Origin of the sequence: Leucobacter salsicius M1-8, assembly GCF_000350525.1 — a bacterium.
In the GTDB taxonomy this organism is placed as follows: domain Bacteria; phylum Actinomycetota; class Actinomycetes; order Actinomycetales; family Microbacteriaceae; genus Leucobacter; species Leucobacter salsicius.
Window position 1 is genome coordinate 1 of record NZ_AOCN01000001.1, and the last position, 57671, is coordinate 57671.

Genomic DNA, 57671 nt, shown 5'->3' on the forward strand with positions numbered 1-57671 from the left:
CTTCGTTGCGGCGACAAGAGACAACATTACGCAGTTGTCGGGGCGAAGGCAAACCCAGCCCCAAACACGGGCGTGTCGCGGGGCACTTCCGCATGAACATGCAGAATCCCGCAGAACGCCCGCCCGCGACCTTTAAGCGTTGCCTGCTTAGATGGACTCGTGACTACGAGCCTTCCTCAAGATCCTTCCCCCGCCGACTTCTCTTTCACCCTCGAGCATCGCCTCGAAGCAGGAGGGTCTACCGGCAGCAAGGACCAGCCGCTCGGCCGGGTGGGCACGATCCACACGCCCCACGGCGACATTCAGACGCCCGCCTTTATTCCGGTGGGGACAAAGGCCACCGTCAAGGCTCTGCTCCCCGCGTCCGTGAGCGAGCTCGGGGGCCAGGCGGTACTTGCCAACGCCTACCACCTGTTCTTGCAGCCTGGCAGCGACCTGGTCGATGAGGCCGGCGGTCTCGGTAAGTTCATGAACTGGAGCGGCCCGACCTTCACCGACTCCGGCGGGTTTCAGGTAATGTCGCTCGGGGTCGGGTTCAAGAAGGTCATCTCTATGGCCGAGCACGATCACGACACCACCGACGTGATCGCCAAGACGAAGGAGCGCCTGGCTCACGTTGACGAGGACGGCGTGACGTTCAAGTCGTTCATCAACGGCGACCGTCACCGGTTTACTCCCGAGGTGTCGATGCAGATCCAGCATCAGCTCGGCGCCGACATCATCTTTGCGTTCGACGAGTGCACCACGCTCCTGAACACTCGTGAGTACCAGGAGGACTCGGTCGCCCGCACCGCTCGCTGGGCAGTTCGGTGCCTGGACGAGCACGCGGCCCAGTCCAGCGAGCGCTCACATCGCCCGTACCAAGCCCTCTTTGGCGTGGTTCAGGGCGCACAGTATGAGGATCTGCGCCGCGAGGCGGCACGGGGCCTTGCCACGATGACGGGCGCGCAGGCCGAGCAGCAGATGTTCGACGGCTTCGGCATCGGCGGCGCACTCGAGAAGACGAAGCTCGGCACGATCACTGGCTGGGTGAGCGACGAGCTCCCCGAACACAAGCCCCGTCACCTGCTCGGCATCTCCGAGCCCGATGACCTGTTCGCGGGCATCGCCGCGGGCGCCGATACGTTTGACTGCGTTGCCCCATCGCGTCAGGCGCGCGGCGGCAGCATGTACTCCCCCACCGGACGCATCAACGCGAAGTCGGCCGGCCAGCGGCGCCGGTTCGCCCCGCTCGATGAAGAGTGTGATTGCTACACCTGCGAGAACTACACCGCGGCGTACCTGCACCACCTCTTCAAGGCGAAGGAGATGCTCGCGTCGACCCTCGCCACGATCCATAACGAGCGTTACATCGTACGTCTCGTGGACCGGATCCGGGCCAGCATGATCGATGGCACCTTCGCCGAGCTGCGTGAGGAAGTGCTGGGGCGCCAGTACGGAATGGAGTTTGCGCGCGAGGCCGCCCAGAGCGCCCGGGCGTTGCAGACGGCCAGCGTGTAACCAGCGCCGGATCGCAAAAGGCCGCAGCGCCCTCGGGAGCTGCGGCCTTTTGCGTACCAGCTGGCTTACGCCTGGAGCTCGCGCTCTTCGGCGGTGCGCACGTACTTGATGACGCGGGTCGTGACGGGCAGCAGCACCACCTCGGCGAGCACTTTGACGACGTAGCCGAGCACGACGTACATCACGAAGTCGATGCCGGTGATGATGCCAGCGAACGCGATCGTGCAGAAGAGGAGCGTGTCGATCAGCTGGCCGGCGATCGTCGAGCCGATCAGGCGGGTGCGCAGAAAGCGGCCCGAGGGGCGGCGGCGCAGCCGGTCCAGCACCCAGGCGTTGACGAGCTGCCCCGCCAGGAACGCGACGAGGCTGGCGAGCACGATGCGTGGCACGAACCCGAGCACCGCCGCGTAGGCTTCTTGGTTCTCCCAGCCCGCGGCCGGAGGTGACACCTGTACCGCGAGAATCGTGAGCGAGGCCACCAGCGCCAGGCCGAATGCCGCGAAGATTGCGCGGCGGGAGGCCTTCAGCCCGTACACCTCGGCGAGCACGTCACCCAGCACGTACGCGAGCGGAAACAGGAACACCCCGCCATCGAACACGAGCGGCAGCGACAACCCGCCGAACGCGATCTCACCGAACGCAATGGGCTTGACGGCCACGACGTTTGAGATCAGCAGAATGCCCACGAACGCCGCCGAAATGGTCGCGTATCGTGCACCCCGGCTGGCGGATCGCGCGCCGGGCGTCAGGTAGTCGCCGCTCACTGCTCGCTCCTCGGTTCGCTCCGTCGTGTTATTCATCGATCATTCCTACCCCGAGTGCGCCCCGGATCATATCCATGTTGAGCTTGGCCGCGACGCGTGCGCCGTTGCCTGCCGCAATGATGAGTTGCTGCGGGCCGGGGGGCACGATGTCGCCCACGGCATAGACTCCGCGGGCTGAGGTCTCGCCGCGGTCATCGACCACCACGAGCCCCCAACCGTCGCGGTCCAACTCGAGCGCGCCCATGAACTCGACGGGCGCGTTCCAGCGCGGGCGCACGAAGCCGCCCACGCGGGGAATGACCTCGCCGTCGGCGAGGCGCACCCCCGTCATGTCGGCCTTCTCGCCCACGATGTCGTCGATCGCGCGGCGCTCGACACGGATGCCGATCGCGTTCAGCTGTGCTTCCTGCTCGGGCCGGATCGTATCGGCGCCGTTCGTAAAGACGATCAGGTCTGAGCTGAACCGACTGATGAGCAGCGCGCGCGCAAACAGATCCGCAGTTTCGCCGATCAGCACGAGCGGCTTGTCGGTCTTCTCAAACCCGTCGCATTCGACGCAGCTGTGCAACGCCGTGCCGTAGTAGGCGCGAATCATGGGCAGCTGCGGCAGTTGCTCGGTGAGCCCGGCCGCGATGAGCACGCGGCGCGCAATGAACTCGGCGTCGGCTGCGCCCCGGATCCCGGTGCCGCGCACCCGAAACCCGATGCCGTCGGGGAATCCGACCGCCCGGGCCTCGTCCTCGCTGAGCCGCTCCACCGAGCGCGTGATCGCCTGCGCATACTGTGCGGTCGGATACGCTTCGAATTCTTCACGCCCGAGCCTCCGCAGTTCGAGGGGCGAGGCCCCGTCACGGGTCAGAAACCCGTGCGACTGCAGGGTCGCCGAGTGGCGGGGGCGATTGCTATCAAGAATCGCGATGCGTCGGTTCGCACGCACCAGCTGCAGCCCCGCCGACAGCCCCGCCGGGCCGCCACCGATAATGGCGACGCCGATGGGAAGGTCATTCGCACCCGCCGTCATGGCTACTCCTCGTCTGCGGCTTTCGCGGCCAGAAAGTTGGTGAGCTTGACGAGGCGCGCGAGCGTCTCTGCCTTGCCGAGCAACTCGAAGGACTCGAACAGCGGCGGTGACACACGGCGGCCCGAAGCCGCAACGCGCAGCGCACCAAAGGCCACGCGCGGCTTGAGCTCCAGCCCGTCGATCAGCGCGGTCTGCAGCGCAGTCTGAATCGCCTCGGTGTTCCAGTCGCCCTCGGCGACTGCCTCGAGTGCGGTGGTGCCAGCGTTCAGCACCGTCTGCGAGTCACCCTTGAGCGACTTCAGTGCATCGTCCTGGTAGCTGAGCGCGTCGGCGCTCGTGAACAGGAAGCCGAGCATGTCGTTGACCTCGGAGAGCACCGTGACGCGGCTCTGCACGAGCGGAACAGCCTGGCGCACGATGTCGAGCTGCTCAGCCGTCGGCTCCACGGGAAGTGAGCCGCCAGCGATCAGGTACGGCAGGATGCGCTGGCCGAAGTCCTCTTCGCTGAGCAGGCGAATGTGGTCGGCGTTGATCGAGTCGGCCTTCTTCTGGTCGAAGCGAGCCGGGTTCGGGTTGACGTCGGTGACGTCGAACGCCGCAATCATCTCGTCGCTCGTGAAGATATCGCGATCCGGCCCGATGGACCAGCCCAGGAGCGACAGGTAGTTCAGCAGGCCCTCGGGAATGAAGCCGCGCGCACGGTGGTGCAACAGGTTCGACTCGGGGTCGCGCTTGGAGAGCTTCTTGTTGCCCTCACCCAGCACGTAGGGCAGGTGGCCGAACTGCGGGATCGCGGTTTCAATGCCGAGCTCGACGAGCGCGGTGTGCAGCGCGATCTGGCGCGGGGTCGACGACAGCAGGTCCTCGCCGCGCAGCACGTGGGTGATGCCCATCAGCGCGTCGTCGACGGGGTTCACCAGCGTGTACAGGGGCGCACCGTTCGGGCGCACGACGACGAAGTCGATCGTGGAACCCGCGGGGAACGTGATGTCACCGCGCACGAGGTCGGTGAAGGACAGGTCGATCTCGGGGACGCGGAACCGAAGTGCAGGTTCGCGGCCCTCGGCACGGAATGCGGCGCGCTGCTCTTCGGTGAGGTCGCGATCGAAGTTGTCGTAGCCGAGCTGCTTGGGGCGACCCGCCGCCTCGTTGCGCGCGTCGATCTCTTCAGCGGTCGAGTAGCTCTCGTAGAGGTAGCCGCCCTCGCGCAGGCGCTCGATGATGCCCGCGTAGATCTCACCACGCTGCGACTGGCGATACGGGCCATGCTCGCCGCCAGCGTCGATGCCCTCATCCCAGGTCAGGCCGAGCCAGCGCAGTGAGTCGAGGATCTGAGCGTAGCTCTCCTCGCTGTCGCGTGCAGCGTCGGTGTCCTCGATCCGGAACACGAACGTGCCGCCGGTGTGGCGCGCGTAAGCCCAGTTGAACAGGGCGGTTCGCACCATGCCCACGTGCGGGGTGCCCGTGGGTGAGGGGCAGAAGCGGACGCGAACATCAGAACCGGTCGCGGTGGAAAACAGTGAAGTAGCAGTCTCAGACATCGGATCCAGTCTAGTCGTTGGTCAGTGGGATCGGCTGCGCATCAGCCGGAGGAATTTGGGGGCCGGTTAGGAGCGCCTGATCATGATCCAGAGGCGCGCCGCCACCAGCGCACCTGCGGCAAGGATGCCGCCTGCAATGAGGGACAGCATGGGGAAGTCTCCGATCGCGAAGGCGACGCCCGCGAGCGCACCGGCCACGGCTCCTGCGGCGCTCATGCACGTGTCAGAAAGCCCCTGCCACCTGGGGCGCTCGTGCTCGGGAGTGATGTCGGTGAGCAGCACGGCGCCAGCGACGGTCACCGCGCTCCAGCCGAGCCCCAGCAGAGTGAGCGAAATCTGCACCGTAATGTGTGAGGGGCCCGCAACGTAGGCCAGCCAGACCGAAGCGGCCAGCAGCACAAACCCGATGGCGATGGTCGGCATACGCCCGAACTTGGTCGCCGTGTAGCCAAACACGGGCGACAGCGCGTACATGCCCGCAATGTGGAGGCTCAGGGTGAGCCCTACGATCTCGGCGGTGCCCCCGGTGTGCATCAGGTGCAGCGGGGTCATGGCCATGAGCCCGACCATCAGGATCTGGGCGACCGAGATCACAATGATCGTCATGATCTGGGCACCCCGGGTGAGGGTGTGCGGGATCTTGATGCTCGCGGTCCGAGGTGTCGCGGGCGAGGATTCCGCGGCCGCGAGCTGCCCGGCTGCCGGGGCAGCATGATCCGGATCGACACTCCCCCGCACGGTCTCGACCACAGCGGCCTCGAGCACAGCGGCCGCGGCAGCAGCGGCCTCGTGGGCCGAGACCTCGCGTGCGGTGAGCAGCGGGTCGGGCCGCAGGCCGAGCCAGTTCACAAGCGCTGCGAGGAGCTGCGCCACACATGCGAACACGAAGACGCCAGCGAGTGGAGGCACGCCGAGGGCGTTGCCGACGACCTCACCGGGGCCAATGAGGTTCGGGCCGACGACCGCGCCGATCGTGATCATCCAGACCACGAGGGATAGGTCGCGGGCGCGACGGCGCGGCAGCGCGAGGTCGGTGGCGGTGAAGCGTGACAGCAGCTGCACGGCCGCGGCGACGCCCAACATGCCCAGCCCGAGCGCGATGACCGGCCAGATGCCGATCGCCGCGCCAAAGATTGCGACGACGGCGCCGACGAATGCGACCATACTGCCGATGACGAGCGCGCGTCTGCGGCCGTGACGCATCGCGATGCGGGCGAGCGGCACGCCCGCCGCTGCCGTGCCCGCGCTAAACATGGCGGAGGCGAGCCCCGAGATGGCGTCGTTGCCGCTCACCTCGGCGAGCAGCAGAGATCCGACGGAGAGCGCTGCGCCGACCCCTAGGCCACCGAGAATTGTCGCCGCACTCAGCACGATGATCGTGCGCCGTTGCAGCTTGGCAACACGGTCCGAGGTCAGCGCTGTGGCGTGGATTGTTGAGCTCATGCGATCGCCTCCAGGCCCCACTTGGCGCCGTCGACGCCCGAAAATAGCCGCTTTGCGAGGCGCACCTGCGGGCTTTCATTCGCGGTCGCCATCGCAACGAGCCCGATCGTGCGGTGGCGCGGGGGGTCGAGCTCGAGCGCCTGCGCGTCTTCGGGGAGCGAGCGCGCCGCCGCGAGCGCGAGCCCGGGCACCAGCGCGACCGCCCCACCGGCAGCGGCCATTGCGAGCATCGCGGGAACGTTATCGGTCTCTTGAATAATGTCGGGTTCGAACCCGGCCTCGTTTGCCGCAGTCAACAGGTGACCCCGGCACTTTTCACAGCCGGCGATCCAGTGATCGGCGGCGAAGTCCTCAAGCTTGGCTCGGCTCTCGGCAGGGTCGCAGCCCCGCTCGCTCGACACCACGAGGCGCACCTCCTCGCGCCACAGCGGCAGGAAGGCGCTGCCGGCGGGCAGCTCGGCGGCCCCTTCGTAGTCGAAAATCAGCGCGCAATCGACCTCACCGTCGCGCAGCATCGAGGTTGCCTCGGGCGGCTCCGCCTCCCGATACTGCAGGGCAACATCGGGCGCCTCCGCAGCGAGCCTGCGCATCAGGTCGGGCACGAGGGTGGCCGAGGCCGAGGGGAAGCCCACGAGCCTCAGGGTGCCGGATCGTTCGCCGCGCAGGTCGTCGATGGCAGCCAATGCAGCGTCGATCTCGGCGACCACGGTGCGCCCGTGATCGGCGAGGATGGTGCCGGCGGTCGTGAGCCGGATCCCGCGGCCGCTGCGTTCGATGAGCGGCACACCAAGGCGCCCCTCGACGCGCTTAATGCGCTGACTCACGGCGGGCTGGCTCAGACTGAGGCTGGCCGCCGCCGCTGTCAAGGACCCGGTGGTCGCGAGGGCGTGCAGAATGCGCAGTTCTGTGGAATCGATCGACCCGAGGGGATCAGCGCTGCGAGGCGAAGTCATGCGTTTCATTCTACGCGATACATAACCATTTGTGCTTCAGGGATAAGAATGATTCTGTTTCATTATGCGTCGCGTGCTCCTACGCTCGAAGCATGAGCACCGTCGCTGCACACTTCATGCCCCTCGCCGAGGCCCGTACACACTTCGCGCAGGCCCCGGGATACCTCTCGGCCTGCACCTCGGGGTTGCCACCGCGCGAAGCGCTCGAGGCAATGTCCAGCTTTACTGCTCGGTGGGCGACGGGCGCCCACGATGCCGTCGCTATCGGTGCAGAGGTTGAGCAGTGCCGAGCCCTGTTTGCCCGTATTGCGGGAGTGGCCGCTGACCGCGTCGCGGTCGGGTCGCAGACTTCGCAGCTGGTCTCGGTGATCGCGGCCAGCTTGCCCGACGGCGCCGAGGTCTTGTGCGCCGCGGGCGACTTCGCCTCACTCACCCATCCGTTTGAGCAGCAGCGACACCGGGGCGTGCGTGTTCGATACGTCCCGGTCTCGGAGCTCGCCGCCGCCGTTTCGCCGGGCACCGCCCTGGTCGCGTTCTCGCTCGTGCAGTCGGCCACCGGCGAGGTCGCCGATCACGAGGCCATCGTGGCGGCGGCGGCGCGAGTGGGGGCACGCACGCTGGCCGACCTGACGCAGAGCCTCGGTTGGCTCCCCGTGCCGGCCTCTCTGTTTGACTACTCCGTGTGCCACGCCTATAAGTGGCTGTGCGCCCCGCGCGGTACCGCGTTTCTCACGGTTGCCAAGGGACTCGAAGACTCACTCGTGCCGATCGCAGCGGGCTGGTGCTCGGCAGAGAACGTGTGGGAGTCATGCTACGCGGGCCACACACCGCTCGCTCCGAACGCCACACAGTTCGACCTCTCCCCCGCATGGCCGGTGATTGGCGGCACGGTCGCTGCACTCGAGTTCATCGCGACGATCGACCCGCACGAGGCGCAGGATCACGGGGTCGGCCTCGCCAATGCCGCTCGCGCCGAGCTCGGGCTCCCGGCGGGCAATTCGGCAATCGTCGCCTGGCCAGACGCCGATGGTGCTGACTTGGCAGCGATGCGGGCCGCGGGCATCACTGCGTCGGGCCGCCTGGGGAACGCCCGCGTCTCGTTTCACCTGTGGAACACCTCAGATGACGTCGAACTCCTGGCCCGCGCGGTGCGCCGCGAGCCGTAGGACACGCCTGGCCGGGCTACCTCTCAAAATACGACAGATGCTCCAGGTTGTGCGGTTGAGAACTCGCTCAACCGCACAAGCTGGGGCATCTGTACACCGTGCGGCGGTGTGCGGGCAGCTACGCGCGCGCTGCTGCTGCGTCCTAGCGTGCTGCTGCGTCAGTCGCTGCGTCTGCGCGGGCTTGAATCTTGTCTTCCTCGGAGGCAACAAGCTGACCGCAGGCGCCGTCGATTTCCTTACCGCGCGTATCGCGCAGCGTCGTCGGCACACCGGCAGCATTGAGTCGGTCTACGAACTCGCGTGTGACCTCGCGCGTCGACGAGGTCCAGATCGACCCGGGGGTGGGGTTCAGCGGAATCGGGTTCACGTGCACCCAGCCGCGACCGCGCGCGTTGAGCTTGTCGGCGAGCAGGTCGGCGCGCCAGCCGTGGTCGTTCATGTCCTTGATCAGGGCGTACTCGATCGAGACGCGACGACCGGTCTTCTCGTAGTAGTGGTACGCCGCATCGAGCACCTCCTCAACCTTCCACCGGCTGTTCACCGGAATCAGGTCGTCGCGCAGCTTGTCGTCGGGGGCGTGCAGCGACAGCGCGAACGTGATCGGCAGGTCCTCGTCCGCAAGCTTGCGGATCGCGGGAGCAAGTCCGACCGTCGACACCGTGATACCGCGGGCCGACATGCCGAGCCCCTCGGGCGACGGCGCGACCATGCGCTTCACGGCGTTCATGACGCGCTTGTAGTTGGCGAGCGGCTCGCCCATGCCCATGAACACGATGTTGTTGACGCGTTCAGCCTCTGCACCGTTGCCCTCGCGGCGCTTGCGGCCAAGACCACCCTCGGAGATGATGCGGTTCGCCTGCACCACCTGGTCGAGAATTTCGGCGGTCGACATGTTGCGGGTGAGGCCCGCCTGGCCGGTTGCGCAGAACGGGCAGTTCATGCCGCAGCCGCACTGGCTCGACACGCACAGCGTGATGCGGCCGGGGTAGCGCATGAGCACTGACTCGACGAGCGCGCCGTCGAACAGACGCCACAGCATCTTGACCGTGTCGCCGTCGTCGGTGACGAGGCGCTTCACCTCGGTGAGCAGCGGCGGGAAGAACGCGGTCGCGAGCGCCTCACGGTGCTCAAGCGGCAGATCCGTCATCTCTTCGGGCGCGGTCGTACGGTGCTCGAAGTAGTGCTTGGACAGCTGCTTCGCACGAAACTTCGGCAGCCCCATCTCGACGACCTTCGCCTCACGCTCGGCGAGCGTCATGTCGGCAAGGTGCGTGTCGGGCTGCTTCACCCGCGGCGAGGCGAACTGCAGCGTCGGGCGCCCGTCGGGGTTGGTGAGCTGGTTCCAGCCCTCGGTCTTCGGGCGCACCTGAGGGCGCGCTCCCGCTTCGGGAGGCGCTGAAGAGCCACGCGGGCGCGTCTTAATCAGCTTGGGCGGCTGATCCTGCTTCGGAGGAAGCGCGGCGGGGCCATGGTTGAGCTTGTTCGGATCCATCGTGCTCTATTGTCGCATGCGGCGCGGCAAGCGAGCTGAGCCCGCCGATCCGGCTACAGCAGGCGGGACCGGATCAAAAACCGCTGCCCCTCGGGCGCCTCGAGCGAGAAGCCGCCCCCGCGCCCCGGCACCGCGTCGACGGTCAGGTGGGTATGCGCCCAAACCGCGAACTGCTCCCCCGACATCCAGAAGCCAATCTCGCGCGGCCGGGAGCCTGCATGATCCGGATCCAGGGGCGGCAGCACGAGCGTGCCCAGCAGCACATCTTGCCCCCCGGTGCGGAACTCCCCCGCCTGATAACACATGGGGGCACTGCCGTCGCAGCAGCCGCCCGACTGATGAAACATCAGCGCGCCGTGCATAGCCCAGAGCTTGTCAATGAGCGCGATGGCGGCGGGCGTAAACGCGAGCCGGCTCGCGACCTCACCCTCGACCTCGGGGCGCGCGTCAACGCAGCCGGGGATGTCGGCCGAATTCACCAGCTCGGCGGTGGGCAGATCGCACGCCTGTGCATTACCAACGATTGAATCAGTCATGATCTTCGTCTCCTCTGCGGCTGCGCTGCCGCCTGGCTTCCATGCTACGCCGAATGGCACAGCCTTCAATGGTGGGGCCACAACAGCGGCGGGCCGGTGCGATGTCCCCCAACACCGCACCGGCCCACCGAGTTCACGTCGCCGACCTAGGCGTCGGCAAATCTGAGCACGACCCGGCCGTCAATCTTGCCCGCGCGCATTTCGTCGAGTACTTCGTTGACGTCCTCGAGCGGACGCTCCGCGATCGTGGGATGGATGAGCCCGCGGTTGTAGAAATCGAGCGCCTCGATCATGTCCTGCCTGGTGCCCACAATCGAACCGCGAATGGTGAGGCCCTTCAATACGATGTCGAAGATCGGGGCGGGGAAGTCCCCGGGCGGCAGTCCGTTGAAGACGATCGTCCCGCCGCGACGCGTCATGCCGATGGCCTGACCGAAGGCGGCCGGGTGGACGGCCGTGACCAGCACGCCGTGGCTGCCGCCCGTCGCGCGCTGCACCGCCTCGACCGGGTCCTCCTCGCGTGCGTTGACCGTGACCTCGGCGCCGTGCTTGCGGGCCAGGGCGAGCTTGTCCTCGGCGATATCAACCGCGGCAACGCGCATGCCCATGGCGACCGCATACTGCACCGCGATGTGCCCGAGGCCCCCAATGCCCGAGATCACGACCCACTGTCCGGGCCGCACCCCCGTCACCTTGAGGCCCTTGTACACCGTCACACCGGCGCACAGTACCGGGGCGACCTCTGCGGCATTGACGCCGGCGGGCAGCACTGCCGCGTAGGTCGCGTCAACGATCATGTATTCGCCGAAGGAACCGTCCACCGAGTAGCCGCCGTTTTGCTGCTGCTCGCAGAGCGTCTCCCAGCCGGTGCGACAGTGCTCGCAGTGGCCGCATGCCGACCACAGCCAGGCATTGCCGACCGTGTCGCCGACGGCAACGTTGGTGACGCCCTCGCCGACAGCCTCGACAATGCCGACGCCCTCGTGCCCGGGGATGAACGGCGGGGCAGGCTTGACCGGCCAGTCCCCCTCGACGGCGTGCAGATCGGTGTGGCAGACGCCCGTGGTCAGCACTCGCACAAGTGCTTGGCCCGGGCCGGGGGTGGGAACTGCATAGTCGGTCACGTCAACCGGTGTTCCGAATGCGTTGACAACGGCGGCGCGCATCGTTGCGTGTGCTGCTGGTGTAGTCATAAGAAAGAACTCTCCTGTGATGTGTGGTGGTTATGGTGTGTCAAGCGTGGTGGTGTGGTGTGGTGAGTGAAGATTCACGTTTGCGTGCCGGCTTAGAAGAAGCCGTCAGCGCTCTCCTTGTAGCTCACGAGGAGGTTCTTCGTCTGCTGGTAGTGGTCAAGCATCATGAGGTGGTTCTCACGGCCAATACCGCTCGACTTGTAGCCGCCGAAGGCGGCGTGGGCGGGGTACGCGTGGTAGTTGTTGACCCAGACGCGGCCCGCCTGGATCGCGCGGCCCGCACGGTATGCCGTGTTGCCGTTGCGGCTCCACACGCCTGCGCCGAGACCGTACAGGGTGTCATTGGCGATGCGAACCGCATCGTCAAAGTCGGTAAACGTTGTGGCCGATACGACGGGACCGAAGATCTCCTCCTGAAAGATGCGCATGTCGTTCGTGCCGCGGAAGATGGTGGGCTGAATGTAGAAGCCACCCGCCAGGTCGCCGTCGAGGTCGGCCACCGCGCCGCCCGTGAGAATCTGGGCACCCTCCTGCTTGCCGATATCGAGGTACGACCTGATCTTCTCGAACTGGTCGTTGGAGGCCTGCGCCCCCATCATGGTGTCGGTGTCGAGCGGGTTACCACGCTTGATCTTTTCGGTGCGTTCGACCACGGCGTCCAAGAAGTCGCCAGCCACGGACTCCTGGATCAGGGCGCGCGAGGGGCACGTGCACACCTCACCCTGGTTCAGGGCGAACATCGTGAAGCCCTCCTGGGCCTTGTCCCAGTACGCGTCGTCCTTGGCCATCACATCGTCAAAGAAGATGTTGGGGCTCTTACCACCGAGCTCGAGGGTGACCGGAATGATGTTTTCGGAAGCGTACTGCATGATGAGCCGGCCCGTCGTCGTCTCGCCGGTGAACGCGATCTTGCGGATTCGCTTGTTTGAGGCGAGCGGCTTGCCGGCCTCCGCGCCGAAGCCGTTGACGATGTTCACCACGCCCGGGGGCAGTAGATCGCCGATGAGGTCGAACAGCACGAGGATCGAGGCGGGCGTCTGCTCGGCCGGCTTCAGCACGATCGCGTTGCCTGCGGCGAGCGCCGGGGCAAGTTTCCAGACGGCCATGAGAATCGGGAAATTCCACGGGATGATCTGGCCGACCACGCCCAGCGGCTCGTGGAAGTGATAGGCGACGAGGTCTTCGTTGATCTGAGACACCCCACCCTCCTGCGCCCGGATCGCGCCGGCGAAGTAGCGAAAGTGGTCGATGGCGAGGGGAATGTCGGCGTTGAGGGTCTCACGCACGGCCTTGCCGTTGTCCCAGGTCTCGGCCACCGCGATGAGTTCGAGGTTTTGTTCCATGCGGTCGGCGATCTTGTTGAGAATCACCGCGCGCTCTGCGGGCGAGGTCTTTCCCCAGCCGGGGGCGGCTTCGTGGGCGGCGTCGAGCGCGGCTTCGATGTCCTCGGAGGTGCCGCGGGCAACCTCGCAGAATGCCTTGCCGGTGACGGGGGTGATGTTCTCGAAGTACTGGCCCTTCACGGGCGGTACCCACTGGCCGCCGATGTAGTGCTCATATCGGCTCTTGAAGTTGACCAGGGAATCGGGATGCCCGGGTGCAGCGTAGACGGTCATGGTGTTCTCCTCAGACGACGTTGTCGGTGGCGGGCGATGTTCCTGCCCGTGTGCCACACGATACGCAGCGCAACGTTGCATCTACGTTGCACGAGGTCACTCGGCCGTAAGCGCCTCAAGTTTCGCGACGACTCGGGCACGCTTGGGTGACAGCGGCGGCAGCACTTGCAGCAGCGTCTGCCACACTTCAACGTCACCTGGGGCCCAATTCTGGGCGTACTCGAAGAGCGGGTCGGCCGCCGCCGACTGCAAGAGCGCCTCGCGCAGTGAAGCATCGACCTCGGTGCGCAGCCGAACGGCTACGGGTGCTTCGGAGTCGGGCAGCAGTGGCCCCTCATAGGCCGCCAGGGCCAGCCTGTGGGCACCCCGCCCAATGGCTTCCAGGGCCTCGAGGGCGTCGATCCGCAGCTCCCCGCTGAGTTGGTAGGGGCGTGAGCTCAGCTCCAGGGGCACCTCGACCGCGGCCAGCCATTTGCGGAGGCGCACGATCTCCGCGCGCAGGGTCTGGTCAGTTCCGTCCTGCCCGTAGACCTCGTCGACGAGCTGGGCCGTGTTGAGACCCCGGGGTGTGGCGGCGAGCGCGAGCAGGATCTCGCTGTGTCTGCCGCCGACCTGATGGGAGAGCCCTGCATGCTCAAGCTGTGCTTGGTCGCGCCCGAGGGTGACGAGTCGCGGCGGGAGCTTGCGCGGCAGCGCGTCGGCGCGGATGCGTGCGGGAGCCCGTCGTTTCGGGGTGGCCCGCTCTCGTTCGATGAGGGCGCGCAGCGACTCGAGTTTGAGTTCGGCGTGCACGGCAGCGACGGTCGCCTCGACGAGCGGCATCAGGTGCGGTGAGGCGGCCCCGTCGCCGCCGGTCACGTCGATCACGCCGAGAATCGATCCGTTGCCCGGATTGTGCACGGGCACTGCCGTGCAACTCCACTCGTGCACCGCGCGTGAATAATGTTCGGCCCCCATCACCTGGATGGCATGGTTGAGGGCGATCGCGCTTCCCGGCGCGCTCGTACCCACGGCCTGTTCAGACCAGTCGACCCCCGCGGCGAAACCCATGTCCTCGGCCCGCGTCCGCAGCTTGTGATCGCCATCGACCCACAGCAGCCGGCCCGCCGCATCACCCACCGCGACGATGAACCCCGAATCGCTCGCCTCCTGCATGAGGAGCCGCTGCACCACCGGCAGCACTCTGCCGATGGGGTGCACCTCGCGAAACTGCGCGACCTCATCCGTCGTGAGCGTGGCCCGCTGCGGTGCATGATCCGGATCGATCGTGTGCTCGTGCGACCGCAGCCAGGAGGCGAGCACCACCGGGCGCAGCTGGGCAAATCGTCGCAGGATCGCAGGATCATCGCCCCCGTCAGAGATGAAGGCCTCGTGCGCACGCTCGAGCAGTGCTCGTCGTTCGCTCACCGATTCGCCCGCGCGCAGTGCCCGCCAGTCGCTCATCTCACGCCCCATCGTCGCAGCCAATGCTTTGAGGGTAGCTCAGGCCCCTCAAGAGCGCGAGCGCGCGGGTCGGATGCGCGGCTCAGTCCGTCGCGTCGTGCGAGGTGCGGTACAGCCGCAGCAGCTCGGCGATGCCGCCCGCGTTCCAGGCCGCACGCTGCTGCTCTGCCGGCCCCTGCTGGGTGTATCGACGCTCCAGAAAGCGTTCAATGGTCGCGAGATCCCCCGCATCGTCGAGCTCCCCGGAGACGTAATCCATGAGCGCTGACACGACTTCGGCGGCCGGTCGCGGCTCCCCGAGGAATGGGTGCACCAGATCACCGGCCAGGCCGTTGCGGGCCGCGATCCAGTGCGCGCCCCGCAGTACGTCGGGTTGCGCACGCTCAAAGGGCTCGCCCGCCGTGCGCTCGCGCAGCGCACGCGCCACGAGGGCGCGCACGATGAGCGCGAATGCGACCGCATCGCCCGCGGTGAGTTGTGAATCTGCGGTGCGCAGCTCGATCGTGGGGTACTTTTCTGAGAGCCGGATCGACCAGTTGACGAGCGCCGGGTCGAGCAGCGCGCCCGCCCGTACGAGGTCCGTGACGACGCGGTCGTAGTCGTTGGCGTTGGCAAAGTAGGGCGGGTAGCCCGAGCTGGGCCACTGCTGGATCGACAGGTAGCGCCAGCTCGCGTACCCCGAGTCCCCGCCGAGCCAGATCGGCGAATTGGCCGTGAGCGCGATGAGTGCGGGAGACCAGACGGCGATGCGGGCGAAGACCTCGACGCCCGCATCGCGTGACGGCACCTCGACGTGCACGTGAGTGCCCGTCGAGTAATACCGGGAGACCATGCCGCGCATCGTGCGGTCAATGTCGAGGTAGCGTGGCTTCTCCACAACCCGGCCTGGCTGGCTGCCGCCGACCGGGGGCAGCCCCGTGCCCGCGAGCACGAGGCCCTCTGCGGCCGCGGCCGCGGCGGCGACCCGGCGAAACGTGGTCAGCTCGTGGAGGGCGGCCTCGCCGGATTCACAGACGGAGGTGGCCGTCTCAACTTGGGAGTGAAAGAACTCGTGCTCACACCTGAGGTCGGGAAGCGCCCGAATCAACGCCTCAGCGCCGTCACGCGGTTGCCCGGTGACGCGGTCGAGGAGGAGGAACTCCTCCTCGACCCCAAATCGGGGAGCTGCAGGGGTGCGAGCGGTCATGACGCTCACCTTCCGTCTGGTCGCGGCAGCCGATCTGCTACCGCTTCGAACTCTAACCCAGCACCGTGTCTAACGCACGGTATTACGCAGGGTGCCGATGCCGTCAATCTCGACCTCGACCGTGTCACCGGCTTCGAGCCGGCCGACGCCGGCGGGGGGGCCCGTCAAGATGACGTCACCGGGCAGCAGCGTGAACGCCTGGGAGGCATACGAGACGATCTTCGCGAGCGAGTGGATCAGCTGCGACGTGCGGCCTTCCTGCCGCACCTCACCGTTCACGCGCGTGACGAGGCGGGCGTCGGTGAGATCCGGATCCGTTTCAATCACGGGCCCGAGCGGGCAGAACGTGTCAAACCCCTTGCCCCGGGTCCACTGCCCGTCAGCGATCTGAATATCGCGGGCGGTAACGTCGTTCGCGCAGGTGAACCCGAAGACGTACTTGAGCGCGTCCTCCTCGGATACGTCCTTCGCGACGGCCCCGATGACGAGCGCAAGCTCGCCCTCGTGCTCGACCCGATCGGACACTGCGGGGCGCACGATCTCGTCCTCGGGCCCAATCACCGAGGTGTTGGGCTTCAGAAACAGCAGCGGTTCGGGGGTCGCTTCGCCGCCGGTGACATCGCGCATTTCAGCCACGTGGTCGGCATAGTTCTTGCCGACACACACCACCTTTGAGCGAGGAATCACGGGGGCAAGCAGCTTGACCGCGCCGAGCGGTACCCGGCGGCCCGTGGTGTCGTAACCGGCGACGATGGGGTCACCGTGCAGTTCGACCAGCTCAACGCTGTCGCCCGACTCCGACCGGTCGATGATGCCGAACGAAATTTCGCCCTCGTACAGGTACCGCGCAATCTTCATGCTTATGCCTCAGCCTTCACGATGACCTCGAGCCAGTTGTGCGGGTCCTCGCGGGTGCCGAACTGGATGCCCGTAAGCTCCTCGCGCAGGCTCATGGTGACCTCGCCCGGGGCCGCGTCACCGAAATCGATCGAGAAATCCTTGGCCTTGAGCTGGCCGATCGGGGTGATTACCGCGGCGGTGCCGCACGCGAAGGCCTCCGTGATAGTGCCGTTTGCGACGCCCTCGCGCCACTCCGAGACAGTCACCTCGCGCTCTTCGACCGTGAAGCCACGATCCTTCGCGAGCTGGATCAGGCTGCGACGAGTAATGCCGTCAAGGATGTTGCCATTGAGCTGAGGGGTCACGAGCGTGTCGTTGCCCTTCACGAGGAAGAGGTTCATGCCGCCAAGCTCGTCGATCGTGTCGGTCGTCGCCGAGTCAGTGAAGAGCACTTGCTGGCAGCCGTTCTCCGCTGCCTCCTGCTGGGGCGACAGCGAGGCGGCGTAGTTGCCGCCGCACTTCGCAGCTCCCGTGCCGCCGCGACCGGCGCGAGCAAAGTCTTCTGACAGCCAGATCGAAACGGGGCGCACGCCGCCCGTGAAGTAGGCGCCCGCCGGGCTCGCAATGACCATGAAGCGCGCGCGCTCGGCGGCGCGCACACCGAGGAAGCTCTCGTCGGCGATCATGAAGGGTCGCAGGTAGAGGCTCTGGTCGTCACCACTGGGGACCCAGTCGCGATCGACCGAGACAAGCTCGTTGATGGCGCTCACGAACAGCTCTTCGGGGATCTCGGGCAGCGCGAGGCGCACGGCCGAGGTGTTGAGGCGTGCGGCGTTGGCGCGCGGGCGGAAGGTCACGATCGTGCCATCGGCACGGCGGTAGGCCTTGAGGCCCTCGAAAATCTCCTGCGCGTAGTGCAGCACCGATGAGGCCGGATCCATGGGGATCGGACCGTAGGGCAGCACCTCGGCGTTGTGCCAGCCGTCTTGCTTCGTCCAAGAGATCGAGACCATGTGGTCGGTGAACACGTTGCCGAAGCCGGGGTTCTCGAGCAGCTGCTCGCGCTCGGCTGCGGAGCGTGGGGTGCCCGGAGTGTGGGTGAAAGTGAGTGAGGTCATGGGTAAGGTTCCTACCAAGTCTGTGAGTGAGTTAGGCCGCACGCGCGGGGAGCGCCGCGATCACGGCGTCGCCGATTTCGCTGGTGCCGCGCTGGGCGTCGCCTCGAACCGCAAGGTCGGCGCGCACGGCGGCGCGCACGCGCTCGGCCTCCGCGGGCAGCTCGAGGTGGTCGAGCATGATGGCCGCCGACAGGATCGCTGCGGTCGGGTCGGCCTTCTGCTGCCCGGCAATGTCGGGCGCTGAGCCGTGTACCGGCTCAAACATGCTCGGGAACGCGCCGTCGGGGTTGATGTTGCCCGAGGCCGCGATGCCGATGCCGCCGCCGATGGCGCCAGCGAGGTCGGTGAGGATGTCACCAAAGAGGTTGTCCGTCACGATGACGTCAAAGCGAGAGGGGTTCTGCACCATGTGAATGGTGGCGGCGTCGACGTGCATGTAGTCGACGGAGATTTCGGGGTACTCGGCCGAGACCTGCCCGACCACGCGCTGCCAGGTCGCACCAGCGTGCACGAGCACGTTGGTCTTGTGTACCCAGGTGAGCTGTTTGCGGGGGCGCTTCTGCGCCATCTCGAACGCGTAGCGCACGATGCGCTCGACGCCGAAGGCTGTGTTCACCGAGACTTCGGTGGCGACCTCGTGCGGGGTGCCTCCGCGCAGCGTGCCACCGTTGCCCACGTATGGGCCCTCGGTGCCCTCGCGCACGACGACAAAGTCGACGTCGCCCGGCTCAGCGAGCGTCGAGGTGACGCCGGGGAACAGAGTGCAGGGGCGCACGTTCGCGTACTGATCGAAATCGAAGCGCAGCTTCAGCAGCAGGCCCCGCTCAATGTTTGCGTGCTTGAGACGCGGATCACCGGGAACGCCGCCGACCGCGCCAAACAGAATCGCGTCGTGCTCGGCGATCGCCGCCTGTTCCTCTGCGGGCAGGGTGTCGCCCGTGGCGAGGAAGCGCTCGGCACCGAGCTTGAACTCGGTACGGTCGAGCACCACGTCGCCGCCCGCGAGCACCGCGTCAAGCACACGATTGGCTTGCTCGGTAACTTCGACACCGATCCCGTCGCCGGGAATGACTGCGAGTTTAATGGTGCGGGCCACTGAGCGCTCCTCTTCGTGCTGAAACTAAACGTCTCCAGCTTACTGCGCACAGGGCCTCCCCCAGACTCGGGCTCGCCGTTCGAAGCGTCGGGGCAGAAATGACGAAAGCCTCACCCGAAGGTGAGGCTTTCGTGTTCGGTGACCCCAGCGGGATTCGAACCCGCGTTACCGCCGTGAGAGGGCGGCGTACTAGGCCGCTATACGATGGGGCCGAACGCATTGCTTCTCGCGGGTAGTCCCGCGATTGCAACGAGATATATCCTCGCACAGGCCCGAGCACCGCTGTGACCACTCTTGCGGCCAATCGAGCCGCAACACCAAGAAATCGTTGATTTCATGCGGAACTATAGCGCGAACGCAATTTGCTCAAGATCCGGATCGCGCGCGTGGCGCGCTTGCCGCGCGCAGCATGCCGCCGAACCATGCCGGCGCGATGGCCGCCGAGGGTGAGCCGGTTGGAGCACCAGCACAGAAACAACGAAAGCCCCACCCGAAGGTGAGGCTTTCGATCCGGTGACCCCAGCGGGATTCGAACCCGCGTTACCGCCGTGAGAGGGCGGCGTACTAGGCCGCTATACGATGGGGCCGGACGCGCTGCTGTGGCGCTTTTCAGCATCACCTGCAACAGGTTATATTTTGGCACACCCCCGGCGGGCTCAGCAAATCGCGACGAGAGCCCCGGGAGTGTCGACCACTACTCGGCTGCTACTGGGCCGATTTCATCATTTTGCGCGCGATTCGCCGATCGAGCCATTTCTTCACCACGAACGACATGATGATCCATCCACCGAGTGCCGTAATCACCCACACAATGAGTGGTGCTAACAGCCATGCATTGAGGCCATGAATTTCGATGCCGCCCTGGAACAGCGACGCGATCCACAGGGCGAGCAGCGTGGCAACGAGCCCAACGCCCCCAGCGAGTGGGGCCGCGTAGCGCTGGGCCAGGCTCAGGACGAACGGGCCGAGGATCGCGTGCGTTACAGTAAACACTCCGACCGCCACCAGAAACCCGCCGACGTGCAGCGTGAATCCGGGCAGCGCGAACTGCGCCACGATCAACCCGACTGCCGACAGCACGAGCTGTGAAAGAACTTGAATCAGCAGTCTCATGACGGCCCTCCGTTGGGTGTGATGTGGCGCAATCGGCCGATACTGCCAGGCTAGCGCAGCCTGCGGGCGGTCGCCTAGAGTTCGTCCGCGCGAGGACGGAACGGGCGGGCCGCGAGGTCGGGCCCGTCCCACACCTTGATGATGCCCCACGCGACGGCTGCGATCGGTACCGCGAGCACGGCCCCCAGGATGCCGCTCAGCACAGTGCCGATAGTCAAGGCCAGCAGGATGACGAGGGAGTGCAGCTTCAGCGCGCGACCCATGAGTAGCGGCTGCAGCAGGTTGCCCTCGAGCTGGTTCACCAGCACCACGACGCCTACAACCACGATCGCACTGACCGGCCCGTTGGCGACGAGCGCCACGAGGGCGGCGAGCGTGCCGGCGAGGGTCGCACCGACAATCGGAATAAACGCGAGCATGAACACCAGCACCGACAGGGGCAGCGCGAGCGGCACCTGCAGGATCACCAGCCCGATACCAATACCGATGGCGTCGACCGCCGCAACCGCAGCGGTGCCGCGAATGTACGATCCGAGCGTCTGCACCGTCTTGGCGCCGGCACGCTCGGCGCGCGCAAGACCTTCACCACGGAAGGGGCGCAGCATGAAGCGCCAAATCTGCGGGCCGTCCTTCAAAAAGAAGAACAGCACGACGACGAGCAACACGATCCCGGTCACAAAGTTTGTGACGACGCCCACCCCGGCGAGTGCACCCGAGCCGAACTGTGAGCTGGTGAGAAAGTCCACGACGGCGGTCTGCCATTCCTGAAGCTGCTCGGGGGAGGGCCAGAACGGCAGCTCGTGCCCCCAGGCCAGCACCTGCTGGAACCCCTCTTCCGCCTGTTTCGCGAGGTCGCTCCACTGATCCTGCACTGCCCACACGATGAGCCACCCGACACCGGTCAGCAGCAGCATGATCGCCAGCAACATGATCACGGTCGCCACCAAGGACGGCACCCCGCGGTCGCGCAGCCACCGCATCACGGGGGCAAAGGTGCTCGCGAGGATCAGGGCGATCAGGATCGGAATCACGACCGTACTGAGCGAGCGCATGCCGATGATTGCGGCGGCGGTCAGAGCGAGCACGATGATGATCTGCAGCGAGCGTGTGGCCAGTAGCCCAAAGGTGTCGCTCCAGGCCCCGCTCACGCCGCCCCGTGCGGCGGCGTGAGATCCGGATCCCCCGCTCCCCTCCTCTGCAAATTCGAGCCGCGCGACGCGCCGCTCAATGTCTTCTTGATTCCTTCGGAAGAACATGGTGTGCCTTTCGTAGGTGCGCGGGAGGGGTAAAGCGTACTAGCGCCGGGTGGCGCGCGCCGCGACGAACGCACGCAGGGCGGCCTCGTCGTTGCCCATCTCAGTGACGTGTTGCGGCAGCTCGAGCAGGCCTGCGAGATGCTCGGGGATGCCGAGGCGTTCGCCCGTCGCCTCAAATACGATCTCGGGGAACTTCTCGGGCTTCGCGGTCTCGAGTACGAGCATGGGCACGCCGGGCTCGACGTGCTCGCGCGCCACCTTCACGCCGTCGGCCGTGTGCGGGTCGATGAGCGTGCCGGTCGACTCGAACACCGAGCGGATCGTGGCGACGCGGTCGGCGTGAGTCGAGGTGCCGCTCTGAAACCCAAACTCCGCAACGAAGCGGGGCACCTCGGTACGCAGGTCGATGCTGCCCGTCTCGTCGAGTTCGCGCCAGGCGGCGGCGAGCCGCTCGGGGTCGCGGCCCAGCAGGTCAAAGATGAAGCGCTCCAGGTTCGACGCCTTCGAAATGTCCATCGAGGGGCTCGAAGTGAGGTAGGTTTCTGCCGCCGCGCGGGGCGTATAAACGCCGGTGCGGAAGAAGCTGTCGAGCACGTTGTTCTCGTTTGCGGCGAGCACGAGACGGCGTACCGGCAGGCCCATGCTCTTGGCGAGGTGGCCCGAGAGGATATTGCCGAAGTTACCCGAGGGCACCGTGAACGAGACCTCGTATGTGGCACGGTCGGCCGCATCGACGTCGTCGGTAGCGCGCAGCCACGCCCAGAAGTAGTACACCATCTGCGCCGAGATGCGGCCCAGGTTGATGGAGTTGACGGTACCCAGGTCGTGCTCCCGCTTGAACTCCAGGTCGCCCGAAAGCGCCTTGACGAGGTTCTGGCAGTCGTCGAAAACACCCTCCACGGCAATGTTGTGGATGTTGTCGTCGGTGAGCGAGTACATCTGGGCGCGCTGAAAGTCGCTCATGCGACCCTGCGGCGACAGCATGAACACGGAGATGCCGTGCTTGCCGCGCAGTGCGTACTCGGCGGCCGATCCGGTGTCCCCCGAGGTCGCCCCCACGATGTTGAGCGCACGGTCGGCGGTCGCGAGCACGTGCTCGAGCGCCTGCCCGAGAAACTGCATCGCCATGTCCTTGAACGCGAGCGTCGGGCCCTCGGAGAGACCCACGAGCGAGATGTCGCCCTCGAGGTGCGTCACCGGAACGATGGCTTCGTGCACGAAGTTCTCGGTGCTATAAGCCGCGTGGCACATGCGCGACAGGTCCTCGCGCGCGATGTCGGTGGCGTAGAGCCCAAGAATCTCGGTGGCGAGCTCGGGGTAGCTCAGGTCCCGCCAGGCCTCGATCTGCGCGGCGGAGACCGCGGGGACAGTTTCAGGAACCACGAGCCCGCCATCGGTGGCAAGCCCCTCGAGGAGAATCTCGCCGTACGATGCGGACGTCATGCCGCCGCGGGTGGAAAAGTACTTCACCTGTGCTCCTTTGGATCGCTCCCCGAAATCGGGATAACTCTCTCATTCTGCCATCTGTCGCCGCTCGGCCCGGCCATGTGTCGCGAAGTGCGGCGTTCTTTGCGATTCGAGGCGCGCCCTGGCACGGTTCGCGCTATCGTTTGCTGCACACGGTTTCGGCCACTCTTTCACTCTTCACACACGAATTGGGGACACCAGATGTTCAAGGGATTCAAAGAATTCTTGCTGCGCGGTAATGTCGTTGATCTCGCGGTCGCGGTTGTTATCGGCGCTGCGTTTAACGCCGTCGTTCAAAAGGTGGTCGATTCGCTGATCACGCCGATCATCGGCATGTTCTTCCAGGCGGACTCGCTCGATACCGCACTGATGATCCAGCTGCCCGGTGGCGGTGCGATCGGGCTCGGCGCGGTGATCGGCGCAGTCCTGAACTTCGTGATCGTCGCGGCCATCGTCTATTTCGTATTCGTGCTGCCCATGAACAAGATGCGCAAGCCCGCTCCCGAGGTCGAGGCTGGCCCCACCCAGGAAGAGCTCCTGGCCGAGATTCGCGATCTGCTGCGCACGCAGCAGAAGAGCTAACTCGCTGTATTTGGCGCCCGAGGGCCCCAAATGACGGCGGGGCCGGATCACCTATCGTGATCCGGCCCCGCCGTTTCTGTCTCTCTGGGCAGTTGGGTGCCCGCGTGACTAGCCCTCGCGGGTGTCGAGACGCGCGAGGAACAGCGCCTCGGTGAGCACCGACTTGCGGAACGATTCGATGTGCAGCGATTCGTTGGGGCTGTGCGCTCGACCGTCGGGGTCTTCGACGCCCGTGACAAGAATCTGCGCTTCGGGGAACTCGCTGACCAGCTCGGCGATGAACGGGATCGACCCGCCCACGCCCATGTCGACCGGGGCCTTATCCCAGGCGTCAGCCATGGCCTGGCGCACCTCGGCAACGGCCCAGCCGCTCGTGTCGACGAGGAAGGCCTGTCCCAGGCCAGCATCCTCGAACGTGAGCTTGGCGCCGTACGGGGCACGAGCTTCAAGGTGTCGCTTGATGGCGTCATAGGCCGCATCGGGGTCCTGGCCCGGCGCGATACGGGCGCTGATGCGCACGAGCGTCGAGGGAATGAGCGTGTTCGACGCATTCGCGATGTTGGGCGCGTCGATACCGGTGATCGAGACGGACGGCTTCGCCCAGATGCGCGACAGGATCTCGCCGCGCCCGATGGGGGTCACGCCGGGCAGCAGGCCCGACTCCTCACGCAGACGCGCCTCATCGTAGGGCGGCGAGGCGATCTCGGCCTCGGTGAGGCCCTCCACCGCAACGGCACCGTCGGCATCCCAGAGCGTGTCGAGCAGGCGCACCGTTGCCATCATGGCGTCGGGCACCGATCCGCCGAACATGCCCGAGTGCGAGGCGTGTGCCAGGGTCTCGACCCGCAGGTTGAAGGCAACGGCACCGCGCAGGGCGACCGTGAGCGCGGGGGTCTCGGAGTCCCAGTTACCCGAGTCGGCGACAATGATCGCGTCGGCCGCGAGTAGCTCGCGGTTCTCGCGTAGGAAGCTGCCGAAGGACTGCGACGCCCACTCCTCCTCCCCCTCGATGAAGAGGGCGATGCCGAGGTCGAGCTCGCGGCCCTCGGACTTGGCGGTGTCCACGAGCGCGCGAATCGCGCCGATGTGGGCCATCACGCCGGCCTTGTCATCGGCAGCGCCGCGACCGTACAGCCGGCCGTTGCGTTCGGTCGGCTCGAAGGCCGGGCTGTCCCAGTCCTCGTCCTTGCCGGGAGGCTGCACGTCGTGGTGCGCGTACAGCAGCACGGTGGGGCGTCCGTTGCGGGGTTCGCGGCGCGCCACGACGGCGGGCTGGCCGTACTGGGTTTCCGTTGCACCCTCGGGCTGCACATCGAGCGGGGCACGGCGCACGTCGACCTCATCGAAGATGCCGATCTCGCGCAGCATCTCGGCGATGTCGGCCGAGCTGCGCTGCAGGTGCTCGTGGTTGAACGACGGCCACGAGACTGACGGGATGCGCACGAGGCGCTCGAGATCCGAGATAGTGCTCGCGAAGTTGTCGCTGACGTGGGCGCGGATCGCGGCTTCGGTCTGCGTGGTGGCGTTGGAAGTGGCTTCGGTGGCCATGCGTCGTCTCCTTATGAGGTGCGCGGGTGAGGATTCGGCGGGGCGAGAGACGCCCCCGTGCCCGTGTCGGGCTGCGGGTTCAGCCTAGCGGCGCTACTCGTGGGCGGCCCGGGCCGCCATGCGGTCGACCGCAAGACGCAGCGCGCGATCCGGATCAACGCCCGCCGCATTTGCCCGCGTTACGAGCGCGAGCATCGCGTCCCCGATCCCGGCCTCCGCAAGCCGCTGCCCATCGGGGCCGATGACCGCGGTGAACGGATCCTCGTGCGTGCCCTCGAGCGCACTCGGATCGATGAGCCGGGCCCGTTTGAGCCGCTCCACGACCTTCGCAGCGCGCGCCAGCGACGGCATGCCCGCCGGCACTCCCTCGAGCGGGCTGCGCGAGCCCCGGGTCTCCCCTGCCGCGTCCTCCTTGAGGCGCTCCCACTCGGCCTCAAGCTCTTCGAGCGACATGTAGCCGCGCTCGCCAAACACGTGCGGGTGGCGGGCGATGAGCTTCTGGTTCAGGGAGCGGGCGACCGTGTCGAGGTCGTAGCCCTCGCCGTCGCGCTCGGCGATCGCCGCGTGAAACAGCACTTGGTAGAGCACGTCGCCCAGCTCTGAACGCACCTCTTCGGCGGGGAGCCCCCGCTCGATCGCATCGATCAGCTCGGCAGTTTCCTCGACGAGATACGGAGTGAGCGATTCATGAGTTTGAGCTTCGTGCCAAGCGCACCCGCCCGGCGACACCATGGTGCGCACCGTCTCGCGGAGCGCGAGCAGCGGGTCGTCGTCTCCCACGGGAGACGTAGCCAGCGGGGTCGGCTCGGGCGGTCGGTCTGGACTTCTGTGGTCAGTCGCCATACAAAAAACACTAGCCCGCCACACGGCTGTTAGCCTTTGATTCGTACATCGAACGCTCAGACAACTCGTCTCCATAGACATCGGGGAACCAGCCGCACATGCTGAATTGCAAGACCATCACCCGCGTTACGGGCGCCCTCGGCGTGGCAGCTCTCGCACTCAGCCTCGCAGCGTGCTCGGGCGGTCAAAGCGTGGCTGAGGCCTGCCAGATTGCACAGGACTCAATAGCTCAAGCGAGTGATCAAGTGGACCAACTCATGTCGGAAGCCGTGTCGGGCGGCGGCACGATGAAGGATCTGGTTGACCCGCTGAATGATGCGCTGGATGGTGCCGAGAAGAAGGTCACCAATCCCGAGGTGTCCGCCGCGCTCAAATCCATGAATAGTGAGTTTGTGCGCCTGGGCGATCTACTGGAAGGTGTACCGCTGCCCGACACGCAAGATATTGATCCGGACGCTGCGGCTACGCCCGAGGAACTCAAGACCGAAGAAGCTCTCGAGGCAATCAGTGGTGAGCTCGAGAAACGAAATGCAGCACTCGAACAGGCCGACATGCAGCTGCAGGAACTCTGCGGCGCGAGCTAGCGCGGTTCGTACGCGCGCGAACGATAGGCAACATGTGCTGCGGGCTACTCCTGCGAAACGGCTGTTAGCCTTGAACTGCACACCGATCATTCAGAGAGTGCACGATCTCGTGCCCCCCAAGGAGTCTCAAAACCTATGTCGATTAGCAAGACCACCTCAAGGTTCGCCGGCGTACTCGGCGCAGCAGCCCTCGTGTTCAGCCTCGCAGCATGCTCGGGTGGCCAGAGCGTCGCTGAGGCGTGCAAAGTTGCAGAGAAGACCGTGTCTGAGGCCCAGGCCGACATGGAGACCGCTGTTACCGAGGCCATGTCGGGTGAGGGCAACTTCAGCGACCTGTTCACAGGCGTCAACGATGCCCTGGTGAAGGCAGAAAAGGAAGTTCAGAACGCCGAGGTCTCCGACGCACTCAAGGGCATCTCAACTGACTTCAGCAAGGTTGGCGAGGTCTTCAAGGACTTCAAGATGCCTTCGATGGACGACATCGACTACACCGATCCCGAGGCAATGGCTGAGCTCGAGGCAATGAGCGCTGAGCTCGAGGCCAAGAGTGGCGAGCTCGAGGAGCTCTCGGCCTCGCTCGAGAAGTCGAGCACCAAGCTGCAGGATCTCTGCAACATCTAAGTTGCACACCAGGCACGGTCACTTTGGCCGTGAGCGAATGAGGCGGGTCACACTCGGGTGTGACCCGCCTCAGACGTTTACGCCTGGGCGGTAACCGCCGGCGGATCCTCTTCGAGCAGGGTCGCCAGCACCCGGCCCGTCCACGCGGCAATGTCACTCTCGTCACCCATCAGCTTCTGCCCCACGCCGGCGAGCGGGCTCCGCGATGAGGCGGTCCCCCCGGGCAGCGGGATCTTGAGCGACTGGGTTGCCTCGGTGTAGGTGGCCCCCGGGTACATGCGCTTCATGCGCATGCGGCGAGAGTCAGCGATCTGTACGGGCTCGATGCGCAGCACCGTGCCCGCGGCAACCACCTTTGACAGGCCGAGGCGGGCCGCCCGACGCCGCAGCTGTGACACCGCCGCAAGGCGCTCCACTTCAAGCGGCGGCGGCCCGTAGCGGTCCTTGAGCTCCTCGAGCACGAGCTCGACGTGGTCTTCGGGGGCCTGCGGGTGCGAGGCCGCCGAGAACTTTTGGTAGGCCTCGAGGCGCAGCCGCTCGCTCTCGACGTATTCCTCGGGGATGTGCGCGTCGACCGGCAGCTCGAGTACGAGCTCGACGGGGCCCGAGACCTCTTCACCCTTGAAGGTGTTGACGGCTTCGCCGATCATACGTAGGTACAGGTCAAACCCGACCCCCGCGATGTGACCCGACTGCTCGCCGCCGAGCAGGTTGCCGGCACCGCGCAGCTCCAGGTCTTTGAGCGCCACCTGCATGCCCGACCCCAGTTCGTTGTTGGTCGCGAGGGTCTCCAGGCGCTCGTGAGCGTGTTCGGTGAGCGGCTTGTCGGGGTCGTAGAGGAAGTAGGCGTAGGCACGCTCACGGCTGCGCCCCACACGTCCTCGCAGCTGGTGCAGCTGGCTGAGCCCGTACTTGTCGGCGGCGTCGATGATGATGGTGTTGGCATTGGCGATGTCGAGCCCGGTCTCGATGATCGTGGTCGACACCAGCACGTCGTACTTGCGCTCCCAGAAGTCCTGCACCACCTGTTCGAGCTGGTGCTCCCCCAACTTGCCGTGCGCGATTGCGACGCGGGCGTCGGGCACGAGCTCGGCGATTTGGGCCGCCACGCGACTGATCGAGCTGACGCGGTTGTGCACGAAGAACACCTGCCCTTCGCGCAGCATCTCGCGGCGGATCGCCGCGGCGATCTGCTTGTCGCTGCGGGGCCCCACAAACGTCAGGATCGGGTGACGATCTTCTGGGGCAGTGGCGAGGGTCGACATCTCACGGATGCCGGTCACCGCCATCTCGAGTGTGCGGGGAATCGGGGTCGCACTCATCGCGAGAATGTCGACGTTGGTTTTGAGCTTCTTCAGCGCGTCCTTGTGTTCCACGCCAAAACGCTGTTCCTCGTCGATGATGACGAGCCCCACGTCCTTGTACAGCACGCTCTCCGACAGCAATCGGTGCGTTCCGATCACCATGTCGACAGTGCCCGCGGCGAGCCCCTCGATCGTCTCGCGCGACTCCTTGTCGGTCTGGAATCGGCTGAGCGGGCGCACGTTGACGGGGAAGCCTGCGAACCGGGCCTGGAACGTCTCGAGGTGCTGGGTCACGAGCAGCGTCGTCGGCACGAGCATCGCCACCTGCTTGCCGTCTTGAATCGCCTTGAACGCGGCACGCACCGCGATCTCGGTCTTACCGAACCCCACGTCGCCCGCGACGAGCCGGTCCATGGGCACCTGGCGCTCCATATCGCGCTTCACCTCGTCGATCGTGGTGAGCTGATCGAGCGTCTCGGCGTAGGCGAAGGCCTCTTCAAGCTCGTGCTGCCACGGGGTGTCGGGCGAAAACGCATGCCCCTTCGAGGCGACGCGAGCCGAGTAGAGCTTCACAAGCTCGACCGCGATGTCGCGCACCGCCTTGCGCGCCTTCTTCTTGGCATTGGCCCAGTCGTTGCCACCCATCTTGGACAGCGCCGGCGCCTCACCGCCCACGTATCGCGACAGCTGATCGAGCTGATCGGTGGGCACGTAGAGCTTGTCACGAGGCATACCGCGTTTCGTCGACGCGTACTCGATCACGAGGTACTCGCGCAGCGCCTTCGTGGCGTCACGCCCGATGCCCGTGGGCACCATGCGCTGCGTCAGTTCGACGAATCGCCCGATGCCGTGCGTCTCGTGCACGACGTGGTCACCCGCGACCAATTTGAGCGGGTCGACTACGTTCTTGCCGCGGCGGCGCGCAAGCTTCTGCCCGGTCGCGGCCTGAGCGCTTGCCGCCCGGCCAAAGAACTCGGCGCCGGTCGCCAGCAGCAGCTGCGCTTCGGTGTTCTCGAAGCCCGCGGGGGCGGAGCCCACGACCAGATAGATCACGCCCGCGTCGAGCTCGGCGAGCGATGCGGGGAGCTCGTCAACGATGCGCGCGGCGGCTCCCGCCTCCGCGAGCACGTCGCGTGCGCGCTCGACGAGTCCGGCCCCCTGTGCCGTAATGATTGCGCGCCAGCCGGCCTTCAGTCGCTCGCCGATGACACGGATCGCGCCGCCAGTCGGGTCGCTCTCAGCCGCGGGCCGGGGGAATGGGCCGCCAGCAACCGTGATGGTGCGTACGCTAAACGTGTCTTCTTCGGACAGCTCGGCGCCCTCGTCGTGCACGAAACTCGAGACTGTCCACCAGGGCCGGCCCTGGGAGGCGGCTTTGAGCTCGGTCATGGTCAGCATGCCGCTGTCCTCGGTGGGCACCGGCGCATCGGCGCCGGCGGTGGCCGCATACCAGGCGGCCTCGAGAAACTCGCGATTCGTCTCTGCGAGGCTGACCGCACGGCCCGCGACGCGCTCGGGCGACGCGACCAGCACGGCCCCGCCCTCGGGCAGCAGGGCGGTGAGCGGCCGCAGCCCGGGCACGAGCTGCGGGATCAAGCTCTCCATCCCCTCGACCGCAATACCCTCGCTGAGCTTCTCGAGCATGGCGCCGAGCGCGGGGTACTGCGGCAGCAGCTCGGCCGCGCGCGCACGCACCTCGTCGGTGAGCAGCAGCTCGCGCGCGGGCCACAGCTCGATCGCTTCGATCGGTTCCCCGGCGCTGCGCTGATCCGACACCGCGAAGTGTCGAATCTGGTCGATCTCATCGCCGAAGAAGTCAACGCGGGAGGCCTGCGACGCCTCGGGCGGAAACACGTCGAGGATGCCGCCGCGTACCGCGAACTCGCCGCGTCGCGTGACCATGTCCACGCGGGTGTATGCGCGTGCGACCAGTTCGCGGGCCGCGGCGGCGGGGCCGGATCCGGATTCAAACGTGGGTTCCTCCCCCGCGCGCAGCACGAGCGGGGAGGCCTGCGCGACCTGGGGCGAGACGGGCTGCAGCGCGGCACGCACCGAAGCGACCACGATGAGCGGCTGAGCGCCGTCGTGCTCACGGATGGTGCGCAGTACCTTGGAGCGTCGGCCAACGGTCTCGGGGCTGGGGCTCAGCCGCTCATGCGGCAGCGTTTCCCAGGCAGTGAACTCGCACGTGCGAGCCTCGGGCATGACCGAGCCAAGTGCGCTGCGCAGCGCGTCGGCCTCGCGGCTCGTCGCCGCAATGACGAGCAGCGCACCGGTGTCCCCCGCGGCACGGCGGCGGCGCATCAGGCCCGCGATGAGCGGCGCCCGCATGCCCTCGGTCGCAGAGAACTCTGCACCGCGACTCGCAGCGTCGAGCGCGCGCGCGAACGATTCGGCGGGCTCCAGCAGCCGGTCGATGCCCCCGAGGCTCACTCGGCGGCCCGCCCGTGGAAGCGTTGCTGCGTCGCGGTGAGGCCATGCTCGACCAATGATTCGCAGGCGTCTGCCGCGTCTTCGAGTAGCACGGGAAGGTCTTTGCGCTCCGTTGAAGAGAAGGGCGCGAGCACAAAATCGGCGGGATCTTGTCGCCCGGGCGGGCGCCCGACGCCGACGCGCACACGCAAAAAGTCGGGGGTATCGAGGGCCTTGGCGATATCACGCAGGCCGTTGTGGCCGCCGTGGCCACCGCCTTGCTTGAGCTTGATCGTGTCGAAGGGAACGTCGATCTCGTCGTGCACCGCGATCACACGGTTGGGGGCAACGCCGTAGTATTTGCAGAGCGCAGACACCGGGCCACCCGAGGTGTTCATGTAGCCGTTTGACTTCGCGAGGATCAGCTTGGGGCCGCCTGGACGCAACCATCCCTCTGCGGTGCGCGAACCGGTCTTGCTGTGCGGGGCAAACTTCGCGCCGATACGGTCTGCCAACACGTCGAGGGCCATTTGCCCCACGTTATGCCGGGTGGTCTCGTACTTGGGACCCGGGTTTCCGAGTCCTACGATGAGCCAGCTGTCTTGCGACACGCGGTCCCCTTCCTCACTCTTGCGAAGCTTGTTACGACGCCAAAACAATTATCTCGCCTCCCACTGACATGACCTATCTGTGCGGCCTGACAGCATCGAGGCCGGGCAGCGAAAAGCCCGCCGGAGTGGATTCCACACCGGCGGGCTCACACGCTAGATCCGAATTACTCGGCTGCTGCTTCTTCGTCCTCAGCTGCGCCGCGGGGGCCAGCAACCTTAACGACGAGCTGGTCTTCAGCGTCGATCGCGGTCGAACCCTCGGGGAGTGCAACGTCGCGCACGTGCAGGTTCGTGTCGGCGGGCAGGCCGGTCACGTCGATGACAACAAAGTCGGGGATCGACGTTGCGGGCACGCTCAGGCGGATCGTGTTGAGCTCCTGCAGAGCGTTGGTGCCCGAGAAGGGCTCGCCGGTCATGTGCAGGGGAACCTCAACCTCAACCATTTCGCCCTGGCGGACGATCAGCAGGTCAACGTGCTCGATGATCTGGGGTACGGGATCGCGCTGTACGTCCTTGACGAGCACGAGGTGCTTGTCGCCGTTCAGGTCGAGCTCGATGAGCGCGTTTGCCTGGCGGATGATGAGGCTCAGCGGGTGGGTTTCAACCGTGACGTGCAGCGGGTCGGTGCCGTGGCCGTAGACGACAGCGGGGGTCTTGCCTGCAGCGCGGAGCTTGCGGGCAGCGCCCTTGCCGAAGTTGTCGCGGGCAGTGGCGTCAAGCTGGTAATCAGCCATGATGATCTCCTATTGCGGGCTTTCGCCCAATGAGGGCGGCAGTGCCGCCAGGATTGGTGTCTCGCACTTGCGTAAATAACGCAGCAAGATGGCCCGCTGAGGCAGTCCGTCCCGCGTCGATAACGGGCGCATGCGCCCCTCGCCGAAGTACAAGGACCTACTTTAGCAGAAAAGGGCCCTGGGGATTCCCCAGAGCCCCTCTCAACAGCGTGGTTAGGCTGCGCCCTCAAACATGCTCGTAACCGAGCCGTCCTCGAACACCTCATGGATCGCCTTCGCGAGCAGCGGAGCGATCGGCAGCACAGTGAGCTTCTCAAAACGCTTCTCGGCGCTCACGGGCAGGGTGTCGGTGACGACGACCTGGTCGATGAAGTCCTGCGACAGGTACTCGGTCGCCTTGCCCGAGAAGATCGCGTGGGTTGCGGCAATCGTGACACCACGGGCACCAGCGGCCTTGAGCGCTTCTGCAGCCTTGGTGATCGTGCCACCGGTGTCGATCATGTCGTCGACCATGAGGCACCAGCGGTCCTTCACGTCACCGACGATGCCGTGCACCGAAGCCTGGTTCGCGACCGAGGGATCGCGGCGCTTGTGAATGATCGCGAGCGGGGCGCCCAGTCGATCGCTCCACACGTCAGCCACGCGCACGCGACCCATGTCAGGCGACACAACCGTGAGGTCGTCACGGTTGAGGTGCTTTTCGAAGTGCTGGATCAGAACGGGCATGGCGAACAGGTGATCGAGCGGCCCGTCGAAGAAGCCCTGAATCTGCGGTGAGTGCAGGTCAACCGACATGATGCGGTCGGCGCCGGCGGTCTTAAACAGATCGGCAACGAGGCGGGCCGAGATGGGCTCGCGACCGCGGCCCTTCTTGTCCTGGCGTGAGTACGGGTAGAAGGGCGCCACCACGGTGATGCGCTTTGCCGATGCGCGCTTGAGGGCGTCAACCATAATGAGGTGCTCCATGAGCCACTCATTGATTGGGTCGGTGTGCGACTGAATCACGAACGCGTCAGATCCGCGCACGCTCTCGTCAAATCGCGCGTAGAGCTCGCCGTTGGCGAAGGTGCGTGCGTCGGTCGGCACGAGCTCGGCGCCAAGTTCAGCGGCCACCTGCTCTGCGAGCTCGGGGTAAGCCCGGCCCGTAATCAAGACGAGCTTCTTCTGCCCCGCCATCTCGATTTTGCTCATCAGTGCTGGTTCTCCATCCCTTGGCTATTCGCCGTGCTCACGCGCTGTCTTCGATTGCTGCGCCGCTTCCGCGGTGCTGGTTCCCGGCCTGTTTTCGGCAACCCATCCCTCTATGTTGCGCTGGGGTGCTACGTTCAGCGCCAGCGAACCCGAGGGAACATCCTTGCGTACGACGGTACCTGCGGCCGTGTACGAACCATCTTCAATGGTAACCGGTGCGATCAGAACATTCTTGGAACCGATCCGCACGGCATCCCCCACGGTGGCGTGGTGCTTGTTCACGCCGTCGTAGTTTGCGAAGATCGTGCCAGCACCCACATTGGTGCCGGATCCGATGGTCGCGTCGCCCACGTAGCTCAGGTGGGGCACCTTGCTGCCGTCGCCGATCGTGGCGTTCTTGGTCTCGACATAGGCGCCGATCTTGCCATCTGCGCCCAGCTCGGTGCCGGGGCGAATGTACGCGAACGGACCCACTTCTACGCGCGCGCCAAATACGGCGAGCGTCGCCTCGCTGCGGCGAATGCGGGCGTCTTCTCCCACCTCGCAGTCCACGAGGGTCGTGTCGGGGCCAATGATCGCGCCGCTCGAGATCGAGGTCGCTCCCTGCAAAAACGTGCCGGGCAGGATCTCAACGTCGGGCTCGATCGAGACGTCAGCGTCGATCCAAGTGGTTGCCGGGTCCTGAATGGTGACTCCGCCGCGCTGGTGCTCGCGCACGATGCGCGCGTTGAGCTCACGGCCCGCGGCAGCAAGCTGCGTGCGGTCGTTCACACCCGCAATGATCCAGGGATCGTCGGTGGCGACGGCCTCAACCGCGCCGCCGCTCGACAGGATGCGTGCCGCGGCGTCGGTGAGGTACTTCTCACCCTGGGCGTTGTTCGTGTCGATCAGCGCGAGCGCGTCCTGCAGGGCGCGACGGGCGAACACGTAGACGCCGCCATTGATCTCGGTGATGCGCCGCTGGGTTTCGTTCGCGTCCTTCTCCTCGACGATGCCCGTGACGGCCCCCGCGGAATCGCGCATGATTCGGCCGAGCCCGGTGGGGTTGTCGAAGATTGCCGAGAGCATCGTCATCGCGCGACCGCCATCGATGTGACCACGCAGCAGCCGCTCGAGGGTGGCATGGTCGATGAGGGGCACGTCGCCCGAGAGCACGACCACGGATCCGTCAAAACTTTCAGGCAGTGCGCTGAGCGCCTGCTCGACGGCGCGACCCGTACCGGGAACGTCATCTTGATCGACGATCACGGTCTCGGGGGCGTGCTCGAGAATTGCGGCGGCGACCCGGTCGCGGTCGTGACGCACAACTGCGACGACCTCGGTGGGCGCGAGGCCCGATGCGCTGTCGAGCACGTGGGCGATGAGCGAGCGCCCACCAATGCTGTGCAGCACCTTTGGCAGGGAAGACTTCATCCGCGTGCCCTGGCCTGCAGCAAGAATAATGACTGCGAGCGACCGTTCCGCCATGGTGTGTTCCCTTCCGATTGCCGCAATCATGCGACACACCTTCGGCTCCGCCTCCAGGGTTCGAACCTGGACCAACAGATCCAAAGACTGTTGTGCTGCCATTACACTAAGGCGGACCGTGCCGAGAAATGGCACCTCTATAGTCTGCCAGACTCTGGGACCGTTTCTGCACACGCGCCGCGCTCGTCGCGTCATTCTTGCCATAATGGACAAATGAAGCATGAGGACGAGGTCGATCAGATCATCGCGGCATGGAGCGCAGCCAGGCCAGACCTGGACCTTGCCCCGCTGTCGATTTTCTCGCGGCTATGGCGCATCGCGAAACACGTTGACCGCGCCAGGGCCCACGCGTTTGAGCGGTCGGGTCTGACGCTCTGGGAGTTTGACGTGCTCGCGGTGCTGAGGCGTGGAGGCGACCCGTTTCGCCAGAGCCCCAAGGTTCTCGTGCAGCAGACCATGGTGTCGAGCGGCACGATGACCAACCGCATTGATCGCATGGTGGATCGTGAGCTGGTGCGTCGCCTCACCGACCCCAACGATGGCCGCGGCGTGTTAGTTGAAATGACTCCGCTGGGGCTCACGCTTGTCGACGCCGCCATGACGCGCCTCAGCGACGCGGAGGAACGACTCCTCGGCGGCCTGCCCCGCTCGGAGCGCGAACGCCTCGGCGTGCTGCTGCGTCGCCTCGCGTTAAGCGTCGAGCGATTCGAGCCCGTGATCGACGCGCTCGATCCCCCCGTCGCCGACTAGGTCGAGTGGATCCTGCGACTCCTGCGTCGCGCAGGAGTCGCAGGATCCAGTTACTTCCGGTCCCCGGGAAGCCCGGGGGTCGACGCGGGCGACACCCGCATTGATCCGGCGCTTTCAAACGCGGCCGCGTAGCCGAGCAGCGTGGGATCCGAGTAGGCGCGACCCGCGAAGGTGAGCCCGACGGGCATACCGATATCACTCATCAGCCCCATCGGCACCGTAATCGACGGGATGCCGAGGTGGCGCAGCGCGTAGTTGCCGTTCGAGAAGAACACGCCGTTGGCCCAGGCCCGGTCGGCCGCGGCTACATCGCGTTCAGCATTCTCGGCCCCGACGTCGGCGTTCGCGGGGAACACGATGCCGTCAAAGCCTTCGGCGTCGAGCCAGCTCTCGAAGAGATCCTCGCGCAGCTTCACGAGGGCGGTGAGGCCCGCCGCGAAGTCGTCGCGCTCGCGGGGGTCGGGGATGCCAGCCTGCGCCATTGCCATGGTCGCGCGGTAGCGATTCTCGTAGTCGTCAACCTCCTCGTAGCGGTCGGGCAGCGTGCCCTCGGGCTGCGGGAAGATCTGATCGGGGTCGACGACGCCGAGGTTGGGGATCGCGGGGTCGCCGTTGGCGCGCAGAAAGTCATCCCAACCGAAGGCGAGGAAGTGATTGAACTCGGTGTCCATCCAGCCCTCGGGCAGCACGCCGAGCGCGTCCACATTCTCCTGGCCCGGGCGATCACCCTCGTACTGCTCGATCAGCGGGAAGTCGGTTTCGACGACCTCAGCGCCGAGCGCCTCAAGCTGAGCCCGGGCGGCCGTAAAGCGATCGAGCACCGAGGGGCGCACGTCGATCGGGAACGCGGGGTCCTGGCCCAGGTACATGCGCGGCACGGCAAAGCGCTTGCCCGCGAGCGCGTCGGGCTGGTCAAGCGCCAGGTAGCTCTCGGGGCGGTGCTCACTCGGCTTGGGCAGCTTCACGACCTGCTGGTTGCGCCAGAAATCACCGCGGGTATTGTCGTCGTCGGCGACGAGCACGTCGAGCAGTCGCAGCATGTCAGTCATCGTGCGGCTGTGCGGCACCACGACATCGCGCGCGGGAAACAGCGGCCAGTTGCCGCGAATGCTCAGCACCCCCCAGCTCGGGGTGTAGGCGCACAGGCTGTTGTTCGAGGCGGGGCTGCGCCCCGACGAGACCGTCTCCTCCCCCATCCCAAACACGGCGAGGTTCGCGGCGGTCGAGACGCCCGATCCGTTTGAGGATCCCGATGCGTAGGCTGCGGCCAGGTAGCCGCGGTTGTACGGGCTTTCGGCGCGACCGTATACGCCACGCTGCATCCCGCCGTCGGCCATTGGGGGCATGTTGGTCTTGCCGACGAGTACGGCACCTGCGCCCAGCAGCCGGGCTACCGAGAAAGCGTCCCACTGCGCCACGAGATGCTCGAACGCGGGCGAGCCCGAGGCCACCGTGAGGCCCTGCACCATGTACGAGTCCTTGACCGTGAACGGTACACCCTCGAGCGGGCGCGCGGTACCCTCGCGCCAGCGGCGGTCAGATTCGTCGGCCTGCGCGAGCACCTCGGGGTTTGGCACCACGATCGAGTGAAGCCCGTCCTCGCCCCGGTCGAAGACCTCGGCGCGCGTCAGGTAGCGTTCGGTGAGCCAGCGGCTCGTAATGCGGCCGTCACGGAGCGCCTCGAGCACATCCTCGATGCTGGTCTCGATCAGGTCAAAAGTTGCGGCGTCTTGTGCCATGCGGTTCCTCGCTTCTTCGCTGCGCCCGCGGGGTGCTATCGCTGCACCGCCGGATCGCGTATCCTGAAAACAGTTTCAGTTTAGTGCGTGTTTCTGTCAAGTGGGGCGCGCCCGCACTTTTCATTCGCACCACCAGAGGAGCCCTGATGTCTGCAGATGCCCGCGAGCGCATCCTTGACGCCTGCGAACGCACCATTGCCGAGGCTGGGCTGCGGGGCTTCCGCATGACCGCGGTCGCCCGCGAGGCTGGCGTATCGATTGGCCTGCTGTCCTACCACTTCGGCGACCGCGACGGGCTACTGCAGGCCGCGCTCGATCGCGTCAACGAGGGCACGGCGTTGCGCGCCGCCCACGACCCGCACGCGGTCACCCCGCTCGCCGAACTCGAGACGCTTCTGTGCTCCGAGTTTGGCGACGAACCCCATGTTCGTGCGGGCTCGATTGTATGGAACGAGTTGCGCGCCGCAGCCGTGTTCGCACCGGCTCAGGCCGCTGCCCTGAGGAGTTCGACCGCCTCCTGGCAGGACACGGTGCGCACGCTGTCGGCTCGGGCGTTTCCCACACGCGATTCCTCGCGAGTGGCCCTCGTGCTCACCAGCCTCGTTGAGGGACTTTCGGGCCGCTGGCTCACCGGTCAGATCGACGTCGCCGAGGCGCGATCAGCGATTCACGAGGCGATCACCACGCTGGCGAAGGGTACGCAGGCGTCACGCTAGCCCGCGACTAGCCCGCCCGGGGAGCGATGACGGCAGACGCGGCTCCCACGCGCTCCGCCGCAACCCGCTGCAAGATTTCCCCCAGCCATTCGACGGCCGGGGGCCGGGCGCCCTTCGCGGTCACAAACGACACGCGCCGCTCCCCCAGCCTCTCAACAGTGCGTCGAAGGGCCACCGCGAAATCCGTATCGACCGGGGCGGCGGTCGTTAATGCACAGGCAAGCCCTTCGGCGACGAGGCCGTGAATCATGTACCAGTCGTCAGTCTCCATAAGGACCCGCGTGCGCTCCCCCAACTCGCGGTGTACCCGCCGGAGCACCCGGTCAGAGGCCTCATCATCGTTGCGGCTACAGATCCAGCTCATACGGACGAGATCCGCGAGCTCAAGTTCCTCCCGCTCCGCCCATTCGCTGTTCTTGCCTACCAGCACCTGGTAGGGCTCCGCGAACAGTGATTGCAGTACCAGGTCGGGGGTGTTGAACAACGGTTCTTCCGAGACGTCATAAATGACGCCAGCGTGCACCTCGCCCTGGCGGACCATGCGCACGACCTCGGTGGGTTCCCCCTCCACTACCTCCACTCGCACAGAGTACCGATGCTGCAGTTCGGCGATGGCGGCCGGCAACAACCGTGACCCCACCGAAGCGAAGGTTCCCACCCGCAACGTCACGACTCCGGAGTCCCGGCGGTCGGCGACCGCACGCTCTGCCCGGTCGAGCCGCACGATGACCGGCGCAACCTCGGCGGCATAGAACTCCCCGAGCGGCGTGAGCGCCGATCCGGTGCGAGTGCGCACGAGCAGCTGCGCCTGCAGGTGCGCTTCGAGCGTGCGCAGATGGTGCGCCACCGTGGGCACGCCGTACTGCAGTGCTTCAGCGGCACGCGTGAGGCTTCCGTGTTCTCGCACGGCGAGCAGCACGCGCAGTTGTTGCAAATTGATCACCTCATAGACACTATGTCACTTGCAGCGAAAACGTGATATTCCGCATGAGAGCCGTACTTCATACACTGGCGTTTATGGCCACAGTTCTTTCTGCCGATCCAGTAACTTCCATCGACGCCGCGTTCATCGAACGTCATCGTGAAACCCCGTATTCGACCGCGATACGCACCCTCGCCGGTGAGGACTGGCAACGCATCATGGTGCCGGGCCACCAGGCCAACGCTGCGAACAGCTCGGGAGTCGCCCAGCTGGTGGGCGAGCAGGCCCTCGCGATGGATTTCCCGATGCTCTTCAGCGGAATTGACCAGAGCACTTGGAAGCTCACCACGCCGGGTCGCGTGACCCCCATCATGCGCGCGCAGGACTTGGCGGCCGAGGCCTGGGGAGCTTCTCGCACCTGGTTCATCACCACGGGCGCATCGGGCGGCAATCACATCGCCACCGCCGTCGCACGCGCGCTCGGCAACGAAAGCATTGTGCAGCGCAGCGTCCACTCGAGCGTGATCGACGGCTTCACCCACGCCAACCTCACCCCACATTTCGTGCACGGTGCGGTGGATACGGGGCTGGGCTCCAATCACGGTGTCACCGCAGCACAAGTGGATCAGATGCTCGTGCAGCACCCCGAGAGCGCATCGGTCTACATTGTTTCCCCCAGCTACTTCGGCGCTGTGGCCGACGTTGAGGCCATCGCGCAAGTGGCGCACCGGCACGGGGTTCCGCTCATTGTGGACGAGGCCTGGGGGTCGCACTTTGGCTTGCACCCCAAGCTCCCGGTCAACGCAGCCCGGCTCGGCGCCGACCTCGTGATTTCGAGCACGCACAAGGCGGTCGGGTCCCTCACGCAGTCTGCGATGCTGCAGCTCGGAAACGGCCCGCTCGCGCAGGGCCTGGCCACGCTGGTCGACCGCCTCGTTCGGTCTTACCAGTCGACGAGCACGAGTGCGCTGCTATTGGCCTCGCTCGACGAGGCACGCAGCAACATCGTCACCCACCCCGAGTACGTCGAGCGCGCGCTCGAAAGCGCCGAGGAGATTCGACGCCGGGTGCGCGCCGACCGCCGGTTCCGGGACGCCACCCCCGATATTCTGGCGAGCCCCGATGCCATCGCCAACGACCCGTTCAAGATCGCGATTGACACGCGCGGTGCGGGTATCACGGGCGATGAGGCACACTATCGCTTGCTTCGCGACCATCGGATCTATTGCGAGCTCTCGACGTCATCTGCGCTCTTGCTGCTTGTGGGCGCCACCTCCCCCGTCGATGTTGATCGATTCTGGGACTCTCTGCAGGCCCTCCCCGAGGCGGCCATCGAGCCAGAGCGGCCGTTCACGTTGCCCGCCAGCTGTGAGCGCAGCATGGGCCTCAACGAGGCGTTCTTTGCAGACATTGAGACCGTGCCGTACACCGAAGCCATGGGCCGCGTTTCCGCCGACTCACTTGCGGCATACCCTCCCGGGGTGCCCAATGTGCTCCCCGGAGAAGTACTCAATGACGAGGTCATCGCGTTCCTCCGCGGCACGGCAGCGGCCCCCTCGGGGTACGTGCGGGGGTCGAGCGATCCAGCCCTCGACACGTTCCGCGTTGTCGCGGAGCCGCGTCGAGGCTGACCTTCCCCTTCCACACCCGCGGCAGTGCCCCACAATTGGGCGCACTGCCGCGGGTCGACTATGTTTTCCCACTGTGTCCCTACCCGGACAAGCAACGCACTACCGTCACCCTCACAAAGGAGTGTTCATGATTTCTGAAGTAGTTTCCGAACCGAAAACGAGCGAAATGCATCGCGGGCTCAAGAACCGCCACCTGCAGCTCATCGCCATTGGAGGTGCGATCGGCACCGGGCTCTTCCTTGGGTCAGGCAAGCTCATCAGTGTCTCGGGCCCGTCCATCATTTTCGTGTACATGGTGATCGGGTTCTTCGTCTTCATCATCATGCGCTCGCTGGGCGAGCTCCTGCTGTCGAATCTGCACTACAAAACCTTCGGCGACATCGCCAAAGACATGCTCGGGCCGTGGGCCGGATTCTTCGTGTCCTGGAACTATTGGTTCTCCTGGGTCATCGCATGCGTCGCAGACATTGTCGCCATCACGGCCTACGTGCAGTGGTTCAATGCCGATATTCCGAATTGGGTGCCCGCGCTGTTCGCGGCGGTGCTGTTGCTGGTGCTCAACCTGCAGCCCGTAAAGTTCTTTGGCGAGACCGAGTTTTGGTTTGCCATCTTGAAAATTGTCGCGATTCTGGGGCTCATCGCGGTGGGCGTCATCATGGTCGTCATCGGGTTCCAGTCGCCCGACGGCAACGTCGCATCAGTGTCCAACCTGTGGAGCCACGGCGGCATGTTCCCGATGGGTGCGAGCGGCTTCGTTCTCGGATTCCAGATGGGCATCTTCTCGTTCATCGGTGTCGAGATGGTCGGTACGGCTTCTGCTGAGACTGAGAACCCCCGCAAGACACTCCCTAAGGCGATCAACTCCATCGTCGTCCGCATTCTCGTGTTCTATGTCGGTGCGCTCGCGGTCATCATGTGTGTGACGCCGTGGAATCAGATCGACCCGGGCGAGAGCCCGTTCGTGTCCACGCTCGCCACCGCCGGGCTGGGTATGGCCGCTTTCATGATTCAACTCGTGGTACTCACCTCGGCCGCCTCAAGCGCAAACGGCGGGCTGTACTCGGGAACACGCATGCTCTTCGGGCTGTCCAAGGACGGCCACGCACCGAAGGGCTTCGCCTGGACCAATAACCGAGGTGTCCCCAGCAAGGCCGTCTTCTTCACCTCGGTGTTCCTGTTCTCGGCCATTCCGCTCCTGTTCGCGGGCGATAGCGTCGTGTCCGCCTTCACGTTCGTGTCGTCGATGTGCGCAACGCTCATCTTGTTCACGTGGGGGTCGATCGTGGTGAGCTACATCGTCTACCGTCGTCGCTTCCCCGAGAAGCACGCCGCCTCGAAGTTCAAGCTGCCATTCTCCCGCGTCTCGCCCTGGCTGGTGCTTGCATTCTTTGTCTTCATCGCGGGCACACTGCTCTACGGTGAGGACACCCGCGCACCCTTCCTAGCGGCGCCATTCTGGTTCTTGCTCCTCACCGTGCTGTGGCAGCTGCGCAAGCGAAAGCTCCAGCGCGAGGGCCGCCCCCTTACCGGCGCGATCCCCACGACCGGTCATCCCCTCGACGAGGACTAACTCGCAACTCCCGAGTTCGCCTCGACAGCAATGCCCCCGGCAGCGTGCTCCACGCTGCCGGGGGCATTCTTGTGCCGTGAGACAGAAACGGGCGGGGTGCTGCACCGTGTTGGTGCAGCACCCCGCCCGCGCCCATTCCCGTCAGAGCACGCTCTGCAAGAATCCCTGCGTTCGCGCGTGCTGTGGGTTATCAATGAGGTCTGCGGGCCGGCCGCTTTCCACCACCACGCCACCGTCCATGAAGACCACCTTGTCGGCGACCTCACGGGCAAAGCCAATCTCGTGCGTGACGACGATCATGGTCATGCCTTCGGCCGCAAGCTCCTTCATGACGTCTAGCACGTCTCCGACAAGCTCGGGGTCGAGCGCCGAAGTGGGCTCGTCGAACAGCATCAGCTTCGGCTTCATCGCGAGCGCCCGCGCGATCGCAATGCGCTGTTGCTGCCCGCCCGAGAGCTGTGATGGATAGTGGTCAGCCCACGCATCCAATCCCACGCGACGCAACAACGAGTGTCCCTCTGCAATCGCTTCACTCTTGCTCCGTCTGCTGACCACGAGCGGGGCTTCAATGATGTTTTCAAGCGCCGTCTTGTGTGGAAACAGGTTGAACCGCTGAAAGACCATGCCAATGGATCGGCGTTGCTTCGCCACCTCGCGCGGGTGCATCTCACGCAGCCGATCACCCTGGTCGCGATAACCCACCACTTCACCGTCGACGATGATTCGGCCACCGTCGATGGATTCGAGGTGATTGATGCATCTCAACAGCGTCGACTTACCGGAGCCCGAGGGCCCCAGCAACACGGACACCTCGCCCGCGTGAACATCCATGGAGATGCCCTTCAGGACCTCGAGCTGGCCGAAGTGCTTGCGCACGCTGCGCATTTGCACCAACGCGTCATCGCTGAGTTCAGACATTGCGGTTTCCCTTCTTCTTCCCCTGAAGCTGCACCGCGATGGCGCCCGTGAGAGCCTTTGCCTTCTGCAGCGGGGTGGCCGGTGCATTGCGCTCGACACCCTTCGCAAAATGACGCTCAAGGTAGTACTGCGGAATGGAGAGCAGCGAGACGATCAGGAGGTACCAAATGCTCACGACGATCAACAGCTCCACCTGCTTGAGGTTCTGTGCCGAGATCTGCGTAGCCCTCGTGTACACCTCCATGACAGCGATGAGCGACAGCAGCGACGTGTTCTTGATCATCGAAATCAGCTCGTTGCCGAGCGGCGGGATGATGACGCGCATCGCCTGGGGCAGCAGGATCCGGGTGAAGGTGTGGAACGGGCTCATGCCCAGCGACGCTGCCGCTTCCTTCTGCCCAAAGTCCACCGACAGCATGCCCGAGCGCACGATCTCTGCGGAGTATGCGGCCTCGTTGAGCGTCAGCGCGAGAATGCCGGCGACAAAAGCCGTGAGCAGCACATTGGTGTCGACTTCCCAGAACACGATGTCAGTGAATGGAATCCCCAGCGTGATCTTCTCAAAGATCAGCCCAAAGTAGCCCCAGATGACAATCTGAACGAGCAACGGGGTGCCGCGGAAAAGCCAGACGTAGAACGATGAGAAGACCACCATCACGGGGTTACCCGAGAGCCGCATGGCCGCGAGGACCACGGCGAGCACCGTCGAGATGACCATCGAGATCGCGGTGATCAGCAGCGTGACCCCCACGCCAGCGACGATGCCGTCGTTGAAGAGGTATTCCCCGACGACCGAGTAGTCGATGTTCTTGTTGGTGGCGAGGGCCTGCACGAACCAAGCTGCGAAGAGCAGCAGGGCGATCGCCCAGATCCAGCGCCCGGGGCGCCTGAGGGGCAGAGCTTCGACGTCGAAGCTCTTGTCCTGCTCAGGCCGAGTTGCGGTGAGTTGTGACATGAATCGACTCAGCCTTCTTTGCCGGCACCGTTGACGATTGCCTCGTCCGTGGCGTAGGCACCGAGGTTGTGCTTGTCGAGAATCTCCTGGTAGACACCCTCATCGATGATCGCCTGCATGGCGAGGCGCAGCGCCTCGGTGAGCTCGGTGTTCGACTTGAGCGTGCCGATACCGGTGTAGACCGGGTTGAACCCTGCAGGGTGCTCCGGGTCCGAGATAATCTCAAAGTCCTTGCCATCGCCCGACGTCGCTGCCGTGTAGGCCGCCACCGGCGCATCGACGGGGAATGCCACAACGCGGCCCGCCTTCAGCGCGGTCTGCGGGTCCTGTGCCGTGGGGAGCTGCTGAATGTCAAGGTCTCCAGCGCCGCTTGCGACGCACTCCTTCTTCAGATCTTCCAGCAGGCCCAGCTGAGCGCTGGCCTTCTGCACTGCCACGGACGTGCCGCAGAGGTCAGTAAGCTGCTTGATGCCCTCGGGGTTGCCCTTCTTCACAACGATCGCGAAGCCAGCGTAAAGCTCTTCGACGAAGTTCAGAGTGCCCTCGCGCTCGATCGTGTCGTTCATGCCCGACATGATGATGTCGAACTTCTTTGCCTGCAGCGCCGGGATCACCGTTTCGAATGCCTGATGGCCGATCTCAAATTTCACATCGAGCTTCTCGCCCAGAGCTTGCGCCAGATCCGGATCAAGCCCGACCTGCTTGTCTCCCTCGAGCAGAATGAACGGAGGGTAGGGGATGCCGGCCGCGGCACGAATGACCCCGGCCTCCCGGATCGCGTCGGGCAGAGCCGCCTCGGCGGCCTTGTCGACGCCGGAGGTGAGCGCGGCGGCGGGCTCTTCGGCCGTGGCCGACGAGCCGCTCGAGCCCGAGCAGGCGGTCAGCCCGAGCATTGCGGCGAGGGCCGCGGCGGTGGTGATCTTGACAATGTTCTTCATGAGGTTCCTCTTCCTTGGGGACAAATGAGTGTGGGGCAAATGGTGTGGGGTGAGTTAGGCGTGTTGTGCGCGCAGCGAGTCGTCGGCCCACGAGGTCTCGTCGGGGCCGACATGGTGCCCGAGAAACTCGGCATAGGTCTGACGTCGAACGGCAAGCCTCGCGTTACCGTCCTTGCAGAACACCACTGCGGGCTTGAGCGCACCGTTGTAGTTGTTTGAGAGCGTGTACCCGTAGGCGCCCGTGGCGGCAAGTACCACCGTGTCATTGGCTGCGGGGGCAGCCAAATGCGCCTGGTCAACCAGCAAGTCGCCCGATTCGCACTGGCGCCCCACCAGCTGGGCGACCGTGTCCGGTGCGACGTTGGCGCGGTTGGCCACGATGGGCGTGAACTTCATGTCCATGAGGGCAACGTTGAGCTGGTCGGCCAGCCCGCCATCGACGGCGACAAAGGTCGCGCCGGTGCGCTTGACGTTGTTCACGCGGTATGCGGTCACACCGCTGCGGGCGACGAGCGATCGGCCGGGCTCGATGATGAGCCGGCTGTGGGCCGGCAGGATCCGCTTCGCGGCGGCCGTGATGGCGTCCAGGTAGTCGTCGAGCTCGGGAGCGACCTGGTCGACGTTGTAGTTCACGCCGAGCCCGCCCCCGATGTTGTAGACGTCGAACTCCCCCAGCTCGGCCACCGCTTCGACGGCCCGTTCAAACGGTTCAAGCTGGAGTACCTGCGAGCCGATGTGCAGGTGCAGGCCGACCACGTTGATGTAGGGGTGCTCCCGCAGCCGCTCAATAAGCGCCTTGGCTTGGTCGATGGGCAGACCGAACTTCGAGGACTTACCGCCGGTCGACACTGACTTGGGAACCTGCGGATCCACGCCGGGGATGATGCGAACGAGCACGTCCTGGGGTCGGTTCAGCAGCGCGTCGAGCCGGTCGATGTCAGCCTCGCCATCGACAACGATGGCACCGATACCCGCATCCACCGCGAGCCGGAGCTCGGCTTCGCTCTTGGCATTGCCGTGGAGGTGAATCAGCTCTGCAGGGGCGCCCGACTCGAGCGCCAGCAAGAGCTCTCCTGCGCCCGCAACATCAATCGCAAGGCCCTCGTCGGCCGCGATGGCGTAGGCGCCCAGCACCGGAAACGACTTGGAGGCGAAGGCGACCTGGCTGTTGGGCCAGCGCAATGCGAGTCCCTCACGATACGCGCGCATGCGCTCCCGCAACCCCTGCTCGTCAATGACGTACAGGGGGGTACCGAACTCCTCTGTCAGGGCGGGGAGGGCACAGCCGCCAACAGCGAGCTCCCCGTCGGTGGTTACCGTCGTGTTCGCCGGAAAAATGCGTCCCAGCCGGGAATCGTACAACCCACTCTGTGTCACGTAGTCACTCCTTTGTTCGTGTCACAGATGACTTTATGAAGCCAAACCCGAGATTCCTTTGGCGAATTCGCTAATCTTTGAGCATGTCTTCATCGAATCCGCGCATCAGCTCGCTTTCTCCGCTCTCGACGGGGCTCCCCCTGCACGAGCTGGTGACGCAGCTCGGCCCAGCCACGATGAAGGTCATTGTGGGATCGCGCCAGTCTTCGGCGTTGAACGGCGTGGTCTACTACGACACCGAGATCACGCCACAGCAGGTTTCGGGCCGGCTGATCATCGTCACCTCACACGACGCGCTTGGCCCCGACCGCCTGGACCGCATGTGCCGCTCGTTCCGGGATGCGGGGGCAACGGGTGTCGTCGCGAAAGCCGTGAGCGCTCTTGGGGGAACTCAGCTCACGCAGGCGTGCGAATCCCACGGTCTCTCGTTGCTCGAGCTCGCCCCGGAAGTCGAATGGCGAGAGTTTGACGCGCTCGTGAGCAGGCTGCTCGGTGAGCACGGCGCAGGCCTGCAGCTCGGGGCCAACTCGGGCGACAAGCTGTTTGCGCTCGCGAATTCGATTGCCCACGCGTTTCGGGGGTCGGTCGCGATCGAGGACCATCGCCGCAACATCCTCGCCTACTCGGTATTGCCCGGTCAGGCCATCGATAACTTTCGCGCCACCGGCATTCTCACGCGCCGCGCCCCTGAGGGCCCACTCAATGAGACGCGCTATCGGCAGGTGTTCGCGACCGACGGCGTCTCACGGTTTCCGACCAATAATGAATATGCCCCGCGCGCGGCTGTTCCCGTCAGGGCCGGCAACATGCCACTGGGCTCGATCTGGGTCATCGACCCCGATGGAGATGACGTGTCGGTGCCCCTCGCCGCCGAAAAGCAGAAGGTACTCGAGGGCGCTGCGGCCCTCGCCGCGGGCTACATCGTCGACGCCTGGCGCTTTGAGCACGGCGACGAGCGCTCCAAGGAGGCTGCGCTGAGGCGGATGCTCTCGGGCAACACTCACGAGAATGATTCCACCGTGCTGGGGTTGCGCCACGACCACAGTTACCTCGTCATGGCGATCGATGGTGGCGCGATCCCCGAGGGCGAGCTGGGCGAGCTCAGAACGGCGACCTCGCGGCACTTCTCCGTGTACTTTCCCGGCAGCATCTGCACCGTCGTGGACGGCGCGGTGCTCGCGCTACTTCCGACAAACTCGACGGACTCGGTGAAGCGCTCACTCGACTGGTTTCTCCGCGAACTCTCCCGCCTCACCGATCATCGGTGCCACGTCGGATTGTCAGACCCGCGCAAACCCAGCGCTTCATTTGCGCCGGATCGCGAACGCGCGGTGCAGGTGGCGCAGTGTGCTCGACTCGTGGGACTCGATGTGGCGGTGCCAAGCGAGGTCAAGGCGCAGCTCATTCTGCAGGAGTGTGGCGATGCGATAGTTGCCTCCGATCTTGCACTGCCCGAAGCCGCTGAGTTGCTCAGCTCTGCCGAGTCTGAGACCCGCGAAACCCTGCTCACGTGGTTCGAGGAACAGGGCAAGGCGCCCCGGGTCGCGGAGCGGCTCAATCTCCACGAGCAGACGGTGCGCTACCGAGTGCGTAAAGCCTATGAGCGTTGGGGGCTCGCCGATATGCATGCCGATCAGCTCCTCGTGCTCTGGCTGCAGCTACGTATCGCCTCGATGAAGTCGCGGCTGGCCGAGTCCGACTAGATCGCATCCTCCCCGCCCTGTCAATACTCGGATCGGGCATTTCCCCGCACTCGGCGCATGGGGTGCCCCCAAAAGAGCAACGCCGTGTGCGCGTGCCCGGCGGGCCGTGCCTACAATTAACCCGTACGCCCGCGACTCAGCAGTCACGGGCCGACCAATCGGGCTAGATCCAGCCTGCCAAGTCATGTAGTCAGAACTCTCACACAGGAGTGAAGGATTTGTCCGAGAATATTTCGAACGCACCAACAGAAGAGCTGCACCGTGGCCTGTCGAACAGGCACCTGCAGCTCATTGCCATTGGCGGCGCCATCGGCACCGGCCTCTTCCTCGGCTCGGGGAAGGTCATCAGCCTGACCGGCCCCTCGGTGCTGTTCATCTACGCGGTCATCGGCTTCATGATGTTCTTCGTGATGCGGGCGCTCGGCGAGATTCTGCTTTCCAACCTCAACTACAAGACCTTCGGTGACATCGCGAAGGACCTCATCGGCCCCTGGGCCGGCTTTATGGTGTCGTGGACGTACTGGTGCACCTGGGTGGTCATCTGTATCGCCGACATCATCGCGATCACTGCCTACGTGTCGTACTTCAACGCATCGATTCCGACCTGGATTCCCGCCCTCGTTGCGGCGCTCGCGTTGATCATCTTGAATCTGCAGCCAGTCAGGTTCTTTGGCGAGTTCGAGTTCTGGTTCGCGCTCATCAAGATTGTCGCCATCCTCGGGCTCATTGCGACGGGCGTCGTGCTGCTCGTCACCGGTTTCGAGAACCCCGACACCGGCACGCAGGCGTCCCTCATGCATCTGTTCGACCGGGGCGGCATGTTCCCGTTTGGTATCGGCGGATTCCTGCTCGGGTTCCAGCTCGGCATCTTCTCGTTCATCGGCGTCGAGCTGATCGGCACCGCGGCGGCAGAGACCAAGGATCCGCACAAGAACCTGCCCAAGGCGGTCAACTCGATCGTCGTGCGCGTGCTGATCTTCTACATCGGCGCGCTCTCGGTCATCATGGCGATCACCCCCTGGGATGAACTTGATCCGGATCAAAGTCCGTTCGTCACGACCTTTGCGTACGCGGGATTTGCCGCAGCGGCCCTCGGCATCAACTTCGTCGTGCTCACCTCGGCAGCCTCGAGCGCCAACTCGGGGTTCTACTCGGGCACTCGCATGATGTACGCGCTGTCGAAGGACGGCCACGCGCCCAGGAAGTTCTCCCTCGTGGACAGCCGCGGCGTGCCGCGTCGCACCGTGTTCTTCTCCAGCATCTTCCTGTTCTCGGCCGTGCCGATTCTGCTCGCGGGCGACAGCGTGATTGCGGCATTTACCTTTGTGTCATCGGTGGCCTCGAGCTTCATCATCTTCATCTGGAGCATGCTGGTCATCAGCTACCTCCAGTACTACCGCAAGCATCCCGAGCGTCACCAGTCCTCCACGTTCAAGATGCCGCTGCCCCGGGTGATGCCTTGGATCACGCTCGTGTTCTTCGCGTTCATCGTGTTCACGCTGCTGATCGCCGAGGACACCCGCATCCCCACGCTGTGCACCCCGATCTGGTTTGTGGCTCTCGCCATTGCGTGGCAGCTGCGTAAGCGTCGGCTCATCTCGAGCGGGCAGCCGTTGACAGCTGCCGTCGCACTGCCCGGAACGGGTGAGGACGCGAAGTACTAACTTCGCGCCCTCGCCAACACCGATCTACACGAAGGCACCGACGCCCGTAATATCGCGCCCAATGATGAGCGCTTGCACGGTCTCGGTGCCTTCGTAGGTGTGCAACGCCTCGAGGTCGGCGAAGTGCCGGGCAACCCGGTTTTCGAGCAGGATCCCGTTGCCGCCCAGCAGGTCGCGCGCGTTGCGCGCCATGTCGCGGGCGGTGCGGGTCGCCGTGTACTTGCCGAGCGAGGCTCCCGGCCCGGTGAGCTCGCCCCGCTCGTCGGCACGAGTGAGCCCCATGAGGAGCGTCTGCAGCGTTGTGAGCTGGCTCAGCATCTCGGCGAGCCGGTTCTGCACAATCTGCGACGCCGCGAGCGGCCGCCCGAACTGCACGCGCTGCTTCGCGTAGTTCACCGCGGTCTCGTACACCGCGTGTGCCTGGCCGAGCGCGGCCCAGGCGACCCCCAGCCGGGTCGCCTGCAGCACCGCGGCGGTGTCCTTGAAACTGTTTGCCCCGGGCAACTTGGCGCTCGTGGGAAGCTGCACCCCGTCGAACTCGATGTGCGCCTGCCAGATGCCGCGCAGCGACACCTTGCCCTCGATCGTGGTACCGCGGTAACCGGGGCTATCTTGCGGCACGACGAAGCCCTGCACCTTGCCATCGTCGCCCCGCGCCCAGACCACGGCGATCGCCCCGTTACTGCCCGAGCCGATCCACTTCTTGTGCCCGTCAAGTACGAAGCCGCCCTCGACCGTGCGTGCGCGCGTCTCGAGGCTCACCGAATCCGAACCGTGGGTCGGCTCCGTGAGCGCGAAGGCTCCCAGCTCGGTACCGCGGGCGAGCGGCTCCTCCCACCGCGCACGCTGCTCATCTGAACCGCAACTGTTGATCGAGCGCAGCGCGAGCCCGCCCTGCACGCCCGCGATCGTCGCGATCGATCCGTCGCCGCGCGCAAGCTCCATGGTGGTCAGGCAGGCGGCGATAAGGCTTTGCTCGGGGAACCCCGGAACGCTTACGCCGTCACGCAGCAGGTCGAGCTGGCCCATGCGGCGGGCCAGGTGAACCGGATACTCGGCGCGATCCCATATCCCGGCAACGACTGGGCGGACTTCCTCCTGCACAAACCGCTGGGCGCGCTCGCGGTAGGCATTGTCGTCACTTGAGAGACCGCGAAATACCCCTGCAACGTCGACGTCGACGGGCTCCCAGAGGCGGTATTCAGGCTCGGCCGTTCCCTGGGCGATGGGCACCGTGGGCGCGGGGTTGGTGTTTGACATGGGGTTCCTCCCTGAATCCGAAGTGGCGCGTGAGGGTGAGTCACGTCACACCTCGAGCATGCCTGACACTGCGTGTCACGTCAACCATGATTCACTCACGCATCACCGATAGGTTCGGCGATACGTAACGCGATGAAGCAGTGAAACGTAGTCTCAGGTGTACCTGGATTGTGCTACCTTCGGCATATGCCAGCACACACTCCCCGTGACTCCGCGCAGCCTGCACAGGCACAGACACTCGCGCAGGGACCCGCCGCCGCCATTCGTCTCCTGGCCGACCGCGGCTACGAGGCGACCACGGCCGAGGATCTGGCTGACGCCGTCGGGGTCAGTCGCAGCACGTTCTTTCGCCGGTTCGGCAGCAAGGACGACGTCATCTTCGCCGACCACGACCTTGCCCTGGCCGAGCTCGAGGCGCACCTGAGCTCCACCGATCTCTCCCCCAGCGAGGCGCTCATCACGGGCACATGTAACGTGTTGCGGCTGCTGATTCGCGACCCCGAGGCCGCTCGGCTCCGCTTCGTGCTCGTGCGCCAGCACGAGCAGCTCAAGGAGCGCGAGCTCGTGATCACGCACCGCTACCAGCGCGTGTTTGCCCGCTATCTGCGCGCGAATCTCGCCGCGGATGCCCCAGGCTGGGTGGCCGCGACCTTCGCCGCCGCGCTCGTCGCGCTCCACAACCAGACCCTGCGCAACTGGCTGCGTGACGACGTCGACGACGCACCGGCGGCGCTCGGAACACAGCTGCGCGAGGTCGCCGCGTTTTACCGCGACTGGCTCGCGCCCGCGGTGCCCCCGCTCACGACCGCGACCTCCGCGCCCGCCGAGGCCCAACCGGTGCTGCCAAGCGGCTCCGGATCGCGCGTCGTGGTCGCCGTCTACGACACCGGCAGCTCCCCCGACGAGGTGCTCGCGGCGGTCGCCGCGCAGCTCAGCCACTAGCTCAGCAGCAGCAGGCCACCGAACTCAACAGCACACGGCAATGCCCGGGGCCCGCAGGCCCCGGGCATTGCCGTGTGTATCTAAGCCACCGGATCCGGATCGAGACTGCGCACGACCCCATTGGGCTTGGTGCGATCAAGCTCCTCCTCGTGCTCGCGCCACTCGCGGTACCCCGGATCGTTCGCGAGCCCGGCCTCGATTTCCGCCTTCGTCGCGACGAGCTTCGGATCGAACTTCAGGTACGAGCGGGTCTCGCGCGCAATCAGCCCCGACAGGATCAGCAGCCCGATCAGGTTCGGCAGCGCCATGAGGCCGTTCATCACGTCGGAGAACGACCAGACAACTGCCAGCTGCGTCGTCGCGCCGACGAACACGACGAGCGAGAACACGATGCGGAACGGCATCACGGATTTGCGGCCGAACACGCGCTCCATGTTGCGCTCACCGTAATAGGACCATCCCAGGATCGTCGAGAACGCGAACATCGCGAGGCCGGTCGTCACGACCCAGTGTCCCCATTCGCCCGGGAGCCCCTGGGAAAACGCCTCGCCCGTCATGAGGGCCGCCGACATCTGTTCGCCAGTCTCGGGATCGATGAGCTTGTAGGCGCCCGTCGTGACGATTACGAGTCCCGTCATCGACACCACGATGATGGTGTCGATGAACGTCTGGGTCATCGAAACGAGACCCTGGCGCACGGGGTGGCTGGTCTGGGCCGCAGAGGCCGCGATGGCGGCCGAGCCCATGCCCGACTCGTTCGAGAAGATGCCACGGGCAAAACCGAACTGCACGGCGAGAATAAGGGCGGAGCCGGCGAACCCGCCGGCCGCGGCCGAACCCGTGAACGCATCCGCGAAGATCGTCGCGACTGCAGCGGGCACCTCGCCAATGTTGGTGACGAGAATGTAGAGCGCAGCGACCACGTAGAACACGATCATGATCGGCACGAAGGCGCTGGTGACCTTGCCGATCGACTTGATGCCACCGACAAGCACCACGAGCGCGAGCGCGGTGAGCACCAGCCCGGTGGCCCAGGTCGGCACGTTGAAGCTGTTCTCCATGTTCGCCGAGATCGAGTTACTCTGCGTCATGTTGCCGATCCCAAAGCAGGCGAAGATCGTAAAGATGGTGAACATCCAGGCGAGCGTCTTGCCAAGTGGGCCCTTGATGCCCTTCTCCAGGTAGTACTGCGGACCGCCGTTACGCTCACCCTTCGTGTCCGACTGGCGATAGCGCACGCCGAGAAATGCCTCGCCGTACTTCGATGCCATACCGAGCAGTCCGGTGATCCACATCCAGAACAGCGCGCCGGGCCCGCCGATCGCGATCGCGGTGGCGACGCCCACGATGTTGCCCGTGCCCACCGTTGCGGCGAGCGCCGTCGTCAGCGCCTGAAACTGCGAGATGTCACCGCTGGCACCGGGGTCCTTGCGGCGCAGCAGGCCGAGGCTGAGAGCGGCGCCGAGGCGTATGAACTGAATCCCGCCGAGCCGGATCGTAAGGTAGAGACCCGTGATGAACAGCAGCGGGATGAGCACGAATGGGCCCCAAATGATGCCGCTGACGGTGTCGAGAAACCCCTGGATTGAATCGAGCATATGGTGTGTGCCTTTCGCGTCATTGCGGAGGTGCGGGTCGTGCGCTCTGGCGCACGTTACTCGTCACATGTTAGCGAGGTTTGGGGACGCAAAACGGCCCAGGCCCCCGGTGAGGGGGTGCCCGGGCCGGGATGATCCGGATCAGCGCATGGCCGACCGGGTTCGCGGGTTAGTGCCCGCGTGCGATCCATTCATCGAGCTGCGGCGCCTCAGCACCGATACTCGTTTCACCGCCGTGACCCGTGAAGACGCGGGTGTCGGCGGGGAGGGTCAGCAGCTGCGCCTTGATCGACTCGATGATCGTGGGGAAGTCGCTGTAGGAGCGACCGGTCGCTCCCGGGCCGCCCTGGAACATCGTGTCGCCCGTGAACACGACTCCGAGGTCGCGCGCGAGAAAACTCGTCGACCCGGGCGAGTGCCCGGGTGTGTGCAGGGCCTCGAGCGTCACACCGGCCACCGTGAACGTGTCGCCCGCGTTGATCTCGGCGTCGGGGGCCGCCTCGTGCACGGCGTCCCACAGCATCCGGTCGGCCGGGTTCAGGTGAATCGGCGCGTGCAGCAGCGCGGCCGTCTCGCGCGCGGCACGCACGTGATCATCGTGGCCGTGCGTCAACAGGATCGCGCGCACCGCGCGCCCAGCCACCGCCGACGCAACCTCTGCGGCGTTGTGCGCAGGATCGATGACGATCACCTCCGCATCGTCCCCCACGATCCAGACATTGTTGTCGACATCCCAGGTGCCACCGTCGAGCGAGAAGGTGCCGCTCGTAACGAGGCGCTCCACGCGTGCACCGGGGGCGGTGCCCACTACAGTCTCCACGTTCACTCCCCCACTCACAGCTCAACCACCGAGCGAAGCACCTTGCCGGTGCCCATGCGCCCGAATGCTGCCTCAACGTCGCCAAGACCGATGCGTTCGGTGACAAAGCCCTCAAGGTCGAGGCGTCCGAGGCGGTACTGGTCGATGAGCATCTGGAAGTCGCGGCTCGGGAGGCAATCGCCGTACCAGGACGACTTCAGCGAGCCGCCGCGACCGAACACGTCGAGCAGGGGCAGTTCGAGCACCATCTCGGGGGTCGGCACGCCCACGAGTACGACGCGACCGGCGAGGTCGCGCGCGTAAAACGCCTGCTTGTAGGTCTCGGGGCGGCCGACCGCGTCGACCACGAGGTCTGCGCCGTTGCCGCCGGTGAGCTCCCGGATCGCCTCGACGGCGTCGACGGCCTTCGAGTTCACGGTATGCGTGGCACCAAAGCGCTTCGCCTGCTCGAGTTTCTCGTCGTCGATGTCGACGGCGATGATCGTGGTGGCGCCCGCGAGCTGCGCGCCCGCGATGGCTGCGGTACCTACGCCGCCGCAACCGATGACGGCGACGGACTCGCCGCGCTTCGCCTCGCCCGTGTTGATCGTCGCACCGATGCCGGCCATGACGCCGCAGCCGAGCAGTCCCACGGCTGCAGCGTCCGACTCCTCGTCGATCTTGGTGCACTGGCCGGCGGCGACGAGCGTCTTCTCAATGAATGCGCCAATGCCGAGCGCGGGCGACAGCACCGTGCCGTCCTCGAGCGTCATCTTCTGCGTCGCGTTGTGCGTGTTGAAGCAGTACTGCGGCTGGCCCTTGGCGCAGGCGCGGCACTCGCCACACACGGCGCGCCAGTTCAGAATGACGCGGTCGCCCACCTCGACGCTCGTGACGCCCTCGCCGATCGCGGCAACGCGGCCCGTGGCCTCGTGTCCGAGTAGGTACGGGAACTCGTCGCCGATGCCGCCCTGCTGGTAGTGGAGGTCGGTGTGGCACACTCCGCACGTAATGATGTCGACGACGGCCTCGCCCGGCCCCGGATCCGGCACCAAAATCGTTTCGATCGTGGGCGAAGCATCCTTCGCACGCACCACAACACCCTGCACCCGATAGACCATGTGCGTCCCTTTCGATTGGCGCGGGCTCCTGTGCCCGGCGCACGTCTCCCCAGGCTATCTAGCTCGTCAGATAGTTGCCACCGGGCCGCGCCCAAACCATCCCGGCACGCAAGCTGCCATAATCGAGACGATGAAAGCACACGAGGTCGTCATGGCCTGGGTCACCGAGGAGCTCGCGAGCGGGCGGCTCCACATTGGCGACCACCTGCCGAGCGAGCGGGCCCTCGCCGAGACGCTCGCGGTGTCGCGCAGTTCGCTGCGCGAGGCGATGCGTGTGCTCGAGGCGCTGGGCACGATCCAGACCTCGACGGGATCTGGGCCGCGCTCGGGCACCATCATCACGGCTGCCCCCGAGCAGGCGCTCTCACTCGCGCTCAACCTGCAGCTCGCGACCCGACACTTCGACCAGCGGCACATCTACGAGACCCGGCTACTGCTCGAGACCTGGGCGGCGCAGCACGCGTCGCCCGATTTGGGCGACTGGACTCACGCCGAGCAGCTGCTCGACCGCATGGATGCCCCGGATCTCTCGGCCGAGGCGTTTCTCGCCCTCGACGCCGAGTTTCATACGCTGCTGTCCCACGCCGCCGACAATCCGCTGATCAGCGCACTGATGGACGCCCTCAGGCTCTCGGTAGCCGACCACACGGGCGCGCTTGCGCGCTCGCTGCCCGATTGGCCGACGACGGCCGCCCGGCTGCGGGCGGAGCACCGCGAGATTCTGGCTCAACTTCGCGCCGGATCGGGTGAGGCGGGCGCCGCACTGTTGCGCGCGCACATCGAGCGGTACTACGGCGAGAGCACAGTTTAGCCGCTCGGCAGTGGTCGTTCGGTGATGCCTGAGTTACCTCGCCTGCCAGGCCTGCCAGCAAAATCTGCGGGAGAAGTTCCGTCTATTCCTGGTTCATTCACGGAACAATCCCCGCATATTTTGGGGTGCGCCTGCGGCGGGTCTCGAGTTTGGCAGTCGGTTGACGTCGGCAGGCCACCTCACGTACACTCATGTGGTCAGACCACATGGTTGGGCCACACTGAAGTGCGTGTACGGCCCGACCCTCCTGAGAGGACCCACCGTGAAGCGCCAGCTCCCCCGCCCCGCCGAGCTCCTCGAGCTGCTGCAGTTCAAGAAACCCGAGCTCAATGGCAAGAAGCGCCGCCTCGACCAGGCCCTGACGATCGCCGACCTGCGCAAGGTTGCGAAGCGTCGCACCCCGGCGGCCGCGTTCGACTACACCGACGGCGCCGCCGAGGGCGAGGTCTCGCTCGCCCGTGCACGCCAGGCATTCGAAGACATCGAGTGGCACCCCGATATTCTGCGCCCCGCCGAACACGTCGACACCTCCTCACAGGTGCTCGGCGACACGACGGCCATGCCGTTCGGCATCGCCCCCACCGGGTTCACTCGCCTCATGCAGACCGAGGGCGAGATCGCCGGCGCTGGCGCAGCGGGGGCCGCAGGCATCCCGTTTACGCTCTCCACCCTCGGCACGACATCCATCGAGGGCGTGAAGGCAGCAAACCCCCACGGCCGCAACTGGTTTCAGCTCTATGTGATGCGCGAACGTGAGATCTCGTACGGCCTGGTCGAGCGCGCCGCGGCTGCGGGCTTTGACACGCTCATGTTCACCGTCGACACCCCCGTCGCCGGCTTCCGCATGCGCGACACCCGCAACGGGTTCTCGATTCCCCCGCAGCTCACACCCGGCGTGATCCTCAACGCGATCCCTCGCCCCTGGTGGTGGGTCGACTTCCTCACGACCCCCAAGCTCGAGTTCGCGTCGCTGTCCTCGACCGGTGGCACCGTCGGCGAGCTACTCAACTCGGCCATGGATCCGACGATCTCCTACGAGGACCTCGACGTGATCCGCGAGCTGTGGCCCGGCAAAATTGTGGTCAAGGGCGTACAGAACGTCGCCGATTCGGTGAAGCTCATCGACCGCGGCGTCGACGGCATCGTGCTCTCCAACCACGGTGGCCGCCAGCTCGACCGCGCCCCCGTGCCGTTCCACCTGCTACCCAAGGTCGTGCGCGAAGTAGGCCGCGACGCCACGGTCATGGTCGACACCGGCATCATGAACGGCGCAGACATTGTGGCGTCCGTGGCGCTCGGCGCGAAGTTCGCGCTCATTGGTCGCGCCTACTTGTACGGCCTCATGGCTGGCGGCCGCGAGGGCGTCGACCGCACGATCGCGATCCTCAGGAGCGAAATCGAGCGCACCATGACCCTGCTCGGCGTCTCAACGCTTGACGAACTCGAACCGCGGCACGTCACCCAGCTGCACCGTTTTGCCCGCGAGGGCGCACAGGTGCGCGCCTCAAGCCGGTAGTTCACGCAACCCCGCGTGTGCCCCGTAGAGCTGCCCACGCTTCGGGGCGCACGCGTTTGCACGCACCCCTATTGCGGCAGGCCACCTTCTCGGTACAGTG

48 protein-coding genes and 3 tRNA genes are annotated in these 57671 nt (G+C 65.6%); 14 read left to right on the plus strand and 37 right to left on the minus strand.

Going from position 1 to position 57671, the window contains the following annotated elements; genetic code table 11:
* Nucleotides 1–159: 159 nt before the first annotated feature.
* Entirely contained in the window at nucleotides 160–1500 is a 1341-nt protein-coding gene (gene tgt / locus C795_RS0100005) for a tRNA guanosine(34) transglycosylase Tgt (protein ID WP_026139323.1), read from the plus strand.
* A gap of 65 nt (nucleotides 1501–1565) precedes the next feature.
* Here tgt and C795_RS0100010 read toward each other — a convergent pair whose 3' ends face one another.
* The 5 genes from C795_RS0100010 to C795_RS0100030 all read right to left on the minus strand — a co-directional run bounded on the left by C795_RS0100010 (nucleotide 1566) and on the right by C795_RS0100030 (nucleotide 7222).
* The gene (locus C795_RS0100010; RefSeq protein WP_017791706.1) at nucleotides 1566–2300 is read right to left on the minus strand and encodes a queuosine precursor transporter; all 735 of its coding nucleotides are present in this window, start codon (nucleotides 2298–2300) and stop codon (nucleotides 1566–1568) included.
* Entirely contained in the window at nucleotides 2293–3285 is a 993-nt protein-coding gene (locus C795_RS0100015; RefSeq protein ID WP_017791707.1) for an NAD(P)/FAD-dependent oxidoreductase, read from the minus strand. The genes C795_RS0100010 and C795_RS0100015 overlap by 8 nt, the downstream gene beginning before the upstream one ends.
* Nucleotides 3286–3287: 2 nt before the next feature.
* Complete coding sequence (gene gltX / locus C795_RS0100020) at nucleotides 3288–4826, minus strand: glutamate--tRNA ligase (protein ID WP_017791708.1); 1539 nt, start codon at nucleotides 4824–4826, stop codon at nucleotides 3288–3290.
* 66 nt (nucleotides 4827–4892) lie between these two features.
* Nucleotides 4893–6269 carry an MFS transporter gene (locus C795_RS0100025; RefSeq protein ID WP_017791709.1) on the minus strand — a complete coding sequence of 459 codons (1377 nt, stop codon included), beginning with the start codon at nucleotides 6267–6269 and terminating at the stop codon, nucleotides 4893–4895.
* Nucleotides 6266–7222 carry a LysR family transcriptional regulator gene (locus tag C795_RS0100030; protein WP_017791710.1) on the minus strand — a complete coding sequence of 319 codons (957 nt, stop codon included), beginning with the start codon at nucleotides 7220–7222 and terminating at the stop codon, nucleotides 6266–6268. Before C795_RS0100030 ends, C795_RS0100025 begins: the two co-directional genes overlap by 4 nt.
* Nucleotides 7223–7314: 92 nt before the next feature.
* Here C795_RS0100030 and C795_RS0100035 point away from each other — a divergent pair, with 92 nt between their 5' ends.
* A complete protein-coding gene (locus tag C795_RS0100035) occupies nucleotides 7315–8388 on the plus strand; it encodes an aminotransferase class V-fold PLP-dependent enzyme (RefSeq protein ID WP_017791711.1) in 1074 nt (357 codons plus the stop codon).
* 142 nt (nucleotides 8389–8530) lie between these two features.
* Here the strand turns inward: C795_RS0100035 and rlmN are convergent, their stop codons facing one another.
* The 14 genes from rlmN to thrC all read right to left on the minus strand — a co-directional run bounded on the left by rlmN (nucleotide 8531) and on the right by thrC (nucleotide 22747).
* Nucleotides 8531–9880 (minus strand): 23S rRNA (adenine(2503)-C(2))-methyltransferase RlmN, encoded by a 1350-nt coding sequence (gene rlmN, locus C795_RS0100040; RefSeq protein WP_017791712.1) that lies wholly within the window; start codon nucleotides 9878–9880, stop codon nucleotides 8531–8533.
* A 53-nt stretch (nucleotides 9881–9933) separates the two neighbouring features.
* Entirely contained in the window at nucleotides 9934–10416 is a 483-nt protein-coding gene (locus C795_RS0100045) for a DUF779 domain-containing protein (RefSeq protein ID WP_051053710.1), read from the minus strand.
* 146 nt (nucleotides 10417–10562) lie between these two features.
* Nucleotides 10563–11609, minus strand: a complete 1047-nt coding sequence (gene adhP / locus C795_RS0100050) for an alcohol dehydrogenase AdhP (protein WP_017791714.1) — start codon at nucleotides 11607–11609, stop codon at nucleotides 10563–10565.
* Between the two features lie 92 nt (nucleotides 11610–11701).
* The gene (gene exaC / locus C795_RS0100055) at nucleotides 11702–13225 is read right to left on the minus strand and encodes an acetaldehyde dehydrogenase ExaC (RefSeq protein ID WP_017791715.1); all 1524 of its coding nucleotides are present in this window, start codon (nucleotides 13223–13225) and stop codon (nucleotides 11702–11704) included.
* Nucleotides 13226–13321: 96 nt separating this feature from the next.
* Nucleotides 13322–14692, minus strand: coding sequence for a sigma-54-dependent transcriptional regulator family protein (locus C795_RS0100060; RefSeq protein WP_157486868.1), 1371 nt, complete (start codon nucleotides 14690–14692; stop codon nucleotides 13322–13324).
* A gap of 58 nt (nucleotides 14693–14750) precedes the next feature.
* Complete coding sequence (locus C795_RS0100065; protein WP_017791717.1) at nucleotides 14751–15854, minus strand: carboxylate-amine ligase; 1104 nt, start codon at nucleotides 15852–15854, stop codon at nucleotides 14751–14753.
* A 69-nt stretch (nucleotides 15855–15923) separates the two neighbouring features.
* On the minus strand, nucleotides 15924–16712 hold the full coding sequence (locus C795_RS0100070; RefSeq protein WP_017791718.1) for a fumarylacetoacetate hydrolase family protein: 789 nt from the start codon (nucleotides 16710–16712) through the stop codon (nucleotides 15924–15926).
* A gap of 2 nt (nucleotides 16713–16714) precedes the next feature.
* Nucleotides 16715–17812, minus strand: coding sequence for a branched-chain amino acid aminotransferase (locus C795_RS0100075; protein ID WP_017791719.1), 1098 nt, complete (start codon nucleotides 17810–17812; stop codon nucleotides 16715–16717).
* Nucleotides 17813–17843: 31 nt separating this feature from the next.
* Entirely contained in the window at nucleotides 17844–18908 is a 1065-nt protein-coding gene (locus tag C795_RS0100080) for a 3-isopropylmalate dehydrogenase (RefSeq protein ID WP_017791720.1), read from the minus strand.
* 139 nt (nucleotides 18909–19047) lie between these two features.
* Nucleotides 19048–19120, minus strand: a tRNA-Glu gene (locus C795_RS0100085).
* A 302-nt stretch (nucleotides 19121–19422) separates the two neighbouring features.
* Nucleotides 19423–19495 (minus strand) — tRNA-Glu (locus C795_RS0100090).
* Between the two features lie 118 nt (nucleotides 19496–19613).
* A complete protein-coding gene (locus C795_RS0100095; RefSeq protein ID WP_017791721.1) occupies nucleotides 19614–20021 on the minus strand; it encodes a phage holin family protein in 408 nt (135 codons plus the stop codon).
* A 74-nt stretch (nucleotides 20022–20095) separates the two neighbouring features.
* Nucleotides 20096–21277, minus strand: a complete 1182-nt coding sequence (locus C795_RS0100100; RefSeq protein ID WP_017791722.1) for an AI-2E family transporter — start codon at nucleotides 21275–21277, stop codon at nucleotides 20096–20098.
* A gap of 39 nt (nucleotides 21278–21316) precedes the next feature.
* Nucleotides 21317–22747, minus strand: coding sequence for a threonine synthase (gene thrC / locus C795_RS0100105; protein WP_017791723.1), 1431 nt, complete (start codon nucleotides 22745–22747; stop codon nucleotides 21317–21319).
* A gap of 198 nt (nucleotides 22748–22945) precedes the next feature.
* On the opposite strand from thrC, the gene mscL reads away from it, so the two are divergent.
* Nucleotides 22946–23326 carry a large conductance mechanosensitive channel protein MscL gene (mscL, locus tag C795_RS0100110; RefSeq protein WP_017791724.1) on the plus strand — a complete coding sequence of 127 codons (381 nt, stop codon included), beginning with the start codon at nucleotides 22946–22948 and terminating at the stop codon, nucleotides 23324–23326.
* A gap of 108 nt (nucleotides 23327–23434) precedes the next feature.
* Here the strand turns inward: mscL and C795_RS0100115 are convergent, their stop codons facing one another.
* Nucleotides 23435–24874 (minus strand): dipeptidase, encoded by a 1440-nt coding sequence (locus C795_RS0100115; protein ID WP_017791725.1) that lies wholly within the window; start codon nucleotides 24872–24874, stop codon nucleotides 23435–23437.
* 93 nt (nucleotides 24875–24967) lie between these two features.
* Nucleotides 24968–25717 (minus strand): MazG nucleotide pyrophosphohydrolase domain-containing protein, encoded by a 750-nt coding sequence (locus C795_RS0100120; RefSeq protein ID WP_157486869.1) that lies wholly within the window; start codon nucleotides 25715–25717, stop codon nucleotides 24968–24970.
* A 98-nt stretch (nucleotides 25718–25815) separates the two neighbouring features.
* Between C795_RS0100120 and C795_RS0100125 the strand changes: the two genes are divergently transcribed.
* Together C795_RS0100125 and C795_RS0100130 are read left to right on the plus strand one after the other, a co-directional pair.
* Nucleotides 25816–26301, plus strand: a complete 486-nt coding sequence (locus tag C795_RS0100125) for a hypothetical protein (protein ID WP_017791727.1) — start codon at nucleotides 25816–25818, stop codon at nucleotides 26299–26301.
* A gap of 135 nt (nucleotides 26302–26436) precedes the next feature.
* Nucleotides 26437–26922, plus strand: coding sequence for a hypothetical protein (locus C795_RS0100130; RefSeq protein ID WP_017791728.1), 486 nt, complete (start codon nucleotides 26437–26439; stop codon nucleotides 26920–26922).
* Between the two features lie 77 nt (nucleotides 26923–26999).
* Here the strand turns inward: C795_RS0100130 and mfd are convergent, their stop codons facing one another.
* From mfd to C795_RS0100160, 6 genes are all read right to left on the minus strand, one after another.
* The gene (mfd, locus tag C795_RS0100135) at nucleotides 27000–30659 is read right to left on the minus strand and encodes a transcription-repair coupling factor (protein WP_017791729.1); all 3660 of its coding nucleotides are present in this window, start codon (nucleotides 30657–30659) and stop codon (nucleotides 27000–27002) included.
* On the minus strand, nucleotides 30656–31249 hold the full coding sequence (gene pth / locus C795_RS0100140) for an aminoacyl-tRNA hydrolase (RefSeq protein WP_017791730.1): 594 nt from the start codon (nucleotides 31247–31249) through the stop codon (nucleotides 30656–30658). The genes mfd and pth overlap by 4 nt, the downstream gene beginning before the upstream one ends.
* Before the next feature lie 164 nt (nucleotides 31250–31413).
* Nucleotides 31414–31983, minus strand: coding sequence for a 50S ribosomal protein L25/general stress protein Ctc (locus C795_RS0100145; RefSeq protein WP_017791731.1), 570 nt, complete (start codon nucleotides 31981–31983; stop codon nucleotides 31414–31416).
* 213 nt (nucleotides 31984–32196) lie between these two features.
* Nucleotides 32197–33174 (minus strand): ribose-phosphate diphosphokinase, encoded by a 978-nt coding sequence (locus C795_RS17330; RefSeq protein ID WP_017791732.1) that lies wholly within the window; start codon nucleotides 33172–33174, stop codon nucleotides 32197–32199.
* A 24-nt stretch (nucleotides 33175–33198) separates the two neighbouring features.
* Nucleotides 33199–34641, minus strand: a complete 1443-nt coding sequence (glmU, locus tag C795_RS17335; RefSeq protein WP_017791733.1) for a bifunctional UDP-N-acetylglucosamine diphosphorylase/glucosamine-1-phosphate N-acetyltransferase GlmU — start codon at nucleotides 34639–34641, stop codon at nucleotides 33199–33201.
* Between the two features lie 45 nt (nucleotides 34642–34686).
* Nucleotides 34687–34757, minus strand: a tRNA-Gln gene (locus C795_RS0100160).
* A 97-nt stretch (nucleotides 34758–34854) separates the two neighbouring features.
* Here C795_RS0100160 and C795_RS0100165 point away from each other — a divergent pair.
* The gene (locus tag C795_RS0100165) at nucleotides 34855–35391 is read left to right on the plus strand and encodes a MarR family winged helix-turn-helix transcriptional regulator (protein WP_017791734.1); all 537 of its coding nucleotides are present in this window, start codon (nucleotides 34855–34857) and stop codon (nucleotides 35389–35391) included.
* A gap of 50 nt (nucleotides 35392–35441) precedes the next feature.
* Here the strand turns inward: C795_RS0100165 and C795_RS0100170 are convergent, their stop codons facing one another.
* The gene (locus C795_RS0100170) at nucleotides 35442–37130 is read right to left on the minus strand and encodes an amidase (protein ID WP_017791735.1); all 1689 of its coding nucleotides are present in this window, start codon (nucleotides 37128–37130) and stop codon (nucleotides 35442–35444) included.
* Between the two features lie 146 nt (nucleotides 37131–37276).
* On the opposite strand from C795_RS0100170, the gene C795_RS0100175 reads away from it, so the two are divergent.
* A complete protein-coding gene (locus tag C795_RS0100175; protein ID WP_017791736.1) occupies nucleotides 37277–37846 on the plus strand; it encodes a TetR/AcrR family transcriptional regulator in 570 nt (189 codons plus the stop codon).
* A 7-nt stretch (nucleotides 37847–37853) separates the two neighbouring features.
* Here C795_RS0100175 and C795_RS0100180 read toward each other — a convergent pair whose 3' ends face one another.
* Complete coding sequence (locus C795_RS0100180) at nucleotides 37854–38789, minus strand: LysR family transcriptional regulator (protein WP_017791737.1); 936 nt, start codon at nucleotides 38787–38789, stop codon at nucleotides 37854–37856.
* 74 nt (nucleotides 38790–38863) lie between these two features.
* On the opposite strand from C795_RS0100180, the gene C795_RS0100185 reads away from it, so the two are divergent.
* Complete coding sequence (locus tag C795_RS0100185; RefSeq protein ID WP_017791738.1) at nucleotides 38864–40399, plus strand: aminotransferase class I/II-fold pyridoxal phosphate-dependent enzyme; 1536 nt, start codon at nucleotides 38864–38866, stop codon at nucleotides 40397–40399.
* 127 nt (nucleotides 40400–40526) lie between these two features.
* Nucleotides 40527–41969, plus strand: a complete 1443-nt coding sequence (locus tag C795_RS0100190) for an amino acid permease (protein ID WP_017791739.1) — start codon at nucleotides 40527–40529, stop codon at nucleotides 41967–41969.
* A gap of 141 nt (nucleotides 41970–42110) precedes the next feature.
* Here C795_RS0100190 and C795_RS0100195 read toward each other — a convergent pair whose 3' ends face one another.
* Genes C795_RS0100195 through lysA form a run of 4 tightly spaced genes read right to left on the minus strand, consistent with a single transcriptional unit; the run spans nucleotide 42111 to nucleotide 46157 of the window.
* The gene (locus tag C795_RS0100195) at nucleotides 42111–42887 is read right to left on the minus strand and encodes an amino acid ABC transporter ATP-binding protein (protein ID WP_017791740.1); all 777 of its coding nucleotides are present in this window, start codon (nucleotides 42885–42887) and stop codon (nucleotides 42111–42113) included.
* The gene (locus tag C795_RS0100200) at nucleotides 42880–43842 is read right to left on the minus strand and encodes an amino acid ABC transporter permease (RefSeq protein WP_017791741.1); all 963 of its coding nucleotides are present in this window, start codon (nucleotides 43840–43842) and stop codon (nucleotides 42880–42882) included. Before C795_RS0100200 ends, C795_RS0100195 begins: the two co-directional genes overlap by 8 nt.
* Before the next feature lie 8 nt (nucleotides 43843–43850).
* Complete coding sequence (locus C795_RS0100205) at nucleotides 43851–44780, minus strand: ABC transporter substrate-binding protein (protein ID WP_017791742.1); 930 nt, start codon at nucleotides 44778–44780, stop codon at nucleotides 43851–43853.
* A gap of 54 nt (nucleotides 44781–44834) precedes the next feature.
* Nucleotides 44835–46157 (minus strand): diaminopimelate decarboxylase, encoded by a 1323-nt coding sequence (gene lysA / locus C795_RS0100210; RefSeq protein WP_017791743.1) that lies wholly within the window; start codon nucleotides 46155–46157, stop codon nucleotides 44835–44837.
* A gap of 83 nt (nucleotides 46158–46240) precedes the next feature.
* Between lysA and C795_RS0100215 the strand changes: the two genes are divergently transcribed.
* Together C795_RS0100215 and C795_RS14630 are read left to right on the plus strand one after the other, a co-directional pair.
* Nucleotides 46241–47860, plus strand: a complete 1620-nt coding sequence (locus C795_RS0100215; protein WP_017791744.1) for a PucR family transcriptional regulator — start codon at nucleotides 46241–46243, stop codon at nucleotides 47858–47860.
* Nucleotides 47861–48069: 209 nt separating this feature from the next.
* Nucleotides 48070–49524, plus strand: a complete 1455-nt coding sequence (locus C795_RS14630) for an amino acid permease (protein ID WP_408605749.1) — start codon at nucleotides 48070–48072, stop codon at nucleotides 49522–49524.
* A 24-nt stretch (nucleotides 49525–49548) separates the two neighbouring features.
* On the opposite strand, the gene C795_RS0100225 is transcribed toward C795_RS14630, so the two are convergent.
* Nucleotides 49549–50784 (minus strand): acyl-CoA dehydrogenase family protein, encoded by a 1236-nt coding sequence (locus C795_RS0100225; protein WP_017791746.1) that lies wholly within the window; start codon nucleotides 50782–50784, stop codon nucleotides 49549–49551.
* Between the two features lie 186 nt (nucleotides 50785–50970).
* Between C795_RS0100225 and C795_RS0100230 the strand changes: the two genes are divergently transcribed.
* Nucleotides 50971–51726, plus strand: coding sequence for a TetR/AcrR family transcriptional regulator (locus C795_RS0100230; RefSeq protein WP_017791747.1), 756 nt, complete (start codon nucleotides 50971–50973; stop codon nucleotides 51724–51726).
* 80 nt (nucleotides 51727–51806) lie between these two features.
* Here C795_RS0100230 and C795_RS0100235 read toward each other — a convergent pair whose 3' ends face one another.
* From C795_RS0100235 to C795_RS0100245, 3 genes are all read right to left on the minus strand, one after another.
* Nucleotides 51807–53324 (minus strand): alanine/glycine:cation symporter family protein, encoded by a 1518-nt coding sequence (locus C795_RS0100235; RefSeq protein ID WP_017791748.1) that lies wholly within the window; start codon nucleotides 53322–53324, stop codon nucleotides 51807–51809.
* A gap of 169 nt (nucleotides 53325–53493) precedes the next feature.
* A complete protein-coding gene (locus C795_RS0100240; protein ID WP_232225394.1) occupies nucleotides 53494–54144 on the minus strand; it encodes an MBL fold metallo-hydrolase in 651 nt (216 codons plus the stop codon).
* A 14-nt stretch (nucleotides 54145–54158) separates the two neighbouring features.
* Nucleotides 54159–55244, minus strand: coding sequence for an S-(hydroxymethyl)mycothiol dehydrogenase (locus C795_RS0100245; protein ID WP_017791750.1), 1086 nt, complete (start codon nucleotides 55242–55244; stop codon nucleotides 54159–54161).
* A 130-nt stretch (nucleotides 55245–55374) separates the two neighbouring features.
* Here C795_RS0100245 and C795_RS0100250 point away from each other — a divergent pair, with 130 nt between their 5' ends.
* Nucleotides 55375–56055 (plus strand): FadR/GntR family transcriptional regulator, encoded by a 681-nt coding sequence (locus tag C795_RS0100250; RefSeq protein ID WP_017791751.1) that lies wholly within the window; start codon nucleotides 55375–55377, stop codon nucleotides 56053–56055.
* Nucleotides 56056–56317: 262 nt separating this feature from the next.
* Nucleotides 56318–57571, plus strand: a complete 1254-nt coding sequence (locus C795_RS0100255; RefSeq protein WP_017791752.1) for an alpha-hydroxy acid oxidase — start codon at nucleotides 56318–56320, stop codon at nucleotides 57569–57571.
* The last annotated feature ends 100 nt before the right edge of the window (nucleotides 57572–57671 follow it).

Coding starts and splice junctions, on each gene's coding strand:
- C795_RS0100010 (WP_017791706.1), bottom strand. CDS start 2,300: ATGAATAACACGACGGAGCGAACCGAGGAGCGAGCAGTGAGCGGCGAC.
- C795_RS0100015 (WP_017791707.1), bottom strand. CDS start 3,285: ATGACGGCGGGTGCGAATGACCTTCCCATCGGCGTCGCCATTATCGGT.
- gltX (WP_017791708.1), bottom strand. CDS start 4,826: ATGTCTGAGACTGCTACTTCACTGTTTTCCACCGCGACCGGTTCTGAT.
- C795_RS0100025 (WP_017791709.1), bottom strand. CDS start 6,269: ATGAGCTCAACAATCCACGCCACAGCGCTGACCTCGGACCGTGTTGCC.
- C795_RS0100030 (WP_017791710.1), bottom strand. CDS start 7,222: ATGACTTCGCCTCGCAGCGCTGATCCCCTCGGGTCGATCGATTCCACA.
- C795_RS0100035 (WP_017791711.1), top strand. CDS start 7,315: ATGAGCACCGTCGCTGCACACTTCATGCCCCTCGCCGAGGCCCGTACA.
- rlmN (WP_017791712.1), bottom strand. CDS start 9,880: ATGGATCCGAACAAGCTCAACCATGGCCCCGCCGCGCTTCCTCCGAAG.
- C795_RS0100045 (WP_051053710.1), bottom strand. CDS start 10,416: ATGACTGATTCAATCGTTGGTAATGCACAGGCGTGCGATCTGCCCACC.
- adhP (WP_017791714.1), bottom strand. CDS start 11,609: ATGACTACACCAGCAGCACACGCAACGATGCGCGCCGCCGTTGTCAAC.
- exaC (WP_017791715.1), bottom strand. CDS start 13,225: ATGACCGTCTACGCTGCACCCGGGCATCCCGATTCCCTGGTCAACTTC.
- C795_RS0100065 (WP_017791717.1), bottom strand. CDS start 15,854: ATGACCGCTCGCACCCCTGCAGCTCCCCGATTTGGGGTCGAGGAGGAG.
- C795_RS0100070 (WP_017791718.1), bottom strand. CDS start 16,712: ATGAAGATTGCGCGGTACCTGTACGAGGGCGAAATTTCGTTCGGCATC.
- C795_RS0100075 (WP_017791719.1), bottom strand. CDS start 17,812: ATGACCTCACTCACTTTCACCCACACTCCGGGCACCCCACGCTCCGCA.
- C795_RS0100095 (WP_017791721.1), bottom strand. CDS start 20,021: ATGAGACTGCTGATTCAAGTTCTTTCACAGCTCGTGCTGTCGGCAGTC.
- C795_RS0100100 (WP_017791722.1), bottom strand. CDS start 21,277: ATGTTCTTCCGAAGGAATCAAGAAGACATTGAGCGGCGCGTCGCGCGG.
- mscL (WP_017791724.1), top strand. CDS start 22,946: ATGTTCAAGGGATTCAAAGAATTCTTGCTGCGCGGTAATGTCGTTGAT.
- C795_RS0100115 (WP_017791725.1), bottom strand. CDS start 24,874: ATGGCCACCGAAGCCACTTCCAACGCCACCACGCAGACCGAAGCCGCG.
- C795_RS0100120 (WP_157486869.1), bottom strand. CDS start 25,717: ATGGCGACTGACCACAGAAGTCCAGACCGACCGCCCGAGCCGACCCCG.
- C795_RS0100125 (WP_017791727.1), top strand. CDS start 25,816: ATGCTGAATTGCAAGACCATCACCCGCGTTACGGGCGCCCTCGGCGTG.
- C795_RS0100130 (WP_017791728.1), top strand. CDS start 26,437: ATGTCGATTAGCAAGACCACCTCAAGGTTCGCCGGCGTACTCGGCGCA.
- C795_RS0100145 (WP_017791731.1), bottom strand. CDS start 31,983: ATGGCTGATTACCAGCTTGACGCCACTGCCCGCGACAACTTCGGCAAG.
- C795_RS17330 (WP_017791732.1), bottom strand. CDS start 33,174: ATGAGCAAAATCGAGATGGCGGGGCAGAAGAAGCTCGTCTTGATTACG.
- glmU (WP_017791733.1), bottom strand. CDS start 34,641: ATGGCGGAACGGTCGCTCGCAGTCATTATTCTTGCTGCAGGCCAGGGC.
- C795_RS0100165 (WP_017791734.1), top strand. CDS start 34,855: ATGAAGCATGAGGACGAGGTCGATCAGATCATCGCGGCATGGAGCGCA.
- C795_RS0100170 (WP_017791735.1), bottom strand. CDS start 37,130: ATGGCACAAGACGCCGCAACTTTTGACCTGATCGAGACCAGCATCGAG.
- C795_RS0100175 (WP_017791736.1), top strand. CDS start 37,277: ATGTCTGCAGATGCCCGCGAGCGCATCCTTGACGCCTGCGAACGCACC.
- C795_RS0100185 (WP_017791738.1), top strand. CDS start 38,864: ATGGCCACAGTTCTTTCTGCCGATCCAGTAACTTCCATCGACGCCGCG.
- C795_RS0100190 (WP_017791739.1), top strand. CDS start 40,527: ATGATTTCTGAAGTAGTTTCCGAACCGAAAACGAGCGAAATGCATCGC.
- C795_RS0100195 (WP_017791740.1), bottom strand. CDS start 42,887: ATGTCTGAACTCAGCGATGACGCGTTGGTGCAAATGCGCAGCGTGCGC.
- C795_RS0100200 (WP_017791741.1), bottom strand. CDS start 43,842: ATGTCACAACTCACCGCAACTCGGCCTGAGCAGGACAAGAGCTTCGAC.
- C795_RS0100205 (WP_017791742.1), bottom strand. CDS start 44,780: ATGAAGAACATTGTCAAGATCACCACCGCCGCGGCCCTCGCCGCAATG.
- C795_RS0100215 (WP_017791744.1), top strand. CDS start 46,241: ATGTCTTCATCGAATCCGCGCATCAGCTCGCTTTCTCCGCTCTCGACG.
- C795_RS0100225 (WP_017791746.1), bottom strand. CDS start 50,784: ATGTCAAACACCAACCCCGCGCCCACGGTGCCCATCGCCCAGGGAACG.
- C795_RS0100230 (WP_017791747.1), top strand. CDS start 50,971: ATGCCAGCACACACTCCCCGTGACTCCGCGCAGCCTGCACAGGCACAG.
- C795_RS0100235 (WP_017791748.1), bottom strand. CDS start 53,324: ATGCTCGATTCAATCCAGGGGTTTCTCGACACCGTCAGCGGCATCATT.
- C795_RS0100245 (WP_017791750.1), bottom strand. CDS start 55,244: ATGGTCTATCGGGTGCAGGGTGTTGTGGTGCGTGCGAAGGATGCTTCG.
- C795_RS0100250 (WP_017791751.1), top strand. CDS start 55,375: ATGAAAGCACACGAGGTCGTCATGGCCTGGGTCACCGAGGAGCTCGCG.